The organism is Streptomyces sp. NPDC012827 (assembly GCF_042900905.1).
In the GTDB taxonomy this organism is placed as follows: domain Bacteria; phylum Actinomycetota; class Actinomycetes; order Streptomycetales; family Streptomycetaceae; genus Streptomyces; species Streptomyces gulbargensis.
Genome location: NZ_JBIBBY010000011.1, coordinates 260,625 through 312,933 on the forward strand (window position 1 = coordinate 260,625; position 52,309 = coordinate 312,933).

Annotated in this window: 45 protein-coding genes, 1 tRNA gene, 2 pseudogenes and 1 riboswitch; of the genes and pseudogenes, 29 read left to right on the forward strand and 19 right to left on the reverse strand. The window is 73.2% G+C overall.

Going from position 1 to position 52,309, the window contains the following annotated elements:
• The first annotated feature begins 171 nt into the window (after positions 1-171).
• From shc to ACFY60_RS24535, 6 genes are all read left to right on the forward strand, one after another.
• On the forward strand, positions 172-2,184 hold the full coding sequence (shc, locus tag ACFY60_RS24510; protein WP_388617046.1) for a squalene--hopene cyclase: 2,013 nt from the start codon (positions 172-174) through the stop codon (positions 2,182-2,184).
• Complete coding sequence (locus tag ACFY60_RS24515) at positions 2,184-2,846, forward strand: 1-hydroxy-2-methyl-2-butenyl 4-diphosphate reductase (RefSeq protein WP_388617049.1); 663 nt, start codon at positions 2,184-2,186, stop codon at positions 2,844-2,846. Before shc ends, ACFY60_RS24515 begins: the two co-directional genes overlap by 1 nt.
• A gap of 7 nt (positions 2,847-2,853) precedes the next feature.
• A complete protein-coding gene (hpnH, locus tag ACFY60_RS24520; RefSeq protein WP_309049857.1) occupies positions 2,854-3,876 on the forward strand; it encodes an adenosyl-hopene transferase HpnH in 1,023 nt (340 codons plus the stop codon).
• A 10-nt stretch (positions 3,877-3,886) separates the two neighbouring features.
• Positions 3,887-5,272: an aspartate aminotransferase family protein gene (locus ACFY60_RS24525; protein ID WP_388617056.1), complete on the forward strand. Its 1,386-nt coding sequence runs from the start codon at positions 3,887-3,889 to the stop codon at positions 5,270-5,272.
• 73 nt (positions 5,273-5,345) lie between these two features.
• Positions 5,346-5,975 carry a helix-turn-helix domain-containing protein gene (locus ACFY60_RS24530; protein WP_388617059.1) on the forward strand — a complete coding sequence of 210 codons (630 nt, stop codon included), beginning with the start codon at positions 5,346-5,348 and terminating at the stop codon, positions 5,973-5,975.
• 95 nt (positions 5,976-6,070) lie between these two features.
• Positions 6,071-6,226 carry a DUF6126 family protein gene (locus ACFY60_RS24535; RefSeq protein ID WP_309049854.1) on the forward strand — a complete coding sequence of 52 codons (156 nt, stop codon included), beginning with the start codon at positions 6,071-6,073 and terminating at the stop codon, positions 6,224-6,226.
• Between the two features lie 25 nt (positions 6,227-6,251).
• Here the strand turns inward: ACFY60_RS24535 and ACFY60_RS24540 are convergent, their stop codons facing one another.
• The gene (locus ACFY60_RS24540) at positions 6,252-7,073 is read right to left on the reverse strand and encodes a tyrosine-protein phosphatase (RefSeq protein WP_388617069.1); all 822 of its coding nucleotides are present in this window, start codon (positions 7,071-7,073) and stop codon (positions 6,252-6,254) included.
• A gap of 394 nt (positions 7,074-7,467) precedes the next feature.
• A riboswitch (cyclic di-AMP (ydaO/yuaA leader) is annotated at positions 7,468-7,624 on the forward strand.
• Positions 7,625-7,628: 4 nt separating this feature from the next.
• Between ACFY60_RS24540 and ACFY60_RS24545 the strand changes: the two genes are divergently transcribed.
• Complete coding sequence (locus tag ACFY60_RS24545) at positions 7,629-8,594, forward strand: peptidoglycan DD-metalloendopeptidase family protein (RefSeq protein ID WP_388617073.1); 966 nt, start codon at positions 7,629-7,631, stop codon at positions 8,592-8,594.
• A gap of 175 nt (positions 8,595-8,769) precedes the next feature.
• Entirely contained in the window at positions 8,770-9,564 is a 795-nt protein-coding gene (locus ACFY60_RS24550; protein ID WP_388617075.1) for an SGNH/GDSL hydrolase family protein, read from the forward strand.
• A 7-nt stretch (positions 9,565-9,571) separates the two neighbouring features.
• Here ACFY60_RS24550 and ACFY60_RS24555 read toward each other — a convergent pair whose 3' ends face one another.
• Genes ACFY60_RS24555 through ACFY60_RS24575 form a run of 5 tightly spaced genes read right to left on the reverse strand, consistent with a single transcriptional unit; the run spans position 9,572 to position 14,817 of the window.
• Entirely contained in the window at positions 9,572-10,444 is an 873-nt protein-coding gene (locus tag ACFY60_RS24555) for an STM4011 family radical SAM protein (RefSeq protein WP_388617079.1), read from the reverse strand.
• A gap of 9 nt (positions 10,445-10,453) precedes the next feature.
• A complete protein-coding gene (locus ACFY60_RS24560; RefSeq protein WP_388617082.1) occupies positions 10,454-11,821 on the reverse strand; it encodes an STM4012 family radical SAM protein in 1,368 nt (455 codons plus the stop codon).
• A complete protein-coding gene (locus tag ACFY60_RS24565) occupies positions 11,818-12,636 on the reverse strand; it encodes an STM4013/SEN3800 family hydrolase (protein ID WP_388617178.1) in 819 nt (272 codons plus the stop codon). The genes ACFY60_RS24560 and ACFY60_RS24565 overlap by 4 nt, the downstream gene beginning before the upstream one ends.
• Before the next feature lie 40 nt (positions 12,637-12,676).
• A complete protein-coding gene (locus ACFY60_RS24570; RefSeq protein WP_388617085.1) occupies positions 12,677-13,861 on the reverse strand; it encodes an STM4014 family protein in 1,185 nt (394 codons plus the stop codon).
• Entirely contained in the window at positions 13,858-14,817 is a 960-nt protein-coding gene (locus ACFY60_RS24575) for an STM4015 family protein (RefSeq protein WP_388617088.1), read from the reverse strand. The genes ACFY60_RS24570 and ACFY60_RS24575 overlap by 4 nt, the downstream gene beginning before the upstream one ends.
• 285 nt (positions 14,818-15,102) lie before the next feature.
• On the opposite strand from ACFY60_RS24575, the pseudogene ACFY60_RS24580 reads away from it, so the two are divergent.
• Both ACFY60_RS24580 and ACFY60_RS24585 read left to right on the forward strand, forming a co-directional pair.
• Positions 15,103-15,316, forward strand: a pseudogene (locus tag ACFY60_RS24580) (DUF6745 domain-containing protein); the annotation flags it as partial.
• Between the two features lie 169 nt (positions 15,317-15,485).
• Positions 15,486-16,274 (forward strand): SIMPL domain-containing protein, encoded by a 789-nt coding sequence (locus ACFY60_RS24585; protein ID WP_388617092.1) that lies wholly within the window; start codon positions 15,486-15,488, stop codon positions 16,272-16,274.
• 147 nt (positions 16,275-16,421) lie between these two features.
• On the opposite strand, the gene ACFY60_RS24590 is transcribed toward ACFY60_RS24585, so the two are convergent.
• Positions 16,422-17,099, reverse strand: a complete 678-nt coding sequence (locus tag ACFY60_RS24590; protein ID WP_388617095.1) for a TetR/AcrR family transcriptional regulator — start codon at positions 17,097-17,099, stop codon at positions 16,422-16,424.
• A gap of 111 nt (positions 17,100-17,210) precedes the next feature.
• On the opposite strand from ACFY60_RS24590, the gene ACFY60_RS24595 reads away from it, so the two are divergent.
• Positions 17,211-18,410, forward strand: a complete 1,200-nt coding sequence (locus tag ACFY60_RS24595; protein WP_388617098.1) for an MBL fold metallo-hydrolase — start codon at positions 17,211-17,213, stop codon at positions 18,408-18,410.
• Between the two features lie 43 nt (positions 18,411-18,453).
• Here ACFY60_RS24595 and ACFY60_RS24600 read toward each other — a convergent pair whose 3' ends face one another.
• Positions 18,454-19,146 (reverse strand): VanZ family protein, encoded by a 693-nt coding sequence (locus tag ACFY60_RS24600; protein ID WP_388617101.1) that lies wholly within the window; start codon positions 19,144-19,146, stop codon positions 18,454-18,456.
• A gap of 179 nt (positions 19,147-19,325) precedes the next feature.
• Here ACFY60_RS24600 and ACFY60_RS24605 point away from each other — a divergent pair, with 179 nt between their 5' ends.
• Positions 19,326-20,003 (forward strand): DUF4230 domain-containing protein, encoded by a 678-nt coding sequence (locus ACFY60_RS24605; protein ID WP_388617104.1) that lies wholly within the window; start codon positions 19,326-19,328, stop codon positions 20,001-20,003.
• Between the two features lie 43 nt (positions 20,004-20,046).
• On the opposite strand, the gene ACFY60_RS24610 is transcribed toward ACFY60_RS24605, so the two are convergent.
• Together ACFY60_RS24610 and ACFY60_RS24615 are read right to left on the reverse strand one after the other, a co-directional pair.
• The gene (locus ACFY60_RS24610; RefSeq protein WP_389459379.1) at positions 20,047-20,364 is read right to left on the reverse strand and encodes a hypothetical protein; all 318 of its coding nucleotides are present in this window, start codon (positions 20,362-20,364) and stop codon (positions 20,047-20,049) included.
• A gap of 123 nt (positions 20,365-20,487) precedes the next feature.
• Positions 20,488-21,663 carry a spore photoproduct lyase family protein gene (locus ACFY60_RS24615; protein ID WP_388617107.1) on the reverse strand — a complete coding sequence of 392 codons (1,176 nt, stop codon included), beginning with the start codon at positions 21,661-21,663 and terminating at the stop codon, positions 20,488-20,490.
• A 676-nt stretch (positions 21,664-22,339) separates the two neighbouring features.
• Here ACFY60_RS24615 and ACFY60_RS24620 point away from each other — a divergent pair.
• Genes ACFY60_RS24620 through ACFY60_RS24640 form a run of 5 tightly spaced genes read left to right on the forward strand, consistent with a single transcriptional unit; the run spans position 22,340 to position 26,212 of the window.
• Positions 22,340-24,226, forward strand: a complete 1,887-nt coding sequence (locus ACFY60_RS24620) for an ATP-binding protein (RefSeq protein ID WP_388617110.1) — start codon at positions 22,340-22,342, stop codon at positions 24,224-24,226.
• Between the two features lie 7 nt (positions 24,227-24,233).
• Positions 24,234-24,668 (forward strand): roadblock/LC7 domain-containing protein, encoded by a 435-nt coding sequence (locus ACFY60_RS24625; RefSeq protein ID WP_309055214.1) that lies wholly within the window; start codon positions 24,234-24,236, stop codon positions 24,666-24,668.
• Positions 24,665-25,042 carry a DUF742 domain-containing protein gene (locus tag ACFY60_RS24630; RefSeq protein WP_388617113.1) on the forward strand — a complete coding sequence of 126 codons (378 nt, stop codon included), beginning with the start codon at positions 24,665-24,667 and terminating at the stop codon, positions 25,040-25,042. Before ACFY60_RS24625 ends, ACFY60_RS24630 begins: the two co-directional genes overlap by 4 nt.
• Positions 25,020-25,643 carry an ATP/GTP-binding protein gene (locus ACFY60_RS24635; protein WP_388617116.1) on the forward strand — a complete coding sequence of 208 codons (624 nt, stop codon included), beginning with the start codon at positions 25,020-25,022 and terminating at the stop codon, positions 25,641-25,643. Before ACFY60_RS24630 ends, ACFY60_RS24635 begins: the two co-directional genes overlap by 23 nt.
• Positions 25,640-26,212, forward strand: a complete 573-nt coding sequence (locus tag ACFY60_RS24640; RefSeq protein ID WP_388617119.1) for a GAF domain-containing protein — start codon at positions 25,640-25,642, stop codon at positions 26,210-26,212. The genes ACFY60_RS24635 and ACFY60_RS24640 overlap by 4 nt, the downstream gene beginning before the upstream one ends.
• Positions 26,213-26,282: 70 nt before the next feature.
• Here the strand turns inward: ACFY60_RS24640 and ACFY60_RS24645 are convergent, their stop codons facing one another.
• On the reverse strand, positions 26,283-27,491 hold the full coding sequence (locus tag ACFY60_RS24645) for an acyl-CoA dehydrogenase family protein (RefSeq protein WP_388617122.1): 1,209 nt from the start codon (positions 27,489-27,491) through the stop codon (positions 26,283-26,285).
• Positions 27,492-28,068: 577 nt separating this feature from the next.
• Here ACFY60_RS24645 and ACFY60_RS24650 point away from each other — a divergent pair.
• Positions 28,069-28,142: transfer RNA gene (locus ACFY60_RS24650), tRNA-Pro, on the forward strand.
• Positions 28,143-28,471: 329 nt separating this feature from the next.
• Here ACFY60_RS24650 and ACFY60_RS24655 read toward each other — a convergent pair.
• Positions 28,472-29,872 carry a sulfatase gene (locus tag ACFY60_RS24655; protein WP_388617125.1) on the reverse strand — a complete coding sequence of 467 codons (1,401 nt, stop codon included), beginning with the start codon at positions 29,870-29,872 and terminating at the stop codon, positions 28,472-28,474.
• A 127-nt stretch (positions 29,873-29,999) separates the two neighbouring features.
• Positions 30,000-30,092 (reverse strand): putative leader peptide, encoded by a 93-nt coding sequence (locus ACFY60_RS24660; RefSeq protein WP_362661460.1) that lies wholly within the window; start codon positions 30,090-30,092, stop codon positions 30,000-30,002.
• A gap of 467 nt (positions 30,093-30,559) precedes the next feature.
• Here ACFY60_RS24660 and ACFY60_RS24665 point away from each other — a divergent pair.
• From ACFY60_RS24665 to ACFY60_RS24680, 4 genes and pseudogenes are all read left to right on the forward strand, one after another.
• Positions 30,560-31,497: pseudogene (locus tag ACFY60_RS24665) on the forward strand (MerR family transcriptional regulator).
• Between the two features lie 305 nt (positions 31,498-31,802).
• Positions 31,803-31,964, forward strand: coding sequence for a hydrophobic protein (locus ACFY60_RS24670; RefSeq protein WP_388617130.1), 162 nt, complete (start codon positions 31,803-31,805; stop codon positions 31,962-31,964).
• 185 nt (positions 31,965-32,149) lie between these two features.
• Positions 32,150-32,593: an ATP-binding protein gene (locus tag ACFY60_RS24675; RefSeq protein ID WP_388617133.1), complete on the forward strand. Its 444-nt coding sequence runs from the start codon at positions 32,150-32,152 to the stop codon at positions 32,591-32,593.
• Between the two features lie 189 nt (positions 32,594-32,782).
• A complete protein-coding gene (locus tag ACFY60_RS24680; protein ID WP_388617136.1) occupies positions 32,783-33,595 on the forward strand; it encodes an RNA polymerase sigma factor SigF in 813 nt (270 codons plus the stop codon).
• 112 nt (positions 33,596-33,707) lie between these two features.
• On the opposite strand, the gene ACFY60_RS24685 is transcribed toward ACFY60_RS24680, so the two are convergent.
• Together ACFY60_RS24685 and ACFY60_RS24690 are read right to left on the reverse strand one after the other, a co-directional pair.
• On the reverse strand, positions 33,708-33,977 hold the full coding sequence (locus tag ACFY60_RS24685) for a WhiB family transcriptional regulator (RefSeq protein ID WP_388617181.1): 270 nt from the start codon (positions 33,975-33,977) through the stop codon (positions 33,708-33,710).
• Between the two features lie 92 nt (positions 33,978-34,069).
• Entirely contained in the window at positions 34,070-34,543 is a 474-nt protein-coding gene (locus ACFY60_RS24690; RefSeq protein ID WP_388617139.1) for an SsgA family sporulation/cell division regulator, read from the reverse strand.
• A 245-nt stretch (positions 34,544-34,788) separates the two neighbouring features.
• Here ACFY60_RS24690 and ACFY60_RS24695 point away from each other — a divergent pair, with 245 nt between their 5' ends.
• Positions 34,789-35,157 (forward strand): PRC-barrel domain-containing protein, encoded by a 369-nt coding sequence (locus ACFY60_RS24695; RefSeq protein WP_388617142.1) that lies wholly within the window; start codon positions 34,789-34,791, stop codon positions 35,155-35,157.
• 80 nt (positions 35,158-35,237) lie between these two features.
• Here the strand turns inward: ACFY60_RS24695 and ACFY60_RS24700 are convergent, their stop codons facing one another.
• On the reverse strand, positions 35,238-36,167 hold the full coding sequence (locus ACFY60_RS24700; protein ID WP_388617145.1) for an anti-sigma factor RsbA family regulatory protein: 930 nt from the start codon (positions 36,165-36,167) through the stop codon (positions 35,238-35,240).
• Positions 36,164-36,412, reverse strand: a complete 249-nt coding sequence (locus tag ACFY60_RS24705; RefSeq protein WP_388617148.1) for a hypothetical protein — start codon at positions 36,410-36,412, stop codon at positions 36,164-36,166. Before ACFY60_RS24705 ends, ACFY60_RS24700 begins: the two co-directional genes overlap by 4 nt.
• A 552-nt stretch (positions 36,413-36,964) precedes the next feature.
• Between ACFY60_RS24705 and ACFY60_RS24710 the strand changes: the two genes are divergently transcribed.
• From ACFY60_RS24710 to ACFY60_RS24720, 3 genes are read left to right on the forward strand one after another with little or no spacing between them, the layout of a single operon-like run.
• On the forward strand, positions 36,965-41,221 hold the full coding sequence (locus tag ACFY60_RS24710; protein ID WP_388617151.1) for a HAMP domain-containing protein: 4,257 nt from the start codon (positions 36,965-36,967) through the stop codon (positions 41,219-41,221).
• Between the two features lie 46 nt (positions 41,222-41,267).
• A complete protein-coding gene (locus tag ACFY60_RS24715; RefSeq protein WP_388617154.1) occupies positions 41,268-43,769 on the forward strand; it encodes a SpoIIE family protein phosphatase in 2,502 nt (833 codons plus the stop codon).
• A gap of 39 nt (positions 43,770-43,808) precedes the next feature.
• Positions 43,809-44,231, forward strand: coding sequence for an STAS domain-containing protein (locus ACFY60_RS24720; protein WP_388617157.1), 423 nt, complete (start codon positions 43,809-43,811; stop codon positions 44,229-44,231).
• A 159-nt stretch (positions 44,232-44,390) separates the two neighbouring features.
• Here the strand turns inward: ACFY60_RS24720 and ACFY60_RS24725 are convergent, their stop codons facing one another.
• A complete protein-coding gene (locus tag ACFY60_RS24725; RefSeq protein WP_388617160.1) occupies positions 44,391-44,747 on the reverse strand; it encodes a nuclear transport factor 2 family protein in 357 nt (118 codons plus the stop codon).
• Between the two features lie 271 nt (positions 44,748-45,018).
• Between ACFY60_RS24725 and ACFY60_RS24730 the strand changes: the two genes are divergently transcribed.
• Positions 45,019-48,069: a BTAD domain-containing putative transcriptional regulator gene (locus ACFY60_RS24730; RefSeq protein ID WP_388617163.1), complete on the forward strand. Its 3,051-nt coding sequence runs from the start codon at positions 45,019-45,021 to the stop codon at positions 48,067-48,069.
• Between the two features lie 155 nt (positions 48,070-48,224).
• On the opposite strand, the gene ACFY60_RS24735 is transcribed toward ACFY60_RS24730, so the two are convergent.
• A complete protein-coding gene (locus ACFY60_RS24735) occupies positions 48,225-48,431 on the reverse strand; it encodes a hypothetical protein (protein WP_388617165.1) in 207 nt (68 codons plus the stop codon).
• 330 nt (positions 48,432-48,761) lie between these two features.
• Between ACFY60_RS24735 and ACFY60_RS24740 the strand changes: the two genes are divergently transcribed.
• Together ACFY60_RS24740 and ACFY60_RS24745 are read left to right on the forward strand one after the other, a co-directional pair.
• On the forward strand, positions 48,762-50,234 hold the full coding sequence (locus tag ACFY60_RS24740) for a helix-turn-helix domain-containing protein (protein WP_388617168.1): 1,473 nt from the start codon (positions 48,762-48,764) through the stop codon (positions 50,232-50,234).
• Positions 50,235-50,380: 146 nt separating this feature from the next.
• Positions 50,381-52,309, forward strand: a 1,929-nt coding sequence (locus ACFY60_RS24745; RefSeq protein WP_388617170.1) for a condensation domain-containing protein, incomplete at its 3' end; no start/stop codon positions are given.

Genomic DNA, 52,309 nt, shown 5'->3' on the forward strand with positions numbered 1-52,309 from the left:
CCCGCGGGGGCGGGCACCGGGGGGGGGGGGGGCCCATGTGCGGGGCGTCACGTAATCCCGCCCCCCCCTGGCCGCCTTTTTGGTGGGGGGGGGGGGGGGGGGCCCCCCCCGGGCCCCCCCCGACGGCAGACCCGCGGGAGCAGGAGAAACCGACCGCACGAAGGGGAAGCCATGACAGCGACGACCGACGGAAGCGCCGGGGCCGTGAGCCCCCGGGCCGCCGCGGCCAGCGAATCCACCGACACCACCACGCTCGCGACCGGCCCCGACCGGGCCGCCGCCCGAACCCTGGAACGCGCCGTCGAGCACCTGCTCGACCGCCAGGACCCCGAGGGGTGGTGGAAGGGCGACCTGGAGACCAACGTCACCATGGACGCCGAAGACCTGCTCCTCCGCCAGTTCCTGGGCATCCGGGACCCCGCCACCACCCGGGCCGCCGCCCGCCACATCCGGGGCGCGCAGCGCGAGGACGGCACCTGGACCACCTTCCACGGCGGGCCCGGCGAACTCTCCACCACCGTCGAGGCGTACGTCGCCCTGCGACTCGCCGGGGACCCGCCCGAGGCCCCCCACATGGCGCGCGCCGCCGCCTGGGTCCGCGCCCGGGGCGGCATCGCCGCCACCCGCGTCTTCACCCGGATCTGGCTGGCCCTGTTCGGCTGGTGGCGCTGGGAGGACCTCCCCGAGCTGCCCCCCGAGCTGATCCTCCTGCCGAAGTGGGTACCGCTCAACATCTACGACTTCGGCTGCTGGGCCCGGCAGACCATCGTCCCGCTGACGATCGTCTCCGCCTTCCGCCCCGTCCGCCCCGCGCCCTTCTCCCTCGACGAGCTGCACACCGACCCGCGCCGGCCCGCCCCGCCGCGCCCGCTCGCCCCCCTCACCGGCTGGGACGGCGTCTTCCAGCGGCTCGACCGGGCGCTGCGCGCCTACCACCGCTTCGCCCCGCGCCGGCTCCGCAGGGCCGCGATGAACGTCGCCGCCCGCTGGATCATCGAACGGCAGGAGAACGACGGCTGCTGGGGCGGCATCCAGCCTCCCGCGGTCTACTCGGTCATCGCCCTCCACCTCCTCGGTTACGACCTGGAGCACCCGGTCATGCGGGCCGGACTGGAATCGCTCGACCGCTTCGCCGTCTGGCGCGAGGAGGCCCCCGGGCCCGACGGCGAGGGCGGGCCCTCACGCATGGTCGAGGCCTGCCAGTCGCCCGTCTGGGACACCTGCCTCGCCACCATCGCCCTCGCCGACGCCGGACTGCCCGCCGACCACCCGGCCCTCGTCAAGGCGGTGGACTGGATGCTGGACGAGGAGATCACCAAGGCGGGTGACTGGGCGGTGCGCCGGCCCGGACTCCCGCCCGGCGGCTGGGCGTTCGAGTTCCACAACGACAACTACCCCGACATCGACGACACCGCGGAGGTGCTGCTCGCGCTGCGCCGCGTGCGGCACCCCGACCCGGCCCGCGTGGACGCGGCCGTCGCCCGCGGCGCCCGCTGGACGCTCGGCATGCAGTCGGCGAACGGCGCCTGGGCCGCCTTCGACGCCGACAACACCGGCACCCTCCCCAACAAGCTGCCCTTCTGCGACTTCGGCGAGGTCATCGACCCGCCCTCCGCCGACGTCACCGCCCACGTCGTGGAGATGCTCGCCCACGAGGGGCTGGCCGGTGACCCCCGCACCCGGCGGGGCGTCGACTGGCTCCTCGCCGCGCAGGAGCGCAACGGGGCCTGGTTCGGCCGCTGGGGCGTCAACTACGTGTACGGAACCGGGGCGGTGGTCCCCGCCCTGACCGCCGTGGGCCTGCCCGCCTCGCACCCGGCGATCCGCCGGGCCGTCGGCTGGCTGGTGTCCGTGCAGAACGAGGACGGCGGCTGGGGTGAGGACCTCCGCTCGTACGACCAGGTCTCCTGGATCGGCCGCGGCGTCTCCACCGCCTCCCAGACCGCCTGGGCCCTCATCGCCCTCCTCGCGGCCGGCGAGCGGGAGACCGAGGCCGTCCGGCGGGGCGTCGCCCACCTCGTCGCCACCCAGCGGGAGGACGGCTCCTGGGACGAGCCGTACTTCACCGGGACCGGCTTCCCCTGGGACTTCTCCATCAACTACCACCTCTACCGCCAGGTCTTCCCGATCACCGCACTCGGCCGTTACGTGCACGGGGACCCCTCGCTCCGCAAGGGGAGCTGATGGGGCGGGAGCCGGGCCCGGGCCCGCGGCCCGGCGCCGTTCCCCCGCTGCTGATCGCCTGCGCGCTCGGCATCGAGCGGTTCGCCCTGCGCGGCGGGGCCCGGAGCGGGGCCGCGGGACCCGTACGGGTCCTGCGCACCGGCATGGGCCCGGCGCAGGCCCGCCGCGCCGTCGCCCGCGCCCTCGGCGAGGAGCCGTGGCGCGACGCGGCCGTCGTCGCCTCCGGTTTCTGCGCCGGACTCGCCCCCGGCATGCATCCGGGGGACCTGATCGTCGCCGGCGAGACCCGCGACGCCGACGGCGCGACCGCGTGCACCGGCACCGCACTCCTGGTGGAGGCCCTCGCCAGGGTCGTACCGGGACGGACCGTGCACACCGGGCCGCTGACCGGCTCCGACCACGTGGTGCGCGGACCCGAGCGGGCCGCGCTGCGGGCCGGCGGCGCGCTCGCCGTCGACATGGAATCGGCCGCCACCCTCCGTACCGCACGGGCCGCCGGTCCCCGTCCCGTTGCGGCCGTCCGGGTGGTCGTGGACGCCCCGGAGCACGAACTGGTGCGGATCGGCACGGTACGCGGGGGAATATCGGCCTTCCGCGTCCTTCGTGCCGTCCTACCCGCTTTCTTCGAATGGCACCGTTCTTTGCTGCTCCCCAGGAGGTGAGCGAGTTATGGCCATGCCGCTCCGACAGTCCGTCCGGGTCGCGACCTATCTCTTCCAGCAGAAGCTCCGCAAACGCGACAAGTTCCCCCTCATCGTCGAACTGGAGCCGCTGTACGCCTGCAACCTCAAGTGCGAGGGCTGCGGCAAGATCCAGCACCCCGCCGGTGTCCTCAAGCAGCGCATGCCGGTCGCCCAGGCGGTCGGCGCGGTCCTGGAGTCCGGGGCCCCGATGGTGTCCATCGCCGGCGGCGAGCCGCTGATGCATCCGCAGATCGACGAGATCGTGCGCCAGTTGGTGGCCCGCCGGAAATATGTCTTCCTCTGCACGAACGCGCTCCTGCTCCGCAAGAAACTGGAGAACTTCCGGCCCTCGCCCTATTTCGCGTTCGCCGTGCACATCGACGGGCTGCGCGAGCGGCACGACGAATCCGTCGCCAAGGAAGGCGTGTTCGACGAGGCGGTCGCGGCGATCAAGGAGGCCAAGCGGCGAGGTTTCCGGGTCACCACGAATTCCACCTTCTTCAACACCGACACCCCGCAGACGATCGTCGAGGTGCTCAATTTCCTCAACGACGACCTCAAGGTCGACGAAATGATGATCTCGCCCGCCTACGCCTACGAGAAGGCGCCCGACCAGGAGCACTTCCTCGGCGTCGAGCAGACGCGCGAACTCTTCCGCAAGGCCTTCGCCGGCGGCAACCGCCGCCGCTGGCGCCTCAACCACTCGCCCCTCTTCCTGGACTTCCTGGAGGGCAAGGCGGACTTCCCCTGCACCGCCTGGGCCATCCCGAACTACTCCCTCTTCGGCTGGCAGCGCCCCTGCTACCTGATGAGCGACGGCTACGTCCCCACGTACCGCGAACTCGTCGAGGAGACCGACTGGGACAAGTACGGCCGGGGCAAGGACCCGCGCTGCGCCAACTGCATGGCGCACTGCGGCTACGAGCCCACCGCCGTGCTCGCCACCATGGGATCGCTCAAGGAGTCGCTGCGCGCGGTCCGCGAGTCCGTCCCGCGAAGCGGCGTGTGAGGCGGGCGGCATGAGCGGCGACTTCGACCTGCGGGCGCTGCTCGCGGAGCGCGGGGGCGAGCGGTACGAGCTGCACGCCCGGCACCTCAACCCGCAGCTGCCCCGGATGCTCCGGACGATCGGCTTCGACAAGGTCTACGAGCGCGCCGAGGGCGCCCACTTCTGGGACGCCGACGGCAACGACCACCTCGACATGCTCGCCGGCTTCGGCGTGATGGGCCTCGGACGCCACCACCCGGTCGTCCGCAAGGCCCTCCACGACGTCCTCGACGCGGGCCTGGCCGACCTCACCCGCTTCGACTGCCCGCCCCTGCCGGGGCTGCTCGCCGAGCGGCTGCTCTCCCACAGCCCGTACCTCGACCGGGTCTTCTTCGGCAACAGCGGCACCGAGGCCGTGGAGACCGCGCTCAAGTTCGCCCGGTACGCCACCGGCCGCCCCAGGATCCTCTACTGCGACCACGCCTTCCACGGTCTGACCACCGGCGCGCTCTCCGTCAACGGCGAGAAGGGGTTCCGCGAGGGGTTCGCGCCGCTCCTGCCGGACACCGCGATCGCCCTCGGCGACCTCGACGGCCTGGAGCGCGAGCTGCGCTCCGGCGACGTGGCCGCCTTCGTGGTCGAGCCCATCCAGGGCAAGGGCGTCCACGAGGCGCCCCCCGGCTTCCTGCGCGCCGCCCAAGAGCTGCTGCGCCGGCACGGGGCCCTGCTCATCGCCGACGAGGTGCAGACCGGCCTCGGCAGGACCGGGGACTTCTACGCCCACCAGCACGAGGAGGGTGTCGAACCCGATCTGGTCTGCGTCGCCAAGGCGCTCTCCGGCGGCTACGTGCCGGTGGGGGCCACCCTCGGCAAGGACTGGATCTTCAAGAAGGTCTACTCCTCCATGGACCGGGTCCTGGTCCACTCGGCGAGCTTCGGCTCCAACGCCCAGGCCATGGCCGCCGGGCTCGCGGTCCTCTCGGTGATGGAGAGCGAGGGCACGATCGCCCACGTCCGGCGGATCGGGGACCTGCTCCTCGGGCGGCTCAGGGAGCTCGTCCCGCGGTACGAGCTCCTCCACGAGGTCCGCGGCCGCGGACTGATGATCGGCATCGAGTTCGGCCGGCCCACCTCGCTGGGGCTGCGGGGGCGCTGGGCGATGCTCCAGGCGGCCCGCAAGGGACTCTTCGCCCAGATGGTGGTCGTCCCGCTGCTCCAGCGGCACCGGATCCTCACCCAGGTCTCCGGCGACCACCTGGAGGTGATCAAACTGATCCCGCCGCTGGTCGTCGACGAGGCCGACGTGGACCGCTTCGTCACGGCGTTCACGGCGGTCATGGACGAGGCCCACGGGGGCGGCGGGCTGATGTGGGACTTCGGGAGGACACTCGTACAGCAGGCGGTCGCCCAGCGCTGAGCGGCGGCGGCATGGATTTTGCCTCCGGGGCAAGAAAGTTGCCTCGGAGGCACGATCCTGGCGCAATGGACGCATGGACCACGCCCCCGGGGGAGACTCCCCGGACCCCGCCCCGCCCGGCGCCGTCCCCGACGTCGCCCCCCAGCTGCGGGCCCTGCGCCGCCGCCGCGGGCTCACCCTGGAGGCCGCGGCGCAGCGTGCCGGGCTCTCCCCGGCCCACCTCTCGCGCCTGGAGACGGGGAACCGGCAGCCCTCGCTGCCGATGCTCCTCGCCCTGGCCCGTACCTACGGTACGACGGTCTCGGCCCTCCTCGGCGAGGCGCCGCCCGAGCACGACCCCGTCGTCCGGGCCGGACGCTCCGAGCCGGTCGAGGCGGACGGCTGGATCTACCGCCAGGCGGGCGGCGCCGGGCGCGCCCTCCAGGCCCTGCGGGTCCACGTCCCCCACGCCACCCGGGCCGACATCGTGCGGGTCCACCCGGGGGAGGAGTGGATCCACGTCCTGGAGGGGCGGGTGCGGCTCGCGCTCGGCGAGACCGTGCACGTCCTCGATCCGGGTGACAGCGCGCACTTCGACTCGCTGACCCCGCACCGCATCGGCGCCGCCACCCGATCCGGCGCCGAGCTGCTCTTCGTCCACACCCTGATGCAGAGTCCCGTCGCCGAACTCTGCCTCGGCGACGGAAGTCCGCACCTCCGCTGACGCCCCCCGCCGGCCCGCGCGGGCGACTCCGCGACGACCGGCGACGACCCGACCCTGACGAGGAACCTGTGACGATTCCTCAGGAAAGGACCGATATGTCCGACAAGTCCGCACCGGTGACCGGCGAGGAACGCGGCGGCGGTAAGTTCCCCAAGGGGCTGGTGCTCCGCCTCTTCGCCTATCTGATCGCGGGGCACCTCTTCGCCGGCTTCCTCTACCTGCTGTTCCTGTTCGGCGGCCGGAACCAGTGAGCGCGGCGTGCCGGGGCCGGTCGGGTCACGCCTCCGTGAGCAGGCGTTCCCGCAGCAGCTCGCGGGTCCGGGCGGACAGCCCCAGGCCCTGGGTGAGATAGGCCTCCGTCGAGCCCCAGGTCGCGTCGATCGTCTCGAACGCCGCCCGCAGGTACTCCACCCGCGCGTCGAACAGCGGGCTCAGCAGCTCCATCACCTCCGGCGACATCGCGTCCGGGGCGGTGGAGCTGCGGCGCACCTTGTAGCGGCGGTGCGGGTCGTTCGACAACGCGTAGTCCGCCTCGATGGCCTCCCGCTCGACGCCGAGGGCGAGCAGGGTGATCGCGATCGACAGCCCGGCGCGGTCCTTGCCCGCCGCGCAGTGCATCAGTGCCGGAACGCTCTCCTCGGCCATGGAATGCAGGATCCTGCTGTGCTCCGCCGTCCGCTCGACAATCATCTTCCGGTACGAATCGGACATCCGGGCGGCGGCCTTGCCGTCGCCCAGGATCTCCCGGAGCTGCGCGAGGTCCCCGCCCCGGACGAGCTTCCAGAACTCCTTGCCGTCGGCCGGGTCGTTCAGGGGTATGTTCACGTTCCGCACGCCGGGCAGCTCGACGTCCGGGCCCTCCACCCGCCGGTCGGCCTCGTTGCGGAAGTCGAAGACCGTGTGCAGGCCCAGTGAGGCGAGGAAGACGGCGTCCTCCTCGGTCGCGTGGGCGAGGTGGCCGCTGCGGAAGAGGCGACCGGGGCGCACGGCGCGCCCGTCGGCCGTCGGCAGGCCGCCCACGTCCCGGAAGTTGCGGACCCCGGTGAGCCGGGGCTCGTCCGCCGCGGTGGGCGGGATCTGCGGCAGCTGCTGCGTCACGGATGCTCCTGGAAGTAGGCGTTCGGTGGCCGACACGCGTGGGGTTTCTGGCGCAATCATCCAGGGAGGACCCCGCCTGACGCACCCCCTCGGACAGGAATGAGGGATCTGTCCGAATTGAGGCATTGCGGGTAACTCGCGCCGGTTGCAGGCGAGATGGGTTGTCGTGCGTGAGCAGGGTCATAGAGGTGACGCATCGTGGCCGCCCGCCCGGAGCAATTGCCCTGTGCGAAAGGGGGATCGAGGGTCCGTGGTCCACGGAGGGTGACCGGAATTCCGGCGGAGAACGCCGGAGGTGAATGCCGTGGAAAAAGAACGGCTTGTTCCCGCCGACCCCCCTCGTCTAGCGTCACCGTCACTCCGGTCGGACCGCCGAATCCTGCCACCGACCGGAATTCATACCCAGCCCACTCGCGTGGCAGGAGCGGGGGACCCAGGAAGTACGCCGGTCCCGCGACGCAGGACGGCTCGGGGTGAAGTCGCGTGGACACGCGGCCGGACATCTCCAGTCCGAACCCGACAGCTCACCTCGCAGGCGCCGGAGAGGAATTCGCCATGCCCGCGAAGGGTAAGCACCGCCGACCGAAGATCAATTCCCTCACCCGCGGTTTCGTCGCCGCCGGCACCGGAGGCGCCGTCGTCGCGCTTCCGCTCCTGGGCGCGACCGGCGCCCACGCCGCCGAGCAGGCCGCCCCGGCCGCCGCCGTCCAGACCCACGCCGTGGCCGCCGCGCAGGTGGCGCAGACCGCCCAGGCCGCGCCCGCCGCGAAGAAGGCCGCGCCGAGGACGTACTCCGTCGTCAGCGGCGACTACCTGTCCAAGATCGCCACCGAGCAGGGTGTCGAGGGCGGCTGGCAGGAGCTGTACGCGGACAACCGCCAGGTCGTCGGCGAGGACCCGTCCCTGATCCTGCCCGGGATGAAGCTGACGCTGAACGGCGAGAACGCCGCCGCGCCGAAGGCCGCTCCCAAGGCGGAGCGCAAGGCCGCCCCGAAGACCGAGCGCAAGGCCGCCCCGAAGAAGGAGCAGTCCCGCGCCTCCCGGAGCAGCGAGCGCGCCTCCGCCCCGGCCACCACCTCCACCGCGGCGCCGTCCACCGGCAGCTCCACGGCCTCCTCCGGCTGGGTCGCCCCGGTCGCCGGTGGCGTCTCCACCCCGTACCGCGCCTCCGGCTCCATGTGGTCCTCCGGCTACCACACCGGTGCCGACTTCATCGCCTCCTCCGGCACCACCGTCCGCGCCGTCGGCGCCGGTACGGTCGTCTCCGCCGGGTGGAGCGGTGCCTACGGCAACGAGGTCGTCATCCAGCACGCCGACGGCAACTACTCGCAGTACGCCCACCTCTCCTCCCTGGCCGTCTCCGCCGGCCAGTCCGTCAGCGGCGGCCAGCAGATCGGCCTCTCCGGCTCGACCGGCAACTCCACCGGCCCGCACCTGCACTTCGAGATCCGGACCTCGCCCAGCTACGGCTCCGACATCGACCCGCTGGCCTACCTCCGCCAGCACGGCGTCTCCCTCTGACCCGCCGCGCTCGAGAAGCGCGCGCGATCAGGCTCCGCGGTGGCCCGGCACTCCTGTGCCGGGCCACCGGTTTGTTCCGGTCTTGGGGAAATCTTTATCGGTGGCATATGTCACCCGCCGTCAACCCCTCCTTACGGTCGCGTAGGTCACATCCCGGAAGGAAGGATGTGCTCCCGTGGCAGACGATTCGAGATCAACAGACAAGAACGCATTCGGGTCGTACGCGGCGATCGGTGACAGCTTCACCGAGGGCGTCGGAGACCCCGGCCCCGGCGGGACGTACATCGGCTGGGCGGACCGGTTCGCGGTCCTCCTCGCCGACCAGCTGCCGGAACCCGAGGACTTCCGCTACGCCAACCTGGCCGTACGGGGGCGCCTTCTCGACCAGATCGTCGCGGAACAGGTCCCGCGGGCGAAGGAACTCGCCCCCGACCTGGTGACCTTCTGCGCCGGCGGCAACGACATCATCCGCCCCGGCACCGACCCCGACGACGTGGCCGCGCGCTTCGAGCGCGCCGTCGCCGACCTCACCTCCTCCGTCGGCACGGTCATGGTGACCACCGGCTTCGACACCCGCGACGTGCCCGTGCTCCGGCACCTGCGCGGCAAGATCGCCACCTACACCGCGCACGTCCGGGCCATCGCGGACCGCTACGGCTGCCCGGTCCTCGACCTGTGGTCGCTGCGCTCCGTCCAGGACCGGCGCGCCTGGGACAGCGACCGCCTGCACCTCTCGCCCGACGGCCACACCCGGGTCGCCCTGCGCGCCGCCCAGGTCCTCGGCCTGCCGGTGCCCGCCGACCCGGACCAGCCGTGGCCGCCGGTGCCCCCGCGCGGCACCCTCGAGGTACGCCGCGACGACATCCACTGGGCCAAGCAGTACCTGGTCCCCTGGATCGGGCGGCGGCTGCGCGGCGAGAGCTCGGGCGACCACGTGGAGGCCAAGCGCCCCGACCTCATGCCCCTGTAGCCGGGTTTCATGCCCCCGGAATCCGGGGGAGGGCGGGGAAACCGGTGGGGATCCGCTCCAGGACCCCGCCCGCGAACACGTCGTACAGCGGCAGCGTCTCCAGGTGGACGTAACCGATGTGGCAGTCGCAGACGGCGAGGGGACAGACACGCGGCCGCAGCGCGGCACGGTACGAACCGTCGTACAGATTGCCCAGCTCGGCCCTGACGAAGTGGCAGCGCCGCACCGTCCCCTCGCCGTCCACCGACACCACCGACTCGCCGGTGCGGCACGGCAGGCCGCCCGAGCGGTGCGGATGCCTGCTGTACGGGAACAGGGGATCGATCTCCGCCCAGGCACCGGCCTCCGCGTCGGTGTACGCGTACCCCTCGGCCGCGTTCACCCACAAGTAGACGTGCGGCGGCAGGTCCGCGCGCAGCCGCCGTGCCTCCTCGCGGTGCGCCGGCAGCCCGACCACCCCGACGCTGAAACGCACCCCCCGCCCGGCGAGGTCACGGCACTTGCCGAGGAACCGGTCGTACGGCGTCTGCCCCGGGTGGTACGTGCACCACAGCGCCACCGTGTCCCGGTCGGCCTCCGCCAGCCAGTCGGTGCGGCAGCTCAGGTTCGTCTGGATGGCCACCCGTTCGACGTGCGGCAGCCGCGACAGCTCCACGAGCGCCCGCCGGTACCAGGAGCGCACCAGCCCCTCGCCCCACGGGGTGAACAGGATCCGCAGCCGGTCGCCCCGCTGCTCCGCCACCCACCCGGTGAACCGCTCCAGGGCCGCCCGGTCGGCCCGCAGCCGCTCGGGGCTGTCGCGCCGCTTGGCGAACGGGCAGTACGGGCAGTCGAAGTCGCAGGAGGCGAGCGGCCCCCGGTAGAGCAGCGTCAGATCCACACCCCGCCCCTACTTCGGCTCGTAGGCGGCCATGGCGGCCCGCACGGCGGGGGAGAAGAGGACCGGACCCAGCCCGTCGGAGTACGCCAGGCCCTCCGGCGACAGGCGCAGCAGCCCTCCGGGCGCTTCCGCGTCCAGCCAGCCCAGCCGTTCGAACCGGGCCAGCTCGGCCCCGAAGTCCTCGAAGGGGGAGGTGCCGAACCGCTCCTCGTACCCGGCGAGCGGCATGCCCTCCGCCTGGAGCAGCGACTGCAGCAGGTGCCGGCGCCGGGCCTCGTCGCCGTCCACCCGGCGGCCGACCTCGGCCCGGGAGAAGTCCCGGGTCTCCGTGTAGCGATCGATGATCCCGCGCACCTGCCGCATGTCGACGGCGTAGTCGAAGGAGTAATGGAGCGAGGAGGTGTACGAGCGGGCCCCGCAGCCCAGGCCGATCATGCCGTCGGTCTGGCAGGCGTGGTCACCGGGGCCCACCGGGCCGGCGTCCGACCGCCGGAACATGCGCATCGACACCTGCTCGTAGCCGTGGGCCAGGAGATGGTCCCGGCCCTGGCGGTAGAGGCGCAGGCGCTGCCCGTCCCACTCCCGGTCGGCGGCGGCCGGGTCCTGGAGACGGCCGAGGCCGGTGAGCGGACGCACGTACAGCGGGTACAGGTACAGCTCCTCCGGCCGCCAGGCGAGCGCGGCGTCCAGGGAGACCCGCCAGGACGCCTCGGTCTGGCCGTCGATGCCGTAGATCAGGTCGATGTTGAGGACCGGCACACCGGTGTCCCGGATGCGGCCCAGCGCCGCCTCGACGTCCGCCCGGCGCTGCGGCCGCACCGCCGCCCGGGCCTCCGCCTCCACGAAGCTCTGCACCCCGATGCTCAGCCGGCTCGCGCCCCGCCCGGCGAGGACCGCGAGACGGTCGGCGGTCGCCGTGGTGGGCGAGGTCTCCACCGAGAGCGGTACCGCCCGCAGGTCCGCGCCCATGCGCTCCTCCGCGATGTCGCAGAGCCGCTCCAGCTCACCGGCGGTCAGGAAGGTCGGCGTCCCGCCCCCGAACGCGGCCGTCGTGAACCGCACGGAACCCTCGCCGAGCGCCTCGCGCACCGCCGTCGCCTGCCGCTCCAGGGCGTCGAGATAGCGGGTGGACAGCTCGTCCGGGGCGCCGATCCGGGTGAAGAGGTTGCAGAAGCCGCAGCGGACCTCGCAGAAGGGGACGTGGGCGTAGAGCGAGAGGGCGTCCTTGGGCTCCCGCGCCCAGAGGGAGGCGAGCGCGGGACGGTCGGGGAGCGCACGGTAGGCGGTCTTGTGCGGATAGGCGTAGACGTAGCTGCGGTACGGGCGCGGGACGCCGCCGGCGTCGTCGTCGGGGAGAAGGGTCACCGGGCCGTTCACGCCGCCTCCCGCTCCGGGCCCGGGAGCACGAACTGCGCGTACGGCACCGTCCAGACGACCTCGTGGCCGATCCGGTGGCCGGTGTGACCGTCCTCCCCGTACGCCGTGCCGTGGTCGGAACAGACGATCGCGAAGCAGTCCCGGCGGCTGCTCATCGCGGCGAAGAGGCGCCCGATGTGCGCGTCCACGTACTCCAGGGCGGCCGCGTGCGTGGCCCGGGAGTCCCCGTCCTCGCGGGTCGCCCCCGGCAGGTGGAACCAGTTCGGCTGGTGCAGGGCGGAGACGTTCACGAAGAGGAAGAGGCGCCGGTCGCGGGGGAGCGCGGCGACGACCTCCTCGGCCCGCGTGACCTGGGAGGCGAAGGAGGTGGGCGAGGCGACGCCGAAGGAAGGCTCCCAGTGGCTCTCCTGGAACAGACCGGGGAGCACGGAACCCAGCGGCGGCTGCTTGTTGAAGAAGCCCACCCCGCCGACGCACACCGTCCGGTAGCCCTCGTGGGCCAGCGCCGACACGAAGTCGGGGGTGTCGTGGACGTAGGTGCCCCCGGCGGTCGACTCGCTGCCCGCGAACCGGGCGGCGAACAGCCGGGGATGCGGCCCCGGGGACGCGGGGGTCGGCAGGAAACCGGCGAAGATCGCCTGGTGCGAGGCGTAGGTGAAGCTGCCGGGCGCGTGCCGGCGCTCCCACCGCCCGCCGGGCAGGTGCCGGGCCAGGTTCGGCAGCCGGCCGGCGGCGGCCAGCTCGGCCGCCACGTCGTACCGGAGGGTGTCGAGGGTGACCAGGAGCAGATCGTGGCTGCCGACGATCGCGTTCATGTCGGGCTGGTTCACGCGGTGCTCGTTCCTGTGGTGGTGCTCATGCGGTGCTCGTCACGACGTCGGCGGGAGGAGGGAGGGGAAGGGCGGCGGTACGGGCGGGGGTGCGGGGGCGGGTGAGGGTGGCGACCTGCGCGGCGTACGTGTCGAGGCCCTCGGCGCCGCCGCCCGGCAGGCCCGTCAGCCCCGGCAGCAGGTCTCCGAAGGCGTTCACCTCGCCGACCGCGAAGCGGCGCCAGCCCGTCGCGGGCAGCAGGTCCACCCCCACGCACCGGGTGCCGGGGAAGGCCCCGGCGGCCCGCTCGCACACCCCGAGCGCGTCCGTCCAGCGGCCCCCGGCCGCCGTGATCGCGGCCCGGACCTCGTCCAGATCCCCCCGGGCCCCGCCCAGGTGAAGGTTGGTCAGGGGGAAGCGGCTGGTGCGGACGACGGCGTGCGTGGCCCGGCCGTCGACCACCACGACCCGCAGATCGGCCGCCCGCCCCCGCTGCGTGGCCTTCGGCAGCCAGCGCTCCACGTGCAGACCGTCCGGGGCGAGCGCGTCCACGATCGCGCCCACCTCCCGCTCGTCCGTGTAGCGCCGCACCCGCAGCGAGTTGTGGAGCCGCCCGCAGGGCGCCCGCTCCACGGAGGTGGTGGCCTGCACCCGCCGCCCGCTGCCGTCCGTCTCGACCGCGAGGACCCCGGAGGCCGAGGAGCCGTGCGCGAGCTTGACGAAGAACCGGCGCAGGCCGTCGCGGGCGGTCAGCGCGCGGACGTCCGCCCAGCCGCGCACGGCGGGCGCCGACGGGCCCGAGGTGGGCGACGGCGGCACGGGCACGCCCGCCGCCGCCAGCCGGGCGTGGCTCAGCCGCTTGTCGAACAGGACGGCGAGTTCGGCCGGGTCGTCGACGAGCGCGGCACCGGCCGCGGCGGCCTCCCGGGCGAGGCCCGCCACGGCGGCGGTGAACCGGGCGTACCAGAGCCCGGTGCCCTCCACCCGCGTCGGGTCGTCCGTCCCGCGCAGCAGCCGGTCGGTCTCCGGCTCCTCCCCGGGCGAGTCGATCCGCACGGTCTCGCCGGCCGCGAACCGCGCCCCGCCGCGCAGCACCTCCGGCCAGGACACGACCCGCGCCCCGGGGAGCCCGGCGGACCGCAGCGCGTCCTGGAGGAACGCGACACGGCGGCCGGCCGGATCACCGACCACGGCCAGGGCGGCCCCGCGGGGGCGCGGGCCCGGGTTCACTCGGCGACCGCGACGTAGCGCCAGACGTCGCCGTCCCCGTCGTCCTCCGGCTCCTGGGCGTCACCGAGGTCGACCGTCACGCCGTGCGGGGCGAGGGCGGCGTTGAGCCGCTCGCACAGCTGCGCGGAGACGTAGTGGTGCGAGAGGTCCAGATGCGTGAGGTGGGTCAGCGGCTGCCCTTCCAGAAGGGCCCGCGCGCCCTCGTCGGTGAGCACACCCATGGACAGGTCCAGCCGCTCCAGGCGGGCCACCACCGGTGCGCCCGCCACGGCCGCCGCCACCCGGTCCTGGATCACGCTGTTGCGCAGGGCGAGGCGGCGCAGCGCCGGGAAGGCGGCACCGGACAGAAGGGGGGTCAGGTCCTCGGGCGTGCTGTCGCCGCCGTACTCGTCGGTGCCCAGCCAGAGTTCCAGATCCTCCAGGGCGGGCAGGTCCGAGGCGGCGATCCCACGCACCACCTCCGCGCCGAGGCCGCCGGTCTCCACCACCAGCCTGCGCAGGCCCGTGTGCCGGACGGCGGGGAAGCCCAGGCCGGTCCCGCCCCGCACCCCGAGCTCGCGCAGCGCCGGATAGGCGGCGAGCAGCGGGGTCACGTCGGACTGGACGATCCAGGAGATCTCGCAGTCCTCGAAGGTCATGTCGGCGAGGAAGACCGCCCGAAGGTCCGTCAGCCGGTTGTTGGCACCGATCAGCGAGGTGACGACGGCGGCGGAGGAGGTCTCGTAGGGCTCGTCCCAGCCGCCGACCACCAGTGCCCGGACACGGGAGGCGTCGACCGTCGCCAGGAAGCGCCGGAACCGCGGCTCCCAACTCTCGTCCCCGGGCTCCCCGTACGTGGGTGACGACACGCGCCAGGCCACCGAGGCCGCGTCGGGCAGGCCGCCCACGGCGTCCGCGTCCGGGAAGTCGAACACGGGCAGGCCGTGGAACTCCTGCAGGTGGACCCCAATGGTCATGACGGTGCTCCCGAGAACGAACGGCGCCGGACGGCTGATGGCAAGAGTTCTACCAAGCGCCTCCGACAGCGCCCCGCCCGGGTGGGCGCGGGGGCCCTGACACTCCCGGGCGGGGGCCGTTGTCGGTGCTGCTCTCCAGGGGGTGTCTTGTCGATCAGGCCGGATCAGGGAGCGGCGTCCGGTGCCGTGCGTCGCAAGACGGAGGAGGGAGTCCATGCGGTGGGGCACTCCCCGGGCGAAGCCCGGGGAGCATCGGCGACCGACGACGACGCGGCGCGGCTCCTGCTGCGCGCCTGGCGCGGGATGCCCGTCGCCGCGGCCTTCCTCTCCGGACTCGACGGCCTCACCCCCGAGCGGATCCGGGAGGAGGAGAACGCGGAACCGCGCCGCGTCATGGTGCGAGCACCACGGCTACGACCGCCACCCCGCCGTCTCGGGCGCGCGGCCCGTCCGCCGCGACGAGACCGGTGCGCTGTGGCGGATCGGCCTCCACCCCGACGTGTACGAGCCCCTCGCGCAGACCTGAGGAGGCCGGCGGCGGTACGCGCGTGGTACGGAGAGGTGAAGGGGGCGGCCGGTCAGGAGTGGCGTACCGGAGGGAGCGGCGGCGGGTGCTGGGATGTGCGCGCCGGACCTCCCACCCCACGTCACCGTCGAAGGGACCGCCCGTGACACCCCGTACACCCGAGAACCCCGGAAGAACCGCTGCCCGGACCGCCGGGCTCCTCGCCGCCGCCGCGCTCGCCCTCGGCGGGCTCGTCGCCGGAACCGCGCCCGCCCAGGCCGCCGCGCCCGCGCGGACGGTCCCGTTCGCGGCGGCCCCCGCCGCCGACCCCGCGACGGTCACCGTGACCGGCAGCGGCAGCGCCTCCGCCGCACCGGATCTGGCGATCCTCTCCATCGCGGTGGAGGCCGACCGCACGACGGCCAAGGAAGCGATGGCCGCGCAGACCACCGAGGCCGAGAACCTCCTGCGGGTGCTCCGCGCCCAGGGCATCGAGGACCGGGACATCCGGACCGACAGCCTCTCCGTGATGCCCGTCTACACCCAGACCTCCGGCGGCGAGAGCAAGGTGAGCGGCTACCAGGCCGTCCAGTCCTTCTCCGTGAAGGTCCGCGCCCTCGACCGGGCCGGCCAGGTCATCGGCGCGGTCAACGAGGCGGCGCGCGACGCGGGCCGCGTGAACGGCGTCGTCTTCGACGTGGCCGACCCGGGCGCCCTGCGCGCCAAGGCCCGCGAGGCGGCCTACCGGGACGCCCACGAGAAGGCGCAGCAGCACGCCCGCCTCAGCGGCCACCGCCTCGGCCGGCTGGTCTCCCTCGGCGAGGGCGAGTCCATCCGCCCCGGCCAGGGCGCCGCGTCCCCGTCCATCTCCGCCGACGGAGCCTCGGTCCCGCTGGCCCCCGGTGAGATCGAGGAGCACGTGACGGTCTCGGCGGTCTACGAACTCCTCTGAGCGCCGCCGCCGGATCCGTACGGAGGGGGCCCGGGCGGCGCCTGCCGGGGCCGGTCCCGTGACGGCCCCCCGCTCCCGGGCCGCCGCAGCCTCCGGCCCCGCACGGCGCCGGGCCCCCGTCGCGGCTCGGGCGGCCCCGCCCGAGGCTCAGTCGGCGCCGGCGGGTTCAGGCCCTGTGGACGGGTCCGGCCCGGGTTCCGCTGCCTTCCCCCGCCCGCCGCCCGCGGTGACCTCCGGGAGGCCCAGCTCGCGCGCGAGGGCCGCGTCGGCCCAGTGGAGCATCGCGGCCCGGGTGAGAGGGGCCGCATAGGCCGTGGTCTGGATGGCGAGGCCGTCGAGGAGGGCGGTCAGACGGAGGGCCGCCGCGGGCGGGTCGGGGCAGCGGAACTCGCCCGCCGCGTCGCCTTCCGCCATCACCCGGGCGAGGGCCGCCTTCCACTCCTGGTCGAGGGAGGCGGCGACCCGCCGCAGCTCCGGGTCGTGCAGGGAGGCGGCCCAGCTCTCGATCCACAGGCGCCAGCCCTTCGCGTGGCCCGTGGGGGCGTACCAGCGCACGGCCGCCCGCAGCCGCCGCACCGCCGGGACACGCCGGCCGAGCAGACGCCGCAGATGTGCCAGATCGGCCTCGGCCGCGTGGGCGAACGCCGCGGCGACCAGCCGTTCCCTGGTGGCGAAGTGGTAGATCACCAGCGCGTTGCTCACGCCGAGCGCCGCGGCCACGTCGGATATCCGGAAGGCGGCGACGCCCCGCTCCCCGATCTGCCGGACGGCGGCGCGCAGCAGCTCCTCGCGCCGCTCCGCCACGGTCAACCGGACTCTCGCCACGGCGCGCAGCCTACAAGGACGCCGCACCGGTCGTACCGCTCCCCGGCCGGGGCGGCCGTACTCCTCGGGGCCCGCCCATAATGGAACGACCCCCAGAGATCAGGAGGTCCTGTGACCGGTACCGGCTCCGACCGTTCGCTCCGGGCCCGGCTGCGCGTACCGCGCCCCGAGTCCTTCGGCGCGGACCCCACGGGGGAGCGCCTCGCCCGCATCCACCGCTCGCCGAACTTCGCGGACGGCGCCTTCCGCAACCCCGAGCCGGCCCGGCGCGGGCCCACCGGCTCCGCCGTCGCCTTCGCGCGCGTCTACTTCGAGAAGGACGGCCGTTCGCGGCGCGCCCCGCTCGGCGCGATCCCGGTGCACCCGACCACCGTGGCCGACCTCGCCCGGCCGCCGGCCACCGGCCTGCGGCTCACCTGGGCCGGGCACTCCAGCATCCTGGCGGAGATCGACGGCCACCGGGTCCTCTTCGACCCCGTCTGGGGCGAGCGCTGCTCGCCCTTCCCCTTCGCCGGCCCGCGGCGGCTCCACCCGGTGCCCGCCCCGCTCGCCGCGCTCGGACCGGTCGACGTGGTCGTGATCTCGCACGACCACTACGACCACCTCGACCTGCCGACGATCAAGGCGCTCGCCGGGACCGGCACGGTCTTCGCCGTGCCGCTCGGCGTCGGCGCGCACCTGGAGCGGTGGGGCGTGCCCGCCTCCCGGCTGCGGGAGCTCGACTGGAACGAGTCGGCGGACGTCGGGGACCTGCGTCTGACGGCGACCCCGGCCCGCCACTTCTGCGGCCGGGGCATACGCAACCGGCAGCACACGCTCTGGGCCTCCTGGGTGGTGCGCGGGCCCCGCCACCGGATCTTCCACAGCGGCGACACCGGCTACTTCACCGGCTTCCGGGACATCGGGGCCGACCACGGGCCCTTCGACGCCACGATGATCCAGATCGGGGCCTACTCGGAGTTCTGGTCGGACATCCACATGACCCCCGCCGAAGGGCTGCGCGCCCACCTCGACCTCCAGGGCGGCGAGCCGGCCGGGGTCCTGCTGCCCATCCACTGGGCCACGTTCAACCTCGCCCCGCACGCCTGGGCGGAGCCGGGGGAGTGGACGAAGGACGCGGCCGAGGAGGCCGGGCAGGCGGTGGCGTTCCCCCGTCCCGGCGAGCCGTTCGAGCCGGCGGGGAAGCTGCCCTCGGACGCGTGGTGGCGCGGGATCTCCCGTCCGGTCGCCCACCTCTGGCGGCGTCCCAATCCGGCGCAGGACCCCGGCGGGACCACCCGGCGTGATCTCGACCTGGCGGGCGATCGCTGAGGCCGGCGCGGAAGGGCGGCGGAGGGGAGGGCGCGCCGGCGCGTCATCCCCTCTCGCGCGCGACGGGCCCGGACGCGGCCCCGGGTGTGGACCGTCGCCACCAGGGACGGCGGGTCCGCGGGTGGACGGCCCGGCCGAGGCGCCGTCCGATGAGCAGGTAGCCGAACAGCGCACCCGCCGTGTTGAGCAGGACGTCGTCGATGTCGAAGGCGCGTCCCGTGATGAGGGCGCCCTGGGTGAGTTCGACGAGCAGCATGGTGCCGGCGGTGACCAGGGCCACGCGCAGGAAACCGCGGGTCCTGCGGGACAGCAACGGCAGGAGCAGACCGAAGGGGAAGCCGAGGGCCAGGTTGCCGCCGAGCTGCTTCACCGTGTCCACGAAGGCCGGCCTCTGGAGGTAGGCCTCGATCGACCGGCCGGGCGTCAGGTTCGTGTGGGTGAGGCGTTCCGACGCGGGCGACTCCACCAGGGTGAGCTTGGCGAGCACGAGGGCGAACGCCACCATGCCCGCGAGCGCGAGCAGGGCGACGAGCAACCGGACGACTCTTCCCGGACCGCGCGGACGGGGCTCCTCGACGACCGGCTCCGGCCGTGCCGCATCGGCGTCCACGGGGCGCGCCGGCGGCGCCGGTTCCCCGCCCTTGTCGAAGGGGTCCGGCCCGTCGGACCACTGAGGCGCCTGCGGCGTCCCCCGGTCACGTCGCCGGATCTTGAAGGGTCTTGTCCACTCGGTCATGTGCCTGCTCCCCCAGGTGTGGGACCGCCTGTCTCGGGGCCCGCGTACCCGTGACGGGTGGCGGTATGCGGTGGGACGGTGAAGCCGCCCCACGGCCCTCAGCGGACGCCGTGGCCACAACTTGGCCCGTTCGGGCCGGAGTTGGACATGTCGTGCGGTTCGGCGGGCAGCAGACGGACATGGGAGAAGACACCGAGAACAGTTCCCCGCGCCGCGGGCGGCGGGACCGGCCCGGCCGGAGATGGCCCGTCGCCGCCGTCGTCCTGCTCGCCCTCGCCCTCGTCCTGATGCTCGTGGGGCAGGTGCTGCGCCTGCCCGGGCTGGACGTGTTCGGGACGGAGATCAAGGATCGCTCCGGGCCGGCCGTCCTCAAGTCCGTCCAGGACATGCACCGGTACGAGGGAGCCGCCGGCACCTACCAGGTGGTGGTCGACCTCGAACGCGACGCCCGCTTCCTGCCCGACGCGATCCGCGGCACCCGGACCCTGTACGTCGCGACGGGCGGCGTCAGCGCCTACGTGGAACTCGGCGGGATCGGGGAGGATGCCGTCACCGTCGACGCGAAGCGCACCACGGCCACCCTGCGCCTCCCGCACGCCCGTCTCGCGAAGCCCGCCCTGGACCCGGAGCGCTCCTACGCGGTCTCGAAGGAGCGGGGACTGCTCGACCGGCTCGGTGATCTCTTCTCCGACAATCCCGCGAGCGAGCACTCCGTCCACGTCCTCGCCGCACGGAAGATCGGCGAGGCGGCCCAGGAGTCCGACCTGACGGCCCGCGCCGAGCGGAACACGACCGCGATGCTCCAGGGGCTGCTGCGCGCGCTCGGGTTCGAACGGGTGACGGTCACGTACGTCTGAACCGGGGGGAGTAATCGGCCCGCCCGCTCACGCCCGCCCCCGCTCACGCCCCGTCGAGGGCCGCCAGCCCCTCCTCCCAGCGGGCGCGGCGCTCGGCCTCCCGCTGGTCCCACCAGGGCGTGCCCCGCTCCCCGAGCGCGACCTTCGCCATGTGCACCCGGTCCCGGGCGGCGCGTTCGGCCGCCGCGTCCTGGGCGCGGCGGGCCGTGGCCACGGCCCGCCGCGCGGCCATGAGGTGGGACCGCAGCCGGGCGGCGACGTCCTCGGGCACCTCGGGGTCCGTGGCCCGCCAGCGCCGGCCCTTGACGATCACATACCGTCCGTCGGGGGTCCGGAGGGGCTTTTCCGCGTCAGCCGTCACCTTTCCCAGCCTGGCAGACACCGGGCGGCCCGTCGTGTCCGCCGCCACCGCTCCCGGGGGGAACGGCGGCGCTCCGCCGCCCCGGACGGAAGCCCCGCACGGGTCCCCCGCCGCCGGCGGACCTCAGAACGCGTACCGTACGCGCAGCCAGGGAGCGCGTGACTCGATCATGGTGCGCATCGTCTCCACCGCCTCGCGTTTGACCGTGTTGCGGTAGCGCACGTTCAGGGCGCCGTTCTCGGACCTCTTGGGCTGCTGGAGATCCGGCCGCCACAGGACGTCCTCGGCGCGGGGGTGCCAGCCGAGGTTGACCCCGTGCAGGTCCTGGTTGTGGGTGAGCATGATGATCTCCGCCGCGGCCTGCTCCTTCACGCGCCGCGGGAGTACGTCGTCCATCATCCGCAGCAGGTCGTCCCAGGCCTCCCGCCAGCCCGGGCGGATGACCACCGGGGACAGGTTGAAGTGCACCTCGTACCCGGCGTCCAGGAAGTCGGCGGCGGCCGCGAGGCGCGCGGGCACGGGGCTGGTGCGGATGTCGAGGAGGCGGGAGTCGTCCGGCGGCATGAGGGAGAACCGGATCCGCGTGCGGCCCTGGGGGTCCAGCCGCAGCAGATCGGGGTTGACCAGTTTCGTCGCGAAGGACGCCTTGGCGGTGGGCCAGCGGCGGAAGGCGTGGACGAGGTCGGCGGTGTTGTCGCTGATCAGGTCGTCGACCGAGCAGTCACCGTTCTCGCCGATGTCGTAGACCCACGCCCGCTCGTCGCACTGGTTGGGTTCCCTCTTCGGGCCGGTGGCGGCGACGTGGCGGCCGAGGGCGCCCAGGACGCGGTCGACGTTGGTGAAGACGGTGATGGGATTGGCGTACCCCTTGCGGCGCGGCACGTAGCAGTACGCGCAGGCCATGGCGCACCCGTTGGACAGACCGGGGGCGATCCAGTCGGCGGAACGGCCGTTCGGCCGGACGGTGAGGGAGGAGCGTTCGCCCAGGACCAGGGTCTCGGTCTTGATCCTGACCCAGCGCTCGACGTTCCCCTCGTTGCCGTGCAGGTGCGGGATGCGCCAGTGGGATTCCGTCTCGACGAGCCGGGCCCCAGGGAAGCGCGCGATGATCTGGCGGCCCCGCCACGACGCGGCGGCGGCCGGCTCCGCGTGGATCTCCGCCACGCGCAGCAGCCTGTGCGCCTCGGGCCCGTCACGGAACGGCCGGTCCTCCCGGTCCCCGGCCGCCGTGGCCAGGAGGTCCGCCACGTCGAACAGGCCTTCGGGATCGCCGGCCGGCTCCTGGGGACGCCGTCGCATGTCCGCTCCGATCCGCTTCGTCACTCACCTTCCCCGGCCCGAGGATCTTGACCGTTACCGAGGTGTTTGTCCCAGTCTACGGAGGTGTGGCGTCACCGCGTGGACCAGTGGCGGCCCTGGTGCGGGGCCGCGGTCCGGGGCAGGTGGGCGGGGAAATTCCGCTCTCACCGTGGGTCACCGTCCCGACGCCGCGGCGGCCCCGGTGATCGGCGGCTCCCCGGGGCCGGCGAGGATCCGGCGCCGGCGGACCGGGGGCCGCGAGCGCCCCGTGACCGGATGCGGACCGGGAGGGCCGGCGGCCGGTCCGGCGGATTCCGGTCACGGCCGATTCCGGTGGGGGGGCGGGGCACCACGGCACCTCCGCCCTCTTCCGTTCCGGCCTGCCAGCGTCGACCCATCGCCTTTCGGCCATCGGTTCTCGGCCTGGCGTGCGAGGGGTGATACCAGACTCGGGCGCTCTACGGGTAAGTTTGCCAACTGCGCGCCGCCGAGGATCGGTTGGCGACTACAGTGTGTGGTCGATGATCATCGGTAGGCTCATCGGAACCACACACCTCACCCCCGCACGTACCGTACGCAGCACCCGCACGACCCCCGGCACCACACCCCCGTAGTCCACCCTCCCCGTCGAACATCCCGCAGTACGCCGATTCCCGGGCACGTACCAAGGACACTCATGTCTCAACTTCGCGCACCCTCCTCGCGGTCCGAACGCCGCGAAGGCGGCCGGCACGGCCGGTCAGGCGCCCGCTCCGCCCCCGGTACCAGCGGCAACCCACCGGCGCGGACCCCCGGACAGGTCCCGACGGAAGCCCGCATACGACCTCAGCTCCTCCGCACCTCCGTGCTCCCCGCCGTGGCGGTGGCCCTGGGCGGCGCGGCCGCCGTCCTCTTCACCATCCGCTCCACCGGCGCCAGCCCCACCCCCGGCCTCTGGGCCGCGCTCACCGGGGCCGCGGCCCTCACGGTCGCCTCCGTGACCGCCGCCGCGCTCGGCGCCGACCGGGCGGCCAAGGCCGTCCTGGACCGCTGCAACGCCCTGCGCCGCTCCAGCGCCCGCAGTCAGAGCGAACTCCGCGCGATCGTGGAGCAACTGCGCCGCGGCGAGAGCCCGCCCCCCAGGCCCGCGCTGCCCACGACCGCCCCGTCGGGCGACGAGTTCGACCTGCTCGCCCAGGAACTGAACCGCTCCCACGAGGCCGCCGTCGCCGCCGTCGTCCAGGCCTCCCGGCTCTCCAGCAGCGTCGGCAACGAACAGAAGGTCGAGGTCTTCGTCAACCTCGCCCGGCGCCTGCAGTCCCTCGTCCACCGCGAGATCCAGCTCCTCGACGAACTGGAGAACGAGGTCGAGGACCCGGAGCTGCTCAAGGGCCTGTTCCACGTCGACCACCTGGCCACCCGCATCCGCCGTCACGCCGAGAACCTCGCCGTGCTCGGCGGCGCCATCTCCCGCCGCCAGTGGTCGAACCCCGTCACCATGACGGAGGTGCTCCGCTCCTCCATCGCCGAGGTCGAGCAGTACCCCCGGGTCAAGCTGGTGCCGCCGATCGACGGCACGCTCCGGGGCCACGCGGTCGCCGACGTCATCCACCTCCTCGCCGAACTCGTCGAGAACGCCACCCTGTTCTCCGCACCCCACACCACGGTGCTCCTCCGCGCCCAGTACGTCACGGCCGGACTGGCGATCGAGGTCGAGGACCGGGGCCTGGGCATGCCGGTCACCGAGCAGAACAAGATGAACGCCCTGCTCTCCGACCCCGACCAGGTCAACGTCGCGCACCTGCTCCAGGACGGGCGCATCGGCCTCTTCGTGGTCTCGGCGCTGGCCCGCCGGCACGGCATCGCCGTCCGGCTCCAGTCGAACATCTACGGCGGAGTCCAGGCCGTCCTCGTCCTGCCGCAGGGCCTGCTCGGCGCCGACCCCGAGGGCCTCGCCCAGCACGAGCGGCAGGCCGCGGCCGCCGCCGGGTCCCCGGCCGTACCGCCCCAGCAGGTGCAGCTCCAGAACCAGGGGCAGCCCACCGCCGCACTCCAGGCACCGGCCGCGCCGGCGCCGGCCGACGCGGCACCGGCCGTCCCGGCCCCCGCGCCCCGCACCCCGGCGCCCGTCCGTCCCTCCGCACCCGCCCCGGAACCGGCCACGGCCCGGCACGAGGGGTCCGCGGCCCGCCCCGAGGAGGCCCGCGCGCACGCCACACCCCCGCCCCCGGACCCGTACTCCCGTACGACCCCGCCGGTGAACGGCTTCCAGGACCACGGGCCGGCCCCCACGTCCGGCCCCGCGGCCCCGATACCGGCCCCCTCGGCCGGCCCGGAACCCACGGCACGCCCGGTCCCCCCGGCCCCCCGTACCGAGGCCCCCGGCCGGCCCCTCCTGCCCAAGCGGCGCGCCCAGGAGCACCTCGTCCCACAGCTGCGCGACGAGCCGGCCGCCCGCAAGCCGGAGGAGCACGCCCTGCACGACCCCGGCCTGATGGCCGCGTTCCAGCGCGGAATCGGCCTCGCCGAATCCCAGCCCGCCCCCCATGAACCGCTGCGTCCCGGTGACGCGCACAAGGAGTAGATGCACCATGGCGAGCAATGTGCCGACCGGCCATTCCTCGGATCTCGACTGGCTGCTGAGCGGCTTGGTCCAGCGGGTCCCGTACACCCGCAACGCGGTTCTGCTCTCCTCCGACGGTCTCGTCAAGTCCGTCCACGGCCTCGACCCCGACGCCGCCGACCACATGGCCGCCCTCGCCTCCGGGCTCTACTCGCTCGGACGCAGCGCGGGCGCCCGCTTCGGCGACGGCGGCGAGGTGCGCCAGGTCGTCGTGGAGCTCGACTCCACCCTCCTCTTCGTCTCCACCGCGGGCTCCGGCACGTGTCTGGCCGTGCTCGCCGGACGCGAGGCGGACGCCGCGGTCCTCGGCTACGAGATGGCGATGCTCGTCAAGAGCGTCCGGCCGTATCTCGTCACCCCGGCCCGGCAGGCGGCCGGAGCGGCAGGTGGCACAGGGCAGTGAACGCGACCCCCCATCAGGACGGGCCCTGGCTCGACGACGCCGCGGGCCGGCTGATCCGCCCCTACACGGTGAGCGGCGGCCGGACCAAGCCCAGCACCGCGCTGGACCTGCTCTCGATGGTGATGGCGACCGGTACGACCCCGCAGCCGCACCTGGGCCCCGAACACAGCCTGGCCCTCGGGCTGTGCGACGGGCCCACCTCGGTGGCCGAGATCGCGGCGCACTTACGGCTGCCGGCCGTCGTCACCAAGGTCCTCATCTCCGACCTCGTGGACTGCGGGGCGCTCACCGCCAGGGCGCCCCGGTTCCACGCCAATCCCACCGACCGTTCCTTGCTGGAGGCAGTGCTCGATGGCCTACGACAACGGCTCTGAGCGCCACGACAGTTCCGCGACCGATCCCTTCCCGACCGCGCTGAAGATCCTCATCGCGGGCGGGTTCGGCGTGGGCAAGACCACCTTCGTGGGCGCCGTCAGCGAGATCGAACCGCTGAGCACCGAGGAGCTGCTGACCTCGGTCAGCGCGGCCACCGACAGCCTGGAGGGGGTGGAGGGCAAGACCACGACCACCGTCGCCATGGACTTCGGCCGCATCACCCTCGACGAGCGCAACGTGCTGTACCTCTTCGGCACCCCGGGCCAGGAGCGCTTCTGGTTCATGTGGGACGAGCTCTCCGAAGGGGCGCTCGGGGCGGTCGTTCTGGCCGACACCCGCAGGCTCCAGGACTGCTTCTCCGCCGTCGACTTCTTCGAGCGGCGGGGCATCGAATTCGTCGTGGCGGTCAACGAGTTCGACGGCGCCTACCGTTACGACCCGGACGAGGTGCGGGCCGCGCTGGACCTCAAGCCGGAGGTGCCGGTCGTCCTGTGCGACGCCCGGATCTCCAGTTCGGGCATCCGTACCCTGCTCACCCTCGTCCAGCATCTGCTCACCACCATCCCGGCCGCCGCGCCGAGCTTCGGAGCCACGTCATGACCTACGATCCGACCGGTCACCTCCTGCTGACCCCCATCGACAAGGACGCGCCGGCCCGTGTGCAGCGGCTGCGCGAACTGGGCCTGGGGGAGCGGCCGGAGCCGGCCTTCGACGAGTTCGCCCACCGGCTCGCGGACGTGACCGGCGCCCCGTACTCGATGGTCAACTTCATCGACGAGAACCGGCAGTTCTTCGCCGGACTGCACACCCCGGCGGGCACCCACTCGGGCAGTGACCTCGGCGCGGCCGCCGCGGGCGCCGGCGGGGTCGGCCGCTTCATGGCCCGCGACCACGGGTACTGCCCGCACGTCGTCGTCCGGCGCAAGGCCCTCGTCCTGGAGGACGTCTGCGACTACCCGCGCTTCGCGGGCAACCCGGTCGTGGACGAGATCGGCATCCGCTCCTACATGGGCGCTCCGCTGATCGACCGTACCGGCGTCGCGCTGGGCACCATCTGCGTGGTCGACACCGACGTCCGGCCGTGGGGACGGGCCGGGCTCGAGACGATCAAGGCGATGGCGGCGGAGCTCGTGGAGCAGATCCACCGCCGTGAGGACGGCATGTTCTGAGCCGCCCACGCGACGGCCGGGCCCGGGGACGGACACCACCGTCCCCGGGCCCGGCCGTAGGGGGGTGCCGTCAGATGTGCAGCGGATCCGGCGCCGGGGTGCGGACGACCTCCGACAGCCGCTCCGACCAACTGCCCTTGTCCTGGCCGAGGGCCACCTCGGCCAGCCGGAGGAGCTGGATGTCGGAGGTGCCGGCCGGGGCGAAGATGTGGTGCGCGTCGCGGACGTACCGCTCGATGGGCCGGTCGGTGAACAGGCCGGCGGCGGCATGGATCTCCATGGCGTTACGGCCGGAGTCGATCGCCGACTCGACATTGACCAGCTTGGCGTTCATGAGCTCCGCGTCGCAGGACAGCCCCTGGTCGAGCAGGTGCACGGCGTGGTACGCGGCCAGCCGGGCCGTCATCAGACGCGACTGCATCTGACCGAGCTTCAGCTTCACCGTGGGGAGGTCGGAGAGCGGCTTGCCGTAGCGGATGCGCTCGGTGGCGAAGCGGGTCGTCTCCTCCAGGATGGCCCGGTGGATGCCGAGGGAGACGGCGGTGAGGTTGGCCCTGCCGTACAGGACGCTGGAGGAGTACGCGACGGAGAGGCCGTCCCCCTCGTCGCCGAGCCGGTTGGCCGCCGGAACCCGGCAGTTCTCGAAGATCAGCTCACCGAAGCTGAAGCCGTGCAGCCCCATGGCGGCCTGCTGCGGGCCGGTACGGAACCCCGGACGATCGGATTCGACCAGAAACGCGGTGAGTCCCTTCGAACCAGGCCCCGTTCTGACCACCACTCCGTGCAGATCGCCTACGTGGCTGTTGCCGACGTAGACCTTGCTGCCGTTGAGGATGTAGTCGTCGCCGTCGCGCACGGCACTGGCGCTCATGCCGAGGACGTGGCCGCCCGACTCGGGCTCGGTCACGGCGATGGTCGGCAGACAGTCACCGGCGGCAATGGCCGGAAGCCAGGTCTTGCGCTGCTCGTCGCTGCCGAAGTGGACGATCTTGGCGGTGCCCAGCTGCGAGGCCTGGACCATGGCACCCATGGCACCGCTGACCCGGGAGAGCTCCTCGATGATGATGGTTTTGGCCAGATGGCCGGCGCCCATCCCGCCGTACTCCTGGCCGATTGTCGCTCCCAGCCAGCCCTGCTCGGCGATCATCCGGGACAGCTCGTGGTGAACCGTCCGGGACTCCTCCATCTCGGCTATTCGTGGCCGAACCTCACGCTCTGCGAAGTCACGGACCGTTTCCCTGAGCTCGTGATGCAGCCGACTGCTGAAGTAGCCGTCCATTCGAGTCCCTCCCCTGCGAAACGCCTGCTCGGTGGGTCCGAACAGGTGGTGCATCGGCAGTGGTCCCGTCCCGAACAGGCCGACCTCTTCATGGTGTTGATCTTTATGGGACGGATCAATATCGCCACAATTTTTGTCCGAAACACGAGCTGTTGACGATTGAAACCGACTGTGTTTCGTGTGCTCTTGGCCTGCTCGGTCCGATCGGGACGCCCTGCCCCGTGGGCATCTTTCTGCCACATGCCAAGGGCAACGAACCGCCGGGCATATGGCCAGGACCCTTCCCGGGTCACCTCATGAGCCCCTTCATCCCCAAACGAGCGGCATTCCGGATCTTGAGCCCGGCGTGAGCGCCCCTGGAATCCCGGGGCCGCCGCCGCTTCGCTCCCCCTCCGCCCCCACCCGCCGGGGGCGCGCGGAAGCACTCACCGGCGCCCCCGCGCGTCACGGAGCGTGACCGCCTCCCTGTCACGCCCCACCCGTCGGCCGACCGGAAAGGGGTTCGTGACCACCGAGCAAAGTGCGGTATTGTTCTCGTGTGCCTGAGCCGGGGGGAAACCCCAGGTCAGACGGGCAACGGGACGTGGCGCAGCTTGGTAGCGCACTTGACTGGGGGTCAAGGGGTCGCAGGTTCAAATCCTGTCGTCCCGACTCGAAAGAGTCGCAGGTCAAGGGGCCGTTTCAGAGTGATCTGAAACGGCCCCTTGATCATTTTTGGGGACCACTGAGGGACCAACTCGTCCCGACCGGGTCAGCGGGCGACTTCACCATCTCCGCGACCCTTCCGCCGCGGCACCCCTCCCACCAGGGGTCTGACGGCCGGCGGGCCCCGGTGCGCGTACGCCATTCCCCGCCGCACCGCCGGCCTCGCCGGCCGGCGCGGACCGAACACGTCATCCCTCGCCTTCTCCGCCGCTCCCCACCGGCAACCGGAATCGAGCCGCCACCCCTGTCCGGCGTACCGCGCGCGCCGACCGTGCTCAGTAGCGAAGGAGCCCTGCGTCGATGCGCTCCCAGGCGGCCCGCAGTTCGGCGAGCCGCGCCTGTTCGAAGAGTGCCCGGTCGGCCTGCTCACGGGCGTCCTCGGACAGGTGGAAGAGCTGGTCCCGGCCGGACCTGCCCCGGTAGTACTTCCAGTCGCCGCGGCGCAGTGCCCGCTCGCCCCGCACCCGCCAGAAGAGGTCTCGCTCGGGCACCTCGGCGCCGTGGAGCAGGTGTCCGGCGAGGCTGATGCCGTCGAGGGGGTACGCGGGATGGGGACGGGCGCCGGCCAGGTCGAGGAGGGTCGCCGTCCAGTCGGGCGTGAACACCGGCAGGTCACTGACCTGGCCGCCGTCGATCCGCGCCGGCCAGCGCAGGATCGACGGAACCCGGATGCCGCCCTCCTGGAGCGAGCCCTTGTTCCCGGCGAGCGGCCAGTTGTAGGAGAAGCGCTCCCCGCCGTTGTCGCTGGCGAAGAAGACGAGGGTGTCCCGCTCCTGGCCGGAGCGCTTCAGCGCGTCGAGGACCTGCCCGATCGAGCGGTCGAGGTCCTCGACCATCTCCGCGTACTTCTCGATCGAACCACCGTCCTGGTGCCAGAGGGCGGAGCGGTCACCGGACTTGATCCGGCGGACGATCTCGGCGCTCGCCTCCTTGTCGCCGTCGGCTATCCACGGCCAGTGAGGAGTGGTGAAGTTGAGGTTGAGCAGCCAGGGCCTGTCGTGGTCGCGGCTGACGTACTCGCTCGCCCGCTCGGTGAGGATCCGGGTGTAGTAGCGCAGGTCCTTGTACTGCGCGTCGCCCTCGTAGAGGTCGTACTCACCGCCCAGGCCGAGCTTGGAGTAGTACTCCAGGGCTCCGCCGAAGTTGCCGAAGAACTCGTCCCAGCCGGAGCGGGTGGGGGAGTAGTCGGGAAGGTAGCCGCAGTGCCACTTGCCGATGAGGGCGGTGGCGTAGCCGGAGTCACGCAGGAGCGAGGCGAGCGTGGGGTGGGTGGGCTCGAGTCCGACCGACTTGTCGGCGATCGGCTCGGCGAGCCCACCCTTCGTACGGCCCGGGTAACGGCCGGTGTAGAGGCTGAAGCGGGTGGGCGAGCAGGTCGCGGAGCCGGAGTACGCGTCGGTGAAGCGGACGCCGCCGCGGGCGAGGCGGTCCAGGTGGGGGGTGCGGATGTGCGGGGAGCCGTAGGAGGAGAGGTCCGCCCAGCCCAGGTCGTCACCCAGGACGAAGAGGATGTTGGGCCGCCGCGCGTGGCGGCGCGGGTGCGCGGCGCGGAAGGGGCGCTCCCGCTGTTCGGCCGGCGTCGCCTGCGCCGAGGGCGCGGTGGCACCGAGGACGGCCGCGGCGGCGGCACCGGCGGCGGCCCCGCCGAGGGCGCGGCGGGACAGGGGCGTGGACATACGGGTCTCCATGAGGGCGTGCGAAGGTACGGGCAGGCCTCCGGGCCCGGCAGGCGGGGACGGCGCCGCGACCGGGGCGGGGGCGGAGGAGGGTGTGGTGGTGGCCGGGGAGCGGAAGGCCGACTGGTCAGAGGCAGCGACAGGCCGCGCTCGCGACACGGACGAGGTCCACGTGCCGGCGCTGGACGAGGGTGACCGAGCGGTCACGCGGGGGCTGCATGGGCCAGGAGTCTCGCCGGGACGGACGAGACGCGTCAACGGTGGAAGGACCGTTGACGCGCGTAGTTCGCATGATCGACACGCACCGTCGGGCAGGCGGGAGCGGCTTCCGGTTCGTTCCCCCTGCCGCCGCCCCCTTTTGCGGGCGCCGGCAGCGTGCTGATGGCCCAGGCTGATCGTGGAGTCGACCGACACGGTGCACTCCAGGGCTCCGACGGAGTCACGCGAACGTAGGCGAGCCCAGGTTCCGTCCGTTCCCGTCAACGAATGCCTGTGACCGGCACGCGGCCTCGTCTCAAGCGGCGACGAACGAATCCCTCAGCTCAACGACCCACCTGTCAGGCCGAACGGACAGAACCTACTTTCGGGACACGGCCCGGGGCGACGAGCTGCAACGGCTCCGCCGCGGACCGGAGCCGGCGAGCGCAGACTTGAGTCTCCCGCGGGGGGAGACAGGAAGGTGAGCTCATGGACGGCGACACCCTCTACTCGATCGGCGAACTCGCCCAGCGCACCGGGCTGACGGTGAAGACCATCCGGTTCTACTCCGATCGGGGCATCGTCGAGCCCGCCGACCGCACCACGCCGGCTACCGGCTCTACGCCCCGGACACCGTCGCTCGCCTTGCCCTCGTGCGAACACTGAGAGAACTGGGACTCGGCCTCGCCATGATCCGGCGGGTGGTGGACCACGAGCTCACACTCAGCGAAGTCGCCGCCGAACACGCGGCCGCACTTGACGCGCAGATCAGCATCCTGCGTCTGCGACGGGTGGTTCTGACAGCCGCCGCCCTACGCGAACCCACCCCCGAGGAGATGGAACTGATGCACCAGCTGGCCACGCTGTCCGAAGCCGAACGCCGACGCCTGATCGACGACTTCCTCAACAGCGTCTTCGAAGGCCTCCACCGCGGCTTTCACCACGCCGCGGCTCGGCGTTCCATGACGCCCGAACTCCCCGACAGCCCCACGGACGAACAGATCGCAGCATGGGTGGAGCTGGCTGAACTGTCTCTGGACCCCGATTTCCGTGCCAGCGTGCGGCGCCTGACCGAAGACCACGCGGCCGCTCTGCCCGATGACGCCCCCATGCCCCCTCGCCCAGACGTGATCGCCATTGTCCGAGATCTCGTCGGACCGGCCGTGGCCCGCGCCATCAGCCCCGCCTCGCCCCAGGCCGATCCTGTCGTCGCTGCGATCGCCGCCCACTGCGCGCTCGCCCACGGCCGTCCTGATGACGCCGAACTGCGCCGGTGGCTGCTGCACCGTCTGCAGGCCGCGAACGATCCGCGCAGGGACGAGTACTTCCGGCTGCTCGCGCTCATCAACGACTGGCCGGCACCGGAACGCCTCACCCCGGTGATCGACTGGTCCGTCACGGCTCTGCGGACACGGACAGCCCGATGACGCACCCACCCCACAGCTGCACGCGGCGCTGAAAGCTGCCGCTGCCACGGATCCTCGGCACCCCGAGCACGACAGGCACCGACGGACTGGACCCCGCGGGCCATGACCCAGTCGGGTGGCGCCCCTCGCCGTCCTGATCACGGTGCCCCCACGTCACACCCGAGGACGCACTCCGGGCCGAGACGTCGACGTCGGACCATCGACACAGGTGCGGGGGACGGGGCTCGCTCCGCCGGGGGAAACCCTTGTTCGGGACGGATATCCGACGGGTTGCGGGGCAGGCGGAGCCCTGGAGGTTGATAGCAATGGTTCCCCTTCTGTTGGTTCTGCTCCTCGCCCTGGTCCTCTTCGGGGCCGGGTTCGCGGTCGAGGCGCTGTGGTGGATCGCCGTGATCGTGTTCGTCGTGTGGCTGCTGGGCTTCCTGGTACGCCCCAAGGGCGGCACCGGCCGCTGGTACCGCTGGTAGCGGAACCCGGAAAGTCATCGACATGTGCACGCGAAGCTCTGCGGGCGCCACCCACCGACGGGGTGGCGCCCCCACCCTTGTCCCGGGCCCGGCCGCGTCCCCGTGGAAGACGCCGCCCCGCCCTCCGTACCCTGTCGGCGTGCGGCCCGGGGGAAGGGCGGCAGTCACGCGAGGAAGGACGGGCGATGAGTGAGGTCATGACCAGGGGGGAGCCGCTGCGCCGGCCGCTGCTGTCGGCGAGCGTGACCTACCAGGACTCCGACGTGGGGGCCGGGGTGATCGCGGCGGCCCGTGACTTCGTCGCCGACTTCCTCACGGCCGCGCCGAACACCCGGGGCAGGCCGGTCTCCCCGGACCATGTCGATCTGGCGCGCCTGGTGGTCAGCGAACTGGTGACCAACGCCGTGCGCCACGCGCCCGGCCCCTGCGAGGTCCTCGTCGAGCGCTTCGAGAACGCCCTGGACATCTCCGTCACCGACCGGCTCGACGCCGTTCCCGTCACCCGGCCCCGCGACCCCCGGCGCATCGGGCAGCACGGCCTCGAGATCGTACGGGCGGTCTGTGAGAGCGTGACCGTGGAACCGCAGCGTTCCGGGAAGCGCGTACGGGCCCGTCTTCCTCTCGTCTGACACCCCCGTCGGGCGGCCCCGGAGGGTCGTGAATAATTTTTCTCGATCCGCTGACGTTTTTCCGGCATGAGCCGCGCAAGTGGGGGTACGCGGAACCCCCACGGGGCAACCGCTACCGACGTACGAGAGAAGGTCATCAGAGTGCCGACCGAGGTGACGACGGACACGAGGACTGGCGTCGAGACGGGGATGGGGGATCTTCCCGTACTCGAATCCCCCCGCGAGGTCGCTCCCAAGGACGCGCGCGAGCTGTCGAAGGTGTTCTTCGAGAAGCTGGCGGTGACGGAGGAGGGGACGCATGAATACCAGTACGTACGGAACACGCTGATCGAGATGAACATGTCGCTCGTCCGCTACGCGGCGGGCCGCTTCCGCGGCGCCCGCGGCGACGAGATGGAGGACATCGTCCAGGTCGGCACCATCGGCCTGATCAAGGCCATCGACCGCTTCGACCTCTCCCGGGAGGTCGAGTTCACCACGTTCGCCGTCCCCTACATCGTCGGCGAGATCAAGCGCTTCTTCCGGGACACCTCCTGGGCGGTCCACGTACCGCGCCGGTTGCAGGAAGCCCGGGTGGAGCTGGCCAGGGCGACCGAGGAGCTGAGCTCGCGCCTCGGCCGGTCGCCGAGTGTGGCGGAGCTGGCGAGCCTGATGAACCTCTCCGAGGACGAGGTGATCGAGGCGCGGATCGCCGCCAACGGCTACAACTCGGCGTCGCTCGACGCGGCCATCGGTCCGGACGGCGAGGACGACGCCACCGCGCTCGCCGAGTTCATCGGCGTGGAGGACCCGGCGCTCGAACTCTTCGAGGACTTCCACACTCTGGCGCCGCTGCTCAGCAAGCTCGACGAGCGCAGCCGCCGCATCCTGCACCTGCGGTTCGTCGAGGAGCGGACGCAGTCGGAGATCGGCAAGGAACTCGGCATCTCCCAGATGCACGTCTCCCGGCTGCTCTCCCGCAACCTCACCCGCCTGCGCGAGGGCATGCTCGACCGCTCGTAGGTGAAGGACCGGCGCCGTCCGGGCGCCCACGACGGAACGGCCTCACCAACCCCCTTCTGGTGAGGCCGTTCCGGCGTGTTCCGGTGCGGCCGGTCCGGCCGGGCGGGAAGGGTCAACGGGGGCCCTGCCGTTCCTCGGCCGCCCGCCGTCGCTCCCTGCGCTTCAGCGTCTGCCGCTCGTCCTCCCGCAGACCGCCCCACACACCCGTCACCTGGCGGGAGTCGTCCATGGCCCAGCGCAGGCACTCCGCGCGCACCGGGCAGTGCCGGCAGATCGCCTTCGCCTCCTCGGCCTGGATGAGCGCGGGTCCGCCCGTCCCCACCGGGAAGAAGAGGTCGGGGTCGGCGTCCTGGCAGGCGGCCTGTGCGCGCCAGTTGTCCAGCATCGGTCATTCCTCCTGTCGTCCGTGTTCAGTGATCCGTATGCGTTCATGCCTGTACGACCGGGTGCGTCCGCCGGTGCGGAACTCCGGAGTCACGGTCCCGTGAGAAGCCGGGAGGTCTCGGCCGCCCAGTCGATCCGCGCGGCCTCCTCCCCCTCCGGCACGGCGGCGTACGTCGTCGCGAGCCAGTCCCGCAGCCCCGCCCGGTCGACGTCGACCATCGCGTACGCCCCCGCCTGACCGAGCCGCAGGCGTACGCGGCCCTCCCGCCCGCCGCAGCGCAGCGGCCACAGGCGGACATCGCCCTCGCCGCTCAGGACACGCGTCCCGGAGCGCAGCAGATCCCGCGAGAAGGTCCAGTCCACGACCCGGCCCAGGGAGAGCCGGAAGGTGACGCGGACCGCCCACGGATCGTCGGGGTCGTAATGGAACGTGGTCTCGACGGGCAGGTCGCTCTCGCCCCGGACCTGGCGGGCCGTGATGTTCCACGGCGCCACGGGGGATGCGGAAAGCGGCCTCGCGGGCAGGGGCGGCTGGGTGGTCTTGTCCCGGCTCGAGTCAGACATCGTCACCAGTTCCGTGGGGGGAGAGCGCGCCGGGCCAGACCGGCGCCGTACCTCTCCCTCGTAACCCCGGAACCCGGTTTCACGCATCTTCCCGGCCCCCCGAACGAGGGAATGTGCCGGCCCGGCCGGGGCACGCGGACTCCAGGCGGAGAGGCCCCGCGGTCCCTCCGCCGGACACGGCACACCGAAGGGCCGGGGCGGCGGCGAGCCGCCCCGGCCTTCGATCACCTGAGGAGTGGTCCCGTATGACGGAGCACGTGTGGAGCTATCGGCCGGCCGCCGGCCGTCCGGCCGGTACCGACCTGACCGGTTTCAAGGTCGAGGCGACCGACGGCGCCATCGGCAAGGTGGACAAGCACTCCGACGAGGCCGGGGACGCCTATCTGGTGGTGGACACCGGCCTGTGGATCTTCGGCAAGGAGGTCCTCCTGCCGGCGAGCGCCGTGGTCCGGGTCGACCCGGAGGAGCGGACGATCCACGTCGACCGGACCAAGGAGCAGATCAAGGACGCCCCGGAGTTCCACCGGGAGAAGCACCTGGAGGACCCGGACTACCGCACCCGGCTCGGTCTGTACTACGGCCTGGGCGGCCCCTTCGGCGGCCCGATGGGCTGACGGGAGTCCGTGAAGGCCCGCCGCCGCCCCGGCGCTCCCGTTCGGTGAGGGCCGCGGGGCGGCCTTCCCGGGGGATCCGGTCAGAGGCTGAAGTAGAAGCGCACCGTCGTCCCCGTGTCGCCGGTGTGCACCCGCACCAGGTCGGCCACGTAGTGGACCAGCATCAGGCCCCGTCCGCCGATCTGTCCCGGCCGAGGGGGGCGGCGTCCCGCCAGGGGGTCGGTGAGGCGGCCCGCGTCGCGGACCTCGCAGACGAGGTGACCGGCCTCGGTCCCGATCGTCAGCGTCCCCCGCCCGCCCCCGTGCACCACGCTGTTCGTGGTCAGCTCGGCGACGGCCAGCTCGGCGTCGCCCAGCCGCTGCCCGGTCAGTCCCAGCCGCGCGGCCTGCGCGGAGGCGAACCGGCGGGCCGCCGGAAGCTCGTCACCGCCGAAGGCGAAGACGGCGGTTCCGTCCAGCGGCTCCAGCGTCTCGTTGTACCGGGCGACGACCGCCTCCCAGTCGTAGACGTCGCTGTTCTCCTCGCGCCCGTCACTGATGAGTGTGGGATGGGTCATGCGGGCGTCGGCGATCACCCGCGGGTCCAGTCGCGCCTCGTCGTACGGGCACAGAATGGTCACGGCACGGCCCTCGAAGGCCGCGTTGATCAACGCCTCGTGCTGGGCGCACGCCGGGTACTCCACAGCGCTGCGCCCCGCCCAGATCGGCTCACCGATGATCCGCACCCGCCCCGTGGGGTGGGCGTCGGCGAAGCCGCGCAGCACCCGGGGGATGATCCGCCCGGGGTTGCGGCCCACGTCGGTCATGTCCAGGAGGAGGACGCCCTCGGCATCGGCCCCGAGACCGTCCCGGATCAGCTCCAGGTTCGGACCGGGCACCGCGACCGCCAGTGGCTCACCGCCGGCCAGGCCCTCCCGCAGGAAGTCCACCGTCTGCCGCGCGTACTCCGCTTCGGTGCGGTAGAACAGCGCGGGGTGCACGAACGTCTCGTCGGTGCTCACCGTGCTCATCGCCGCACCACCTCGATCTGCGGGAGCTCCGGCCAGAACATGTCGAGGACCCGCAGCAGCTGGGGCGGAGGATGCTCCACCACCATCCGTCCCTCGGGCAGGCCCATGGCCGTGACGGCCAGTGCCGTCGCCCCGGCCACGTCGACGAAGACGAGGTCGGTCAGTTCCACGTAGGTCACGCCGGTGTGCTGCCCGGCCAGCCGGGACAGGGCGTCCTCCCAGGACCGGCGGGTGAGCTCGGTCACCTCACCGCCGACACGTATCCCGGAACGACCGGGCAACGGGCTCACCTCCAAGACGGCCCTCGTCGACCCCGTCACGCCGGACCCGCCCACCGCATGCGGGACATCTCCGCTCGGACTCCTCACGATCCGCCCGCCACCCCGGGCCCCCTCTCGGGTCCGCCGGGTCCGGCGGGCAACGTCTTCCGGTGCTCCACCCTATCGTGGTACGTCTCCGAAGCGGACCGGCGCCGCCTCCCGGGGCCGTCGGCGGCCGCGAACCGCACGGTTCCGGCCCGTTTCGCCCGGACAGGATTGGAACCCCGCTCCCGTGGACATACGGGAGGGCGGCGCGTGTGTCACGGGCCCGCGCCGCCCTGCCCGGGGGAGGCGGGGGTGGGTTTGCGGGGGCCCGTGAACCGTGGGGTAGCCTCCGGGCGGTACGCGCCCCGAGATCTGGCGGAATGTCAGGTGGTGGTCGGGGGAGGAACGGGTGTGTCGGGACACGAACCCGGCGATCTACGGAGGCGACGTTCGATGGCTGGCTCTACAGCGCCCGGAACCGCGAGAGCGGGCATGGACACGGAGTCCTCGGCCGCTCAGGTCGGTGAGGCGGAGCTGCGGCTGCTGCTCGCGGGCCTCACGGCGGTGCGGGACGGAGACTTCGGCACCCGGCTCCCCTCCGACGCGGACGGCCTGCTGGGCGAGATCGCCCTGGTCTTCAACGGCATGGTCGACCAGCTGTCGCGGTTCACCTCGGAGGTCACGCGGGTGGCCCGCGAGGTCGGCACCGAGGGAAGGCTCGGCGGACAGGCCCAGGTCCCGGGCGTCTCGGGTACGTGGGAGGACCTGACGGACTCCGTCAACGCCATGGCGGGCAACCTCACCACCCAGGTCCGCGACATCGCGCAGGTCGCCACCGCCGTCGCCAAGGGCGACCTGTCGCAGAAGATCACCGTGGACGCGCGCGGCGAGATCCTGGAGCTGAAGAACACCGTCAACACGATGGTCGACCAGCTCGGCTCGTTCGCCGGCGAGGTGACGCGCGTGGCGCGCGAGGTCGGCACCGAGGGCATCCTCGGCGGCCAGGCCGACGTGAAGGGCGTCTCGGGTACGTGGCGGGACCTCACCGACTCGGTGAACTTCATGGCCGGCAATCTCACCAGCCAGGTCCGCGCCATCGCGCAGGTCGCCACCGCCGTGGCGGAGGGCGACCTGTCGCAGAAGATCACCGTGGACGCGCGCGGCGAGATCCTGGAGCTCAAGAGCACCATCAACACGATGGTCGACCAGCTCGGCTCGTTCGCCGGCGAGGTGACGCGCGTGGCGCGCGAGGTCGGCACCGACGGCATCCTCGGCGGCCAGGCCGACGTGAAGGGCGTCTCGGGTACGTGGCGCGACCTCACCGAGTCGGTCAACGTGATGGCCGACAACCTGACCGCGCAGGTCCGCGCGATCGCCGAGGTCACCACGGCGGTGGCCCAGGGCGACCTCACGCAGAAGATCCGGGTCGACGCGCGCGGCGAGATCCTGGAGCTGAAGGAGACCATCAACACGATGGTCGACCAGCTCTCGGCCTTCGCGGACGAGGTGACGCGCGTGGCGCGCGAGGTCGGCACCGCCGGCAACCTCGGCGGCCAGGCCACCGTGCGCGGCGTCTCCGGCACGTGGAAGGACCTGACCGACAACGTCAACGTGATGGCGTTCAACCTGACCGGCCAGGTCCGGTCGATCGCCCAGGTCGCGGCCGCGGTCGCCCGCGGTGACCTGTCGCAGAAGATCACGGTGGAGGCGGAGGGCGAGGTCGCCGCCCTCGCCGGCGTGATCAACACCATGGTGGACACCCTGTCGGCCTTCGCCGACGAGGTGACCCGCGTGGCGCGCGAGGTCGGCACCGAGGGCATCCTCGGCGGCCAGGCCCGGGTGCCGAACGTGGCCGGCACGTGGAAGGACCTGACCGACAACGTCAACTTCATGGCGCACAACCTGACCAGTCAGGTGCGCAACATCGCGCAGGTCACCACCGCCGTCGCCCGTGGCGACCTGACGCGCAAGATCGACGTGGACGCCCGCGGCGAGATCCTGGAGCTGAAGACCACCATCAACACGATGGTCGACCAGCTCAGCTCCTTCGCCGCCGAGGTGACGCGCGTCGCGCGGGAGGTCGGCAGCGAGGGCCGGCTCGGCGGCCAGGCCGAGGTCGCGGGCGTCTCCGGCACCTGGAAGCGCCTCACGGAGAACGTCAACGAGCTGGCCGGCAACCTGACCCGGCAGGTCCGGGCGATCGCCGAGGTCACCAGCGCCGTGGCGGAGGGCGACCTCACCCGCTCCATCACCGTGGACGCCTCCGGCGAGGTCGCCGACCTCAAGGACAACATCAACTTCATGGTGGAGTCCCTGCGGGAGACCACACAGGCCAACGAGGAACAGGACTGGCTCAAGACCAACCTGGCCCGCATCACCGCCCTGATGCAGGGCCGGCGCGATCTGACGGTGGTGGCCGAGTCCATCATGGACGAGCTGACGCCCCTGGTCTCCGCCCAGTGCGGCGCCTTCTACCTGGCCGAGGACACGGCCGACGGCACCGTCCTCCAGCTGGTCGCCTCCTACGCCTTCCCGGACGGCGCCCGCCCGACCCGCTTCCGCCTCGGCGAGTCCTTCGTCGGCCAGGCGGCGCGCGGCCGGCGCCCCATCGCCGTCGACGACCTGCCGGCCGACTACCTGCCGGTGGCCGGCGGCCTCGGCCGGACCGAGGCGCTCTCCCTGATCGTCCTGCCCATCGTGGTCGAGGAGCAGGTGCTCGGCGTCATCGAGCTGGCGTCGGTGCACCGGTTCACCCAGATCCACCGGGACTTCCTGGACCAGCTCATGGAGGCGATCGGGGTGAACGTGAACACGATCGTCGCCAACGCCCGCACCGACGAGCTGCTCGGGGAGTCCCAGCGCCTGACCGCCGAACTCCAGGCCCGCTCGCAGGAACTCCAGGCGCGCCAGGAGGAACTGCAGGCCTCCAACAGCGAGCTGGAGGAGAAGGCGGCCCTGCTGGCCGCGCAGAACCGCGACATCGAGACCAAGAACCTGGAGATCGAACAGGCCCGCCAGGAACTGGAGGAGCGGGCCCACCAGCTGTCGCTCGCCTCCAAGTACAAGTCGGAGTTCCTGGCCAACATGAGCCACGAGCTGCGCACCCCGCTCAACAGCCTGCTCATCCTCGCGCAGCTGCTCGCCCAGAACCCGTCGCGCAACCTCACCGCGAAGCAGGTCGAGTACGCCGGGATCATCCACTCGGCCGGCTCCGACCTGCTCCAGCTGATCAACGACATCCTCGACCTGTCCAAGGTCGAGGCGGGGAAGATGGACGTCACCCCCGAGGTCGTTCCCGTGAGCGGACTCCTGGAGTACGTGGAGGCCACCTTCCGGCCGCTGACCGGCCAGAAGAACCTGTCCTTCGCCGTCCGCACCTCGCCGGACGTCCCCGAGGAGCTCCTCACCGACGACTACCGGCTCCGCCAGATCCTGCGGAACCTGCTGTCCAACGCGGTCAAGTTCACCGAACAGGGCGGCGTCGAGCTGCACATCGAGCCCGCCGACGAGTCCGCGATCCCCGACATCGTCCGCCGGGACGGCCTCGTGCTGGCGTTCCGGGTGCACGACACCGGCATCGGCATCGCGCCCCAGCACCTGGAGACCGTCTTCGGGGCCTTCCAGCAGGCCGACGGCACCACCAACCGCAAGTACGGCGGCACCGGCCTCGGCCTGTCCATCAGCCGCGAGATCGCCTACCTCCTGGGCGGCGCGATCACCGCCGAGAGCACCCTCGGGAAGGGCAGCAGCTTCACCCTCTACCTGCCGGCCGTCCACAAGGACTTCGCCGAGACCGCGCCGGCGCGCCCCCTGGAGGCGCGCGAGCAGGTCGCCATCGAGGGGACCGTCACGTACGACGAGGGCCCGGCGGCCGGTGTGGCGGCCACCCAGCAGCGCCGCCTCCTCGTGGTCGAGGCACGGCCCAACGGCCTCCTGTCGCTGGTGGCCGAGAGCGCCCTCGGCGACCTGCACCGCCAGGCCGAGGCACCCGGCCAGCGCGGGGTCGAGGTCATCACGGCGGTCGGCGCCCAGGACGCGGCGAGCACCCTGGCCACCCACCCCTGCCACTGCCTGGTCCTCGACCTGGACCTCGCCGACGGCGCGGCCTTCTCCCTGCTGGAGGGGATGGAACGCGACCCGGCCCTCCAGTCGGTGCCCGTCCTGGTCCACAGCGGACGGGGCGTCGCGTCCGAGGACGAGCGCCTGCTCAAACGGCAGGACGGCGCACGGCTCCTGGAGGTGATCACCAGCCTCGACGAGCTGCGCGAGCGCATCGCCCTGCACATGAGCGCCGACCGCCCCGGGGACGTCGTCCCGCTGGTGCGGGGCGCGGACACCACCAGCGTCGCCTGGCAGTCGGACGTGGACACGTCCCTCGCGGGCCGCACCGCACTGGTCGTGGACGACGACGACCGCAACCTGTACGCGATCACCGGCGTCCTGGAACTGCACGGGATGCGCGTCATGCAGGCGGAGAACGGGCGCGCGGCGCTCGACGCCCTGGCGGCGCACCCCGACATCGACGTGATCCTGATGGACGTGATGATGCCGGAGATGGACGGGTACACGGCCACCGCCGCGATCCGGGCGATGCCGGAACACGCCCGGCTGCCGATCATCGCGGTCACGGCCAAGGCCATGGTCGGCGACCGGGAGAAGAGCCTGGCGTCGGGAGCCACCGACTACATCACCAAGCCGGTCGATTCCGCGGAGCTGATCAGCCGCCTCAAGCACCACCTGGCGCTGTAGGGCGCACCGGCCGATAGCATTCCACGGATCCGAGGAGCGTCCTGACGTGCACCAGTCTTCCGAACCGCCCGGCGCGCACGGCGGCCTCGCCGCCGTGTCCGCCGACGCGCCCAGGGTCGGGCCCCCGCGTGACCCGGCCGTGCGGCCGGCGTCCGCGCCCGCCCACGAGCAGGACCCGGCGGCCGACCGCCGCGCGGACGCCTCCGCCGTCGGACGGCTGGCGAACACCGTCGAGCGGCTGCGCCAGGAGCTCCAGCGCGCCCACGCCGACGCCGCGGGGCGTGCCCTGGTCGAGATGGCCATGGGCATGCTGATCGAGCGGCTCGGCTGCAGCCCGGCCGAAGCCGCCGTCCAGCTGTCCGACCTGGCCGCCCAGGCCGACGTCTCCGTCCTGGAACTCGCGGCCGACCTCGTCAACCAGGCGGCAGCCGACCGGATCTCCGCCATCGCCCGCGACTTCGTCCGGTCCTCGGCCGAGCCCGCGTCCGACTCCGCCGCGCTGCGCCTGCGCTGCGCCCAGGCGCACGCCCTCGCGGGCGGCGACACCGGGGCGGCGGCCCGCTCGATGCTCGACCAGGCGCTCCGCCCGCTCGGCGCCGTCGCCGTCGCCATCTGGGCGGCCCACCCCGACCAGTCCCTGTCCCTCGCCGGCAGCGCGGGCTTCAGCCCCCAGGAGGCCACCCGCTGGCGGCACGTGCCGCCCGGCGTGCCCACGCCCGCCCGCCGGGCCCTCGACGAGCGGGCCGCCGTCGGCTACGCCACCCTGGCCGACGCCGCCCTGCCCTCGATCGGGCAGCACGACGTGGGCGGCGGGCGGCTCGCCGTCCCCGCCGGGATCGGCGGACGGCTCACGGGCGTCCTCGAGATCTGCTGGCCCGACCGGCTGCCGGCGCTGTCCCAGTCGCTGGAGCGGCAGTTCGAGGCGCTCGCGGAGCTGGCCGCGGCGACCCTGGAGACCTGGTCCGACCTCGGCGGCACCGAACAGGACGCGCCGGACGCGCACCTGGAGGACCTCCGCCGGCTCGTCGACGGCCTCTCCGACCCCTGCCTCATCCTCCAGATGGCGCCGGACAGCGCGGAGATGCCGCTCGAATTCACCATCCGGTACGTCAACCCGGCCTTCGTCGACTTCGCCGGCCGCCCCGCCGGCGCCATCGTGGGCGCCGGTCTCCTGGAGGCGTACCCGCTCGCGGCGGAAGCCGGCGGCCTCATGGAGAAGGTCGAGCACGTCTTCGTCACCGGCGAGCCGTTCCGCGCCACCAACATGAAGCTCACGGCCATGGTCGAGGGCGTGCCGCTCAGCGCCCGGGCCCGGGTGAGCATCAGCCGCCACGGCGACAGCGTGGCCGTGGTCTGGCGCCTCGACGACGGCACGCCCCGGGTGGCGCGGCTGCTCCAGCACGCCCAGCGCCTCGGACGCATCGGCGGTTTCGAGGAGAACCTGCAGACCGGCCAGATCGCCTGGAACGAGACCGTCTACGAGCTGCACGGCCTGTCGCCCACCGCGCAGCCGATCCCGCTGGACCAGCTCGCCGATCACGTCCACCCCGACGACCAGCACAACATCGGCCGGTTCCTGCGCACGCTGCTGCACCACGAGCGGCCGGCGTCCACGGCCTTCCGGCTGCAGCGCCCCGACGGGGTGGCCCGCCACATCCGTATCGTCGCCGAGCCGGTGCGCGACGCCGACGCGGGCCTGCGCATCGTCCGCGGGGCGTACCAGGACATCTCCGCCCAGCACTGGACGGAAGTGGCGCTCGCCGCGACGCGGGACCAGCTGATCCAGACCGAGCTGCAGGCGGCCGAGGGCAACCGGCTCGTCCTCCAGCTCCAGCACGCGATCATGCCGCCGGCCCGCGGCACCTTCAGCCTCCACGACCTGCAGGTGGCCGTCCGCTACCGGCCGGCCGAGAAGGAGCACCTCGTGGGCGGTGACTGGTACGACACCCTCACCCTGCCCTCCGGCGAGGTGCTGCTCTGCGTGGGGGACGTCGCCGGCCACGGCATCGACGCCGCCACCGGCATGGTCGCGTTGCGCAACGCCCTGCGCGGCCTCGCCGCCACCGGCGCGGGCCCCGCGCAGCTGCTGACCTGGCTCAACAGCATCACGCACCAGCTGACCGAGAACCTCACGGCGACCGCGGCCTGCGGCCTGTACGACCCCGTGACCCGCCGTCTGCGCTGGGCGCGCGCCGGGCACCTGCCTCCCGTCCTCCTGCGGGAGGGGCGCGCCACCACCCTTCCGCAGCTCGGCGGTATCCTCCTCGGCGTGTTGGAACAGGCGGAGTACGACGAGGACGAGGTCCACCTCCAGCCCGGTGACGTCCTGGTGATGTACACCGACGGCCTCATCGAACGCCGTGACCAGGGGCTGCAGGCCTCCCTGGCGAACCTGGTCGCCCTGACCGAGAAAGCCGACAGCGAGTCCGGGGAGCGCCTCAACTCCCTGGAGGCGCGCCTGGACCACCTCCTGCGCTACAGCGGCTCGGACACGGACGACGACACCTGCCTCGTCGGCGTCCTGGTCCAGGAACCTGAGCGCGGGTAGCCCCCTTTTCCGTTCGTACGCAAGGAGCACACCATCACGATGCGAGCCGACAACGGGCAGGAGACCGCGGCACAGGGCGCGCCCGGGCCGGAGGCGTCACCGGCCGAGGTGCCGCGCGCCGAGGCCGCGGTGTCGCTGCGGACGCACCGGACCGAGACGGGCGTGGCCGTGGTCACGATCGTCGGGGACCTCGACTTCGACACGCTGGCGGCCGTCCAGGACGGGCTGACCGGCCTCGCCGAGGAGCGGCCGCCCGCGCTGGTGGTCGACCTCGCGCAGGTCGGCTTCTGCGACTCCTCGGGCCTGAACCTGCTGCTGCGCACCCGTGCGGCGGCGGTCGCCGCGGGCTCGGAGCTGCGCCTGGCCGGGGTCACCCCCGGCGTGATGAGGGTGCTGGAGCTGACCGGCGCCGACACCGTGTTCTCCCTCTACGGCTCCGTCGCCGACGCGGTCGAGGCCTGACGGGCCGGGCGCCCGCCACGGGCGCGCCGCGGCGGAGGGACCCGCGCCCGGCGCGGTCACGGCGGGCGGGCCCGGTCCCGGCACGGCCCGCGGGACCGGCGTGCGCCGGCGGGACCTGCGGTGTTCGGCCGAGGGTCGCCCCGTGTTTCCCGGCGGCCGTTACGGTACGGCGGTGAAGGAGCGCGCCCAGGTGCGCAGCAGGCCGTCGTCCCCGACGGTGAAGACGTCCACGAAGCGCTGCTCCGGGGCGGCGCCGTCCGCGGGGATCCGGCGGCCGGTGACGGTCACCGTGCGGTCGCGGGCCGTCAGGCGGTCGACGGCGTGGCGGACCCGGGGGAAGGCGGGCAGGGCATGGGCGCGCAGTGCCTCCGTACGGCCCCGGGCGGGCGGGCGCCCCGGGAGCTGCGCCACCACCGCCTCGTGCAGCAGTGAGCCGCATCCGTCCGGGTCGCCCGCGTCGAGGTAGTCGTAGAGCAGCCGGACGTGATCGGCGCCCGCGGCGGTCAGCAGATCCACCGGCCCCACCCCTCCTCTCCGTAGCGTCCTCGTGTCGTCATGGCTGTTCAACGGAGCCCACCCCTTTCCCCTTCCCCTCCACGATGCGGCGCCCGCCCAACTCCCTGTTATCGCCCGCTTATCGCGACAGGGATCTTCACGGCATGGACAGGACAGGGAGGGATGTGGAGACTGTCTTCACTCGATCCTGGCGTCCCGGCGTGTACCTGCGCGGTCCGGTCCCGTCCGGTGCTGTCCGGCGTGTCGACTCATCTGTTGCGTGGGGGAATCAGTGGCTGCTGCCGACGGCGGGTTAACGGATCAGAGCGACCCGGACGGGCCCCGGCTCACCTTCCGGGTCCTGGGACCGCTGCAGGTCCAGGGGTCCGCCGGGCCGCTGCGCGTGCCTCCGGGCCGGCAGGAGGTGATCCTCGCCGCCCTGCTCCTGGAGAGCAACAGGGTCGTCAGCACCAGTCAGCTCGTCGACCTCATCTGGGAGGACAACCCGCCGGAGACGGCCCGCACCCAGGTCCAGATCTGCGTCTCCCGGCTGCGGAAGATGCTCGCCGGCGCCGACGGCGAGGTCTCCCTCGTCACCCGGCCGCCCGGCTACGTCCTCCACACCGGCGCCGACAACGTCGACGCCGCCCTCTTCACGGCACTCGTCCAGCGTGCCCGCAGCCTCGGCGAGACCGGGCGCCCCGAGGAAGCGGTGGGGATCCTGAGATCGGCGGTCACCCTGTGGCAGGGGGACTGCCTCACCGGCCTCGACTCCGGCCCGCTCGCCAACAAGGCTCGCCGGTTCAACGAGGAACGGCTCGCCGCCGTCGAGCTCCGCATCCGGCTCGAACTCGAACTCGGCCATCACGACCGGCTCGTGAGCGAACTCCAGATGCTCACCCACGAGCACCCCCTGCGCGAGAAGCTCCACGGGCAGCTCATCCAGGCCCTGTACTGGTCCGGCCGCCAGGCCGAGGCCCTGGAGGCCTTCCGCGCCGCGCGCCGCTACCTCGCCGAGGAACTCGGCCTCGAACCCAGCCGCGAGCTGCGCGACCTCGAGGCCGCCATCCTCGCCGGTGAACTCCCGCCCCCCGCCGTCCCGTCCACCGGTGCGGCCCCGCCCGCCGCCCGCCCGGACGAGGAGCCGGAGAAGGCGGCGGAGGAACCTGCCGCCGAGAGGACACCGGCACCCGCCGCCGCATCCGTACGGCACGACACCGTGCCGCACCAACTCCCCGCCGACACGGCCGACTTCGTCGCGGACGCACAGCGGCTGGCCGCCCTGGAGGAGGCGCTCACCGGCGGCGGGGGACGGGCCACCGTCGGATTCGCCGCCATCACCGGCAAACCCGGCACCGGGAAGTCCACCCTCGCCGTCCACGTCGCCCACGCCCTGGCCGAGACCGGCTTCCCCGACGGCCAGCTCTACTGCGACCTGCGCGGCACCACCGGCGCCCCCGCCACCCCCGTCGAAGTCCTCGGGCGGTTCCTGCGCGCCCTCGGCATCCCCGGCCAGCTCATCCCCGAATCCCTCGACGAACGCGCCGAGATGTACCGCACCCGTCTCGCCGCCCGCCGCCTCCTCGTGGTCCTGGACGACGCCGCCGGGGAGGGCCAGGTCCTGCCGCTGCTCCCCGGCAGCCGGGGCTGCGCCGTCCTCGTCACCAGCCGCGCCCGCCTCACGGCCCTGCCCGGTGCCCACCGCGTCGAACTCGACGTCCTGGACGAGGACCGTGCCCTGGAACTCCTCGCGCGCATCATCGGCGCGGACCGGGTCGCCGGCGAGGCCGTCGCCGCCGAGGCCCTCGTCCGCACCGTCGGCCGGCTCCCGCTCGCCCTCCGGATCGTCGCCGCCCGCCTCGCCGCCCGGCCGCACTGGACCCTCGCATCGATGGTGCAGCGGCTCGCCGACGAACGGAACCGGCTGGACGAACTCACCCACGGCGAGATGACCATGCGGGCCAGCCTCTCCCTCACCTACGAGGGACTGGCCCCCGAGGACCGCGGGCTGCTGCGCCTGCTCAGCATGGCGCAGGCCCCCACCCTGCCGAGCTGGCTCGCCGGCGCCCTCCTCGACGACCGCCGCCCCTTCCCCTCCGACCTCATGGAACCCCTCGTCGACGTGCAGATGCTCGACGTCGCCGGGGTGGAACCGACCGGCGGCTTCCGTTACCGCTTCCACGAGATCATCCGCGTCTACGCCCGCGAACAGCTCGCCGCCCAGCACCCGCCCGAGGCCCGGCGGGCCGCCTTCGCCCGCATGGCCGGCGGCTGGATGCACCTGGCCCAGGAGGCCCACCGCAAGGTCTACGGCGGCGACTTCACCGTCCTGCACGGCGACGCCCCCCGCTGGGCACCGCCCGCCACGTACACCGACGAAACCCTCGCCGACCCGCTGGCCTGGCTCGACGCCGAACAGACCGCCCTGTGCGGCATGGTCGGGCACGCCGCCGAGGAAGGACTGCACGACCTCTGCTGGGACCTCGCCACCTCCCTCGTCACCCTCTTCGAGGTGCGCGGCCACTACGACCTCTGGGAACGGACCCACCTCACCGCCCTCGCCGCCGTCCGCAAGGCGGGCAACCTGCGCGGCACCGCCGCCGTCCGCGCCTCCCTCGGCTCGCTCTACATGAGCCGCAGCCAGTACGACACCGCCCGGCAGGCCCTCACCTCGGCCCTGGACGTCTTCCAGGCCCTCGACGAACCCATGGGCGAGGCACTCTGCCGCCGCGACATGGCCCTCATCGCCCGGACCGGCGGCGACGACGCCACGGCCCTGGAGCTCTACCGGCGCTCCCTCGCCGACTTCGACCGGGCCGGCGACATCGTCGGCCGCGCCATCGTCCTCACGCAGAGCGCCCACATCCGCATGCGGCAGGGCGAGACCGACCTCGCGCAGCGGCAGCTCGACGAGGCGCTCGACATCTACGAGGGCATCGGATACACCGGCGGTCGCGCCCGGACCCTGCGGCGGGTCGGACAGGTCCTCCTGGAACAGGGGCAGAGCGATCTGGCGGTCCTCACCTTCACGGAGGTGCTGGAACTCTGCCGGGACTCCGGTGACGTGATCGGGGAAGGGCACCTGCTGCGCGATCTGGGTCACGCCTTCGCGATGATGGGGCGGCCGGACCGGGCCCGTGACTTCTACGACCGGGCGGTCGCCGCGCGGGAGCAGATCATGGATTTTAGCGGGGGCGCCTTGGCACGCCTCGACCTCGCCCGGCTGCTGAAGGAGGAGCCGGTCCGTTCGCGGGAGCTGCTGACGCCCGCGGTCGCGGTGTTCCGGGAGCGGCGGATGACCCGGGAGCTGGTGGAGGCGGAGCGGCTGCTCGGCACCTGCTGAGAAGGGTGCCCGTCGCGAGAGGGGCGCGTGGCGGGGGCGGGGCGCCGGGGGAGGGGCGCCCGGTGCGCGGAGGGCGTTCACCGCGCGGGCGGGAGACGCGGGAGTCCGCGGGGCCGGGTGACCGGTGCGCTCGTGGCCGGCGCGCGGAGCGGTGTTCAGTCCCAGGGGTTGTTGCCGTCGGTGGTGCCGGTGCCGCCCGTCGCACCCGGGGTGGGGGTGGCCGAGGTGCTCGGGGTGGTGGTGGCCGGGGCGGTCCCGTCGGCCCAGCTCGTCTGGAGACCGGCGCCCGTCACCAGGACGATCAGCGCGGAGGTGACGGCGGCGCGGAGGGCGGTGCGGCGGGTGGCGGTGGTCTTCGACATCGGATTCTCCGTCTCGTCGGGGCTGGCGTTTCCTTCTGACCACCAACGTAGGGAGCGGCGGATTCACCGCACCGGCCGCTGCCCTATCCCCCCGCTATCACCGCGCCGCCCCCGGTATCACGCCCGCCCGGACCGCTGTCGCGCGGCTGCCGGCGGACTCCGTACGGCCCCCGTGGCGGTGCCGCTCCCGGTTAGTGACGCGATGCCCGGTCGATAGGCGGCCTTCGGAGTCTGGGTCCCAGCAGACGGCGAGGTCACCGCCGCGACCGGCCCCGACCAGGCCGGCCGCCGCCCGGTCCCCCGCCCCCACCTGACCAGCGGGAGCTCTCCATGACGACCGGTTTCTCCCCCGAGGGCACGACGACGGCCACCGCCGCCCTCGGCACCCTCATCCGCGGACACCGCCTCCGCATCGGGCTCACCCAGCGCGAACTCGCGGACCTCTCCACCATCAGCGTCCGCGCCATCCGGGACCTGGAGAAGGGCAAGGCCCTCCGACCGCGTGCCGAAACGATCCGCCTGATAGCCGACGGGCTCCGGCTCGGGCCCCGCGCGAGGACCGCCCTCGAAGAGGCCGTCCGCCGCGGCCACCACGGCGGCGGCACCCGGCAGCCGCTCCTGGAGCGGTGCGCGCCGCCCGCCCCCCTCCACCCGCTGATCGGCCGCCGGGCCGAGGCCGCCGTCCTCGCCGAGGAGCTGCGCTCCGGCGCCGAACGCCTCGTCACCGTCGTCGGGCTGAGCGGTGTCGGCAAGACCCGGCTCGCCCTGGAGACCGCCGCCCGGCTGCACGACGCGGGCTTTCCCGTCCTCTGGCACACGGCCCCCGGGGCCGTCACCGACTCCCTGCCGCCCGACGACGACCCGCTGCTCGCCCTGACCACCGCCTGCGCCGCCCACCTCCAGGGCCCCGGTTCCCGTCAGCACCCGGGCGCCCACGGCACCGGGGCCGGCGCCGACGCCCCCGTCTCCGCCGACGAGCAGCCGCCCGCCGCCCTCCTCGCCGCACTCGGGGACCGCGACGCCCTCCTGGTCCTCGACGGCGCCGCGCCGGCCCGGCTCGACTTCCCCCGACTGACCCGGCTGCTGCGTGAACTCCCCGGCCTGCGCGTCCTCCTGACCGCCGACACCCCCTGGGACGTCCCCGGCGAACGCCTCTTCCTCCTCGCCCCGCTCGACGCCCCGCGGCCCGACGACCCGGCCCGCGCCGACGCCCCCGCCGTACGGTTCCTCCTCGGCCGGATCCGCCAGGTCCGCCCCGACATCGTCCCCGACGAGCGGAACCTCGCCGACGTCGCCTGGGTGGCGCACCGCCTCGACGGACACCCGCTCGCCCTCGCCGCGGCCGCGTCCTGGCTCACCGTCTGCGACCTGTCCACCCTGCGCGGCATCGTGGAGACCGACCCGGCCGCGCTCCTCGACCACCTCGCCGACGGCCGTTCCGGCTCCCACCTCCGCGACGGAGTCCTCCGCACGCTGGCCCAGCTCCCGCCCGGCCCGCGTGAACTCGTCGCCCGCCTGTGCGCGGCGGACGGGGACGACTTCGACCTGGACGAGATCGTCCGGCTCACCGGCCGGTCCCTGCCGGACTGCGGCCGCATGGTCAGGGCGCTGCTCATCGGCGGCGTCATCCGCCCCGGCACCGACCACGGCCGTTCCGCCTTCCGTGTGCTCCGCGTCGTCCGGGCCCTCGCCGCCCGCCCGGAGGCCGGCCCGCCGGCACACGCCGCCTCCGCCGGCCCTTCCGGGCTCACGGAACCCCGCGGTTCCGCCGCCTCCGCCGTCGCCGCGTCCGCTGCCGCCTGACTGCCGCAGCGCCGCCGATCCGCTGCCGTACCGCCGGATCAACTGCCGGTCGGGGCCCACCCGCACGGGTTGTATGGCCAGGGCCGCCCCGGCCGGGATGCCACCCGGGGCCGCCACCACCGTGACGTGACCCCACAGGAGCCCCCATGCCGTTCGACACGCCCGTCGCATCCGCACCGGCCGCCGTGCGGCTGCCGCTCTCCGTGGCCCAGCGGGACATCTGGACGGCCCACGTCCTCGACCCCACCGGCGTCACGTACAACGTCGGCGAGTGCCGGGAGATCGACGGCCCCGTCGACCCCCACCTCATGGCGGCCGCCTGGCGCCGCCTGGTGGAGGAGGCAGACTTCCTGCGCGTCCGCGGCTTCGAGGAGGACGGCGAGCGGGTCTGGCAGCTCCTCGACGCCGACGCGGGCAGCCGCACCCTGCCCTTCACCGACGTCAGCGGCGCGGCCGACCCCGAGGCGGCGGCCTGGGAACTCATCGACGGGCTCATCGGCACGCCCTTCGACCTGACCGGCGAGCCCCCGGTCCGCTGCGCCCTCGTCAAACTGGGGGAGGAGCGCTTCTTCTACTTCTACGGCTTCCACCACCTGGTCGTGGACGGCGCCGGTGCGTCCCTGGCCCTCGCCCGGCTCGTCGAGCTGTACGAGCGGGCCGTCGCCGGTGAACCCTGGGGCCCGTCCCCCTTCGGCTCCCTGGCCGACCTCCTGGCCGAGGACGCCGTCTACCGCGCCTCCGAGGAGGCCGCCGCCGACCTCGCCGCCTGGCGCGTCCACCTGGCCGGCGCCCCGGACGCACCCGCCGACCTCGTCCGGGGCCGCGACCGGGCACCGGCCGCCCACGGCCGCCTGCCCTTCGCCCGGCGCAGCGTCCTCCTCCCGCCCACCGACGCGGACCGGCTCCGTACCGCCGCCCGCGCCGAACGGGTCAACTGGTCCGTCCTCCTCATCGCCCTCTTCGCGGCCTACCTCCATCGCGTCACCGCCCGTGAGGAACTCGTCATCGCCCTGCCGGTGACCGGCCGCACCACCCGCACCGCCCGCAGCACCCCCGGCATGATGTCGAACATCGTCCCCCTGCGCCTGGCGGTACGCCCGGAGGACCGCTTCGGCGACCTCGTCCGGACCGTCGCCGCCGAGGTCAAGCACGGACTGCGCCACCAGCGGACCCGCTACGAGGACCTGCGCCGGGACTCCGGAACCCTCGCCGGCTGCCGGCCGGCCGGCCCGGTCCTCAACATCATGGGCTTCCACGCCGAACTGACCGTCTGCGGCCACCCCACCGTCAACCACAACGTGAGCAACGGCCCGGTCCACGGCCTGAACGTCGCCGTCCTCGACCTCGGCGCCGCCCACGGCCTCCGCGTCGACTTCGACACCCCCGTCACGGACGTCGACCCGGAGCTGACCGCCGCCCACCAGGACCGCTTCACCGCCTTCGTCAGCGACTTCCTCGCCGACGCCGCCGCCTCGGCCGCCGCCGGCATCGCCGACCTGGACGTCCTGCGCCCCGAGGAACGCGCCCTCCTGACCGGGGCCTGGGCCGGCCCGGGCGGTACCCCCACCGACACCACCCTGGTCGCCCGCTTCGAGGAGCGGGTACGGCTCCACCCGGACCGTACGGCTCTGGTGGACGGCGAGCGGCGGATCTCGTACGGGGAACTCAACGCCTCCGCCAACCGGTTGGCGCACGCCCTGCGCGCCCGGGGCCTCGGACGCGGGGACCTGGCCGGCGTCCTCCTGGAGCGGGGGGCCGCCTTCGCCACCGCCCTCCTCGCCGTCCTCAAGACGGGCGCCGCCCACGTCCTGCTGGACCCCGACTTCCCCGACGAGCGGCTGCGTTCGGCGGCCGTGGACGCCGGGATCGGGCATCTGGTCACCGCGCCGGGGACGGCGGGGCGCCTCGAAGGCCCGTGGGTGACCCATCCGGCCGGGGAGGGAGACACAACGGAGGCGGACGGCGACCTCGGTGTGGTCATCGGCCCGGACGATGCGGCGTGTGTGATGTTCACGTCGGGGTCCACGGGGCGGCCGAAGGGGATTTTGTCGTCGCACCGGAATCTGGTGTCGACG

Excerpts from the sequence above, each read along its gene's own strand:
- ACFY60_RS24680 (WP_388617136.1), top strand. The coding sequence starts at position 32,783 with ATGGGGGATCTTCCCGTACTCGAATCCCCCCGCGAGGTCGCTCCCAAG.
- ACFY60_RS24625 (WP_309055214.1), top strand. The coding sequence starts at position 24,234 with ATGGCGAGCAATGTGCCGACCGGCCATTCCTCGGATCTCGACTGGCTG.
- ACFY60_RS24660 (WP_362661460.1), bottom strand. The coding sequence starts at position 30,092 with ATGCAGCCCCCGCGTGACCGCTCGGTCACCCTCGTCCAGCGCCGGCAC.
- ACFY60_RS24600 (WP_388617101.1), bottom strand. The coding sequence starts at position 19,146 with ATGACCGAGTGGACAAGACCCTTCAAGATCCGGCGACGTGACCGGGGG.
- ACFY60_RS24735 (WP_388617165.1), bottom strand. The coding sequence starts at position 48,431 with ATGTCGAAGACCACCGCCACCCGCCGCACCGCCCTCCGCGCCGCCGTC.
- ACFY60_RS24740 (WP_388617168.1), top strand. The coding sequence starts at position 48,762 with ATGACGACCGGTTTCTCCCCCGAGGGCACGACGACGGCCACCGCCGCC.
- ACFY60_RS24530 (WP_388617059.1), top strand. The coding sequence starts at position 5,346 with ATGGACCACGCCCCCGGGGGAGACTCCCCGGACCCCGCCCCGCCCGGC.
- ACFY60_RS24700 (WP_388617145.1), bottom strand. The coding sequence starts at position 36,167 with ATGAGCACGGTGAGCACCGACGAGACGTTCGTGCACCCCGCGCTGTTC.
- ACFY60_RS24645 (WP_388617122.1), bottom strand. The coding sequence starts at position 27,491 with ATGGACGGCTACTTCAGCAGTCGGCTGCATCACGAGCTCAGGGAAACG.
- ACFY60_RS24675 (WP_388617133.1), top strand. The coding sequence starts at position 32,150 with ATGAGTGAGGTCATGACCAGGGGGGAGCCGCTGCGCCGGCCGCTGCTG.
- ACFY60_RS24690 (WP_388617139.1), bottom strand. The coding sequence starts at position 34,543 with ATGTCTGACTCGAGCCGGGACAAGACCACCCAGCCGCCCCTGCCCGCG.
- ACFY60_RS24605 (WP_388617104.1), top strand. The coding sequence starts at position 19,326 with ATGGGAGAAGACACCGAGAACAGTTCCCCGCGCCGCGGGCGGCGGGAC.
- ACFY60_RS24695 (WP_388617142.1), top strand. The coding sequence starts at position 34,789 with ATGACGGAGCACGTGTGGAGCTATCGGCCGGCCGCCGGCCGTCCGGCC.
- ACFY60_RS24615 (WP_388617107.1), bottom strand. The coding sequence starts at position 21,663 with ATGCGACGGCGTCCCCAGGAGCCGGCCGGCGATCCCGAAGGCCTGTTC.
- ACFY60_RS24710 (WP_388617151.1), top strand. The coding sequence starts at position 36,965 with ATGGACACGGAGTCCTCGGCCGCTCAGGTCGGTGAGGCGGAGCTGCGG.
- hpnH (WP_309049857.1), top strand. The coding sequence starts at position 2,854 with ATGGCCATGCCGCTCCGACAGTCCGTCCGGGTCGCGACCTATCTCTTC.
- ACFY60_RS24635 (WP_388617116.1), top strand. The coding sequence starts at position 25,020 with ATGGCCTACGACAACGGCTCTGAGCGCCACGACAGTTCCGCGACCGAT.
- ACFY60_RS24670 (WP_388617130.1), top strand. The coding sequence starts at position 31,803 with ATGGTTCCCCTTCTGTTGGTTCTGCTCCTCGCCCTGGTCCTCTTCGGG.
- ACFY60_RS24535 (WP_309049854.1), top strand. The coding sequence starts at position 6,071 with ATGTCCGACAAGTCCGCACCGGTGACCGGCGAGGAACGCGGCGGCGGT.
- ACFY60_RS24525 (WP_388617056.1), top strand. The coding sequence starts at position 3,887 with ATGAGCGGCGACTTCGACCTGCGGGCGCTGCTCGCGGAGCGCGGGGGC.
- ACFY60_RS24640 (WP_388617119.1), top strand. The coding sequence starts at position 25,640 with ATGACCTACGATCCGACCGGTCACCTCCTGCTGACCCCCATCGACAAG.
- shc (WP_388617046.1), top strand. The coding sequence starts at position 172 with ATGACAGCGACGACCGACGGAAGCGCCGGGGCCGTGAGCCCCCGGGCC.
- ACFY60_RS24545 (WP_388617073.1), top strand. The coding sequence starts at position 7,629 with ATGCCCGCGAAGGGTAAGCACCGCCGACCGAAGATCAATTCCCTCACC.
- ACFY60_RS24565 (WP_388617178.1), bottom strand. The coding sequence starts at position 12,636 with ATGAACGCGATCGTCGGCAGCCACGATCTGCTCCTGGTCACCCTCGAC.
- ACFY60_RS24575 (WP_388617088.1), bottom strand. The coding sequence starts at position 14,817 with ATGACCATTGGGGTCCACCTGCAGGAGTTCCACGGCCTGCCCGTGTTC.
- ACFY60_RS24720 (WP_388617157.1), top strand. The coding sequence starts at position 43,809 with ATGCGAGCCGACAACGGGCAGGAGACCGCGGCACAGGGCGCGCCCGGG.
- ACFY60_RS24655 (WP_388617125.1), bottom strand. The coding sequence starts at position 29,872 with ATGTCCACGCCCCTGTCCCGCCGCGCCCTCGGCGGGGCCGCCGCCGGT.
- ACFY60_RS24515 (WP_388617049.1), top strand. The coding sequence starts at position 2,184 with ATGGGGCGGGAGCCGGGCCCGGGCCCGCGGCCCGGCGCCGTTCCCCCG.
- ACFY60_RS24620 (WP_388617110.1), top strand. The coding sequence starts at position 22,340 with ATGTCTCAACTTCGCGCACCCTCCTCGCGGTCCGAACGCCGCGAAGGC.